Source organism: Mesorhizobium sp. Pch-S (assembly GCF_004136315.1).
Lineage (GTDB): Bacteria > Pseudomonadota > Alphaproteobacteria > Rhizobiales > Rhizobiaceae > Mesorhizobium.
On the sequence record NZ_CP029562.1, the window covers coordinates 2,657,286 to 2,712,831 of the forward strand.

56 protein-coding genes and 1 tRNA gene (2 of these 57 only partly in view) are annotated in these 55,546 nt (G+C 62.9%); 33 read left to right on the forward strand and 24 right to left on the reverse strand.

The window, feature by feature from the left end; all coding sequences use genetic code 11:
• The 3 genes from C1M53_RS12265 to C1M53_RS12275 all read left to right on the forward strand — a co-directional run.
• Positions 1-358 carry the 3' portion of a DUF480 domain-containing protein gene (locus C1M53_RS12265; protein WP_129412498.1) on the forward strand. Its footprint begins 284 nt before the window's first position, so the window shows 358 of its 642 coding nt (coding positions 285-642); its start codon lies off the left edge, out of view; its stop codon occupies positions 356-358.
• A 2-nt stretch (positions 359-360) separates the two neighbouring features.
• Entirely contained in the window at positions 361-1,467 is a 1,107-nt protein-coding gene (locus C1M53_RS12270) for an NAD(P)-binding domain-containing protein (protein WP_129412499.1), read from the forward strand.
• Positions 1,468-1,625: 158 nt separating this feature from the next.
• The gene (locus C1M53_RS12275; RefSeq protein ID WP_129412500.1) at positions 1,626-3,179 is read left to right on the forward strand and encodes an MFS transporter; all 1,554 of its coding nucleotides are present in this window, start codon (positions 1,626-1,628) and stop codon (positions 3,177-3,179) included.
• 119 nt (positions 3,180-3,298) lie between these two features.
• Here the strand turns inward: C1M53_RS12275 and C1M53_RS12280 are convergent, their stop codons facing one another.
• Entirely contained in the window at positions 3,299-3,724 is a 426-nt protein-coding gene (locus C1M53_RS12280) for an OsmC family protein (RefSeq protein WP_129412501.1), read from the reverse strand.
• Between the two features lie 268 nt (positions 3,725-3,992).
• Here C1M53_RS12280 and C1M53_RS12285 point away from each other — a divergent pair, with 268 nt between their 5' ends.
• The gene (locus C1M53_RS12285; RefSeq protein WP_129412502.1) at positions 3,993-4,349 is read left to right on the forward strand and encodes a YciI family protein; all 357 of its coding nucleotides are present in this window, start codon (positions 3,993-3,995) and stop codon (positions 4,347-4,349) included.
• A gap of 12 nt (positions 4,350-4,361) precedes the next feature.
• Here C1M53_RS12285 and C1M53_RS12290 read toward each other — a convergent pair whose 3' ends face one another.
• Together C1M53_RS12290 and C1M53_RS12295 are read right to left on the reverse strand one after the other, a co-directional pair.
• Positions 4,362-4,844 carry a YbaK/EbsC family protein gene (locus C1M53_RS12290; protein WP_129412503.1) on the reverse strand — a complete coding sequence of 161 codons (483 nt, stop codon included), beginning with the start codon at positions 4,842-4,844 and terminating at the stop codon, positions 4,362-4,364.
• 92 nt (positions 4,845-4,936) lie between these two features.
• Entirely contained in the window at positions 4,937-6,190 is a 1,254-nt protein-coding gene (locus C1M53_RS12295) for a ubiquinone biosynthesis hydroxylase (protein ID WP_129412504.1), read from the reverse strand.
• A 106-nt stretch (positions 6,191-6,296) separates the two neighbouring features.
• Between C1M53_RS12295 and tesB the strand changes: the two genes are divergently transcribed.
• The 6 genes from tesB to C1M53_RS12325 all read left to right on the forward strand — a co-directional run bounded on the left by tesB (position 6,297) and on the right by C1M53_RS12325 (position 13,823).
• Entirely contained in the window at positions 6,297-7,172 is an 876-nt protein-coding gene (tesB, locus tag C1M53_RS12300) for an acyl-CoA thioesterase II (protein ID WP_129412505.1), read from the forward strand.
• A 220-nt stretch (positions 7,173-7,392) separates the two neighbouring features.
• Complete coding sequence (locus tag C1M53_RS12305) at positions 7,393-7,731, forward strand: P-II family nitrogen regulator (RefSeq protein ID WP_129412506.1); 339 nt, start codon at positions 7,393-7,395, stop codon at positions 7,729-7,731.
• A gap of 176 nt (positions 7,732-7,907) precedes the next feature.
• Positions 7,908-9,089, forward strand: a complete 1,182-nt coding sequence (locus C1M53_RS12310; RefSeq protein WP_245488590.1) for an ammonium transporter — start codon at positions 7,908-7,910, stop codon at positions 9,087-9,089.
• A 245-nt stretch (positions 9,090-9,334) separates the two neighbouring features.
• Positions 9,335-12,064 (forward strand): DNA translocase FtsK, encoded by a 2,730-nt coding sequence (locus C1M53_RS12315; RefSeq protein WP_129412508.1) that lies wholly within the window; start codon positions 9,335-9,337, stop codon positions 12,062-12,064.
• Between the two features lie 74 nt (positions 12,065-12,138).
• On the forward strand, positions 12,139-12,828 hold the full coding sequence (locus C1M53_RS12320; protein WP_129412509.1) for an outer membrane lipoprotein carrier protein LolA: 690 nt from the start codon (positions 12,139-12,141) through the stop codon (positions 12,826-12,828).
• A 191-nt stretch (positions 12,829-13,019) separates the two neighbouring features.
• The gene (locus C1M53_RS12325) at positions 13,020-13,823 is read left to right on the forward strand and encodes an exodeoxyribonuclease III (protein ID WP_129412510.1); all 804 of its coding nucleotides are present in this window, start codon (positions 13,020-13,022) and stop codon (positions 13,821-13,823) included.
• Positions 13,824-13,826: 3 nt separating this feature from the next.
• On the opposite strand, the gene C1M53_RS12330 is transcribed toward C1M53_RS12325, so the two are convergent.
• The 3 genes from C1M53_RS12330 to C1M53_RS12340 all read right to left on the reverse strand — a co-directional run bounded on the left by C1M53_RS12330 (position 13,827) and on the right by C1M53_RS12340 (position 15,819).
• Positions 13,827-14,327, reverse strand: coding sequence for a GNAT family protein (locus C1M53_RS12330; protein WP_129412511.1), 501 nt, complete (start codon positions 14,325-14,327; stop codon positions 13,827-13,829).
• 113 nt (positions 14,328-14,440) lie between these two features.
• A complete protein-coding gene (locus C1M53_RS12335; RefSeq protein WP_129412512.1) occupies positions 14,441-14,896 on the reverse strand; it encodes a cyclic nucleotide-binding domain-containing protein in 456 nt (151 codons plus the stop codon).
• A 239-nt stretch (positions 14,897-15,135) separates the two neighbouring features.
• Entirely contained in the window at positions 15,136-15,819 is a 684-nt protein-coding gene (locus C1M53_RS12340) for a response regulator transcription factor (protein ID WP_129412513.1), read from the reverse strand.
• Positions 15,820-15,914: 95 nt separating this feature from the next.
• Between C1M53_RS12340 and C1M53_RS12345 the strand changes: the two genes are divergently transcribed.
• Positions 15,915-16,511 carry a L,D-transpeptidase gene (locus C1M53_RS12345; RefSeq protein WP_129416145.1) on the forward strand — a complete coding sequence of 199 codons (597 nt, stop codon included), beginning with the start codon at positions 15,915-15,917 and terminating at the stop codon, positions 16,509-16,511.
• 79 nt (positions 16,512-16,590) lie between these two features.
• On the opposite strand, the gene C1M53_RS12350 is transcribed toward C1M53_RS12345, so the two are convergent.
• Entirely contained in the window at positions 16,591-16,839 is a 249-nt protein-coding gene (locus C1M53_RS12350) for a hypothetical protein (protein WP_129412514.1), read from the reverse strand.
• Positions 16,840-16,973: 134 nt separating this feature from the next.
• Between C1M53_RS12350 and C1M53_RS12355 the strand changes: the two genes are divergently transcribed.
• Positions 16,974-17,924, forward strand: coding sequence for a LysR substrate-binding domain-containing protein (locus C1M53_RS12355; protein ID WP_129412515.1), 951 nt, complete (start codon positions 16,974-16,976; stop codon positions 17,922-17,924).
• 117 nt (positions 17,925-18,041) lie between these two features.
• On the opposite strand, the gene C1M53_RS12360 is transcribed toward C1M53_RS12355, so the two are convergent.
• Genes C1M53_RS12360 through tsaD form a run of 5 tightly spaced genes read right to left on the reverse strand, consistent with a single transcriptional unit; the run spans position 18,042 to position 21,559 of the window.
• On the reverse strand, positions 18,042-18,737 hold the full coding sequence (locus C1M53_RS12360; RefSeq protein WP_129412516.1) for a methyltransferase: 696 nt from the start codon (positions 18,735-18,737) through the stop codon (positions 18,042-18,044).
• Positions 18,692-19,117, reverse strand: coding sequence for an EVE domain-containing protein (locus C1M53_RS12365; RefSeq protein ID WP_129412517.1), 426 nt, complete (start codon positions 19,115-19,117; stop codon positions 18,692-18,694). The genes C1M53_RS12360 and C1M53_RS12365 overlap by 46 nt, the downstream gene beginning before the upstream one ends.
• 40 nt (positions 19,118-19,157) lie before the next feature.
• On the reverse strand, positions 19,158-19,454 hold the full coding sequence (locus C1M53_RS12370; protein WP_129412518.1) for a YciI-like protein: 297 nt from the start codon (positions 19,452-19,454) through the stop codon (positions 19,158-19,160).
• 24 nt (positions 19,455-19,478) lie between these two features.
• The gene (locus tag C1M53_RS12375) at positions 19,479-20,477 is read right to left on the reverse strand and encodes an NAD(P)H-dependent glycerol-3-phosphate dehydrogenase (protein WP_129412519.1); all 999 of its coding nucleotides are present in this window, start codon (positions 20,475-20,477) and stop codon (positions 19,479-19,481) included.
• Positions 20,474-21,559: a tRNA (adenosine(37)-N6)-threonylcarbamoyltransferase complex transferase subunit TsaD gene (gene tsaD / locus C1M53_RS12380; RefSeq protein WP_207213129.1), complete on the reverse strand. Its 1,086-nt coding sequence runs from the start codon at positions 21,557-21,559 to the stop codon at positions 20,474-20,476. The genes C1M53_RS12375 and tsaD overlap by 4 nt, the downstream gene beginning before the upstream one ends.
• A gap of 109 nt (positions 21,560-21,668) precedes the next feature.
• Here tsaD and hemC point away from each other — a divergent pair, with 109 nt between their 5' ends.
• The 6 genes from hemC to C1M53_RS12410 all read left to right on the forward strand — a co-directional run bounded on the left by hemC (position 21,669) and on the right by C1M53_RS12410 (position 27,601).
• Positions 21,669-22,595 carry a hydroxymethylbilane synthase gene (hemC, locus tag C1M53_RS12385; protein ID WP_129412521.1) on the forward strand — a complete coding sequence of 309 codons (927 nt, stop codon included), beginning with the start codon at positions 21,669-21,671 and terminating at the stop codon, positions 22,593-22,595.
• Positions 22,596-22,621: 26 nt separating this feature from the next.
• A complete protein-coding gene (locus C1M53_RS12390; RefSeq protein WP_129412522.1) occupies positions 22,622-23,338 on the forward strand; it encodes a uroporphyrinogen-III synthase in 717 nt (238 codons plus the stop codon).
• 97 nt (positions 23,339-23,435) lie between these two features.
• Positions 23,436-24,806 carry a COG4223 family protein gene (locus C1M53_RS12395; protein ID WP_129412523.1) on the forward strand — a complete coding sequence of 457 codons (1,371 nt, stop codon included), beginning with the start codon at positions 23,436-23,438 and terminating at the stop codon, positions 24,804-24,806.
• 4 nt (positions 24,807-24,810) lie between these two features.
• The gene (locus tag C1M53_RS12400; RefSeq protein ID WP_129412524.1) at positions 24,811-26,343 is read left to right on the forward strand and encodes a heme biosynthesis protein HemY; all 1,533 of its coding nucleotides are present in this window, start codon (positions 24,811-24,813) and stop codon (positions 26,341-26,343) included.
• 45 nt (positions 26,344-26,388) lie between these two features.
• Positions 26,389-26,871 (forward strand): TerB family tellurite resistance protein, encoded by a 483-nt coding sequence (locus tag C1M53_RS12405; protein ID WP_129412525.1) that lies wholly within the window; start codon positions 26,389-26,391, stop codon positions 26,869-26,871.
• A gap of 16 nt (positions 26,872-26,887) precedes the next feature.
• Positions 26,888-27,601 (forward strand): glutamine amidotransferase, encoded by a 714-nt coding sequence (locus C1M53_RS12410; RefSeq protein ID WP_245488531.1) that lies wholly within the window; start codon positions 26,888-26,890, stop codon positions 27,599-27,601.
• A gap of 13 nt (positions 27,602-27,614) precedes the next feature.
• Here the strand turns inward: C1M53_RS12410 and C1M53_RS12415 are convergent, their stop codons facing one another.
• The 3 genes from C1M53_RS12415 to C1M53_RS12425 all read right to left on the reverse strand — a co-directional run bounded on the left by C1M53_RS12415 (position 27,615) and on the right by C1M53_RS12425 (position 30,787).
• A complete protein-coding gene (locus C1M53_RS12415; protein WP_129412527.1) occupies positions 27,615-28,856 on the reverse strand; it encodes an MFS transporter in 1,242 nt (413 codons plus the stop codon).
• A gap of 145 nt (positions 28,857-29,001) precedes the next feature.
• Positions 29,002-30,102: an aminotransferase class I/II-fold pyridoxal phosphate-dependent enzyme gene (locus tag C1M53_RS12420; protein WP_129412528.1), complete on the reverse strand. Its 1,101-nt coding sequence runs from the start codon at positions 30,100-30,102 to the stop codon at positions 29,002-29,004.
• A gap of 109 nt (positions 30,103-30,211) precedes the next feature.
• A complete protein-coding gene (locus C1M53_RS12425) occupies positions 30,212-30,787 on the reverse strand; it encodes a TetR/AcrR family transcriptional regulator (RefSeq protein ID WP_165358129.1) in 576 nt (191 codons plus the stop codon).
• A 138-nt stretch (positions 30,788-30,925) separates the two neighbouring features.
• Here C1M53_RS12425 and C1M53_RS12430 point away from each other — a divergent pair, with 138 nt between their 5' ends.
• Positions 30,926-32,998 carry a 3-hydroxyacyl-CoA dehydrogenase NAD-binding domain-containing protein gene (locus C1M53_RS12430; protein ID WP_129412530.1) on the forward strand — a complete coding sequence of 691 codons (2,073 nt, stop codon included), beginning with the start codon at positions 30,926-30,928 and terminating at the stop codon, positions 32,996-32,998.
• 35 nt (positions 32,999-33,033) lie between these two features.
• Here the strand turns inward: C1M53_RS12430 and C1M53_RS12435 are convergent, their stop codons facing one another.
• Positions 33,034-34,737 (reverse strand): hybrid sensor histidine kinase/response regulator, encoded by a 1,704-nt coding sequence (locus C1M53_RS12435; RefSeq protein WP_245488532.1) that lies wholly within the window; start codon positions 34,735-34,737, stop codon positions 33,034-33,036.
• A 653-nt stretch (positions 34,738-35,390) separates the two neighbouring features.
• Here C1M53_RS12435 and C1M53_RS12440 point away from each other — a divergent pair.
• From C1M53_RS12440 to C1M53_RS12450, 3 genes are all read left to right on the forward strand, one after another.
• Positions 35,391-38,663 (forward strand): autotransporter domain-containing protein, encoded by a 3,273-nt coding sequence (locus C1M53_RS12440; protein WP_129412531.1) that lies wholly within the window; start codon positions 35,391-35,393, stop codon positions 38,661-38,663.
• A complete protein-coding gene (locus C1M53_RS12445) occupies positions 38,663-39,211 on the forward strand; it encodes an invasion associated locus B family protein (RefSeq protein ID WP_129410845.1) in 549 nt (182 codons plus the stop codon). Before C1M53_RS12440 ends, C1M53_RS12445 begins: the two co-directional genes overlap by 1 nt.
• Before the next feature lie 123 nt (positions 39,212-39,334).
• A complete protein-coding gene (locus tag C1M53_RS12450; RefSeq protein ID WP_245488533.1) occupies positions 39,335-39,958 on the forward strand; it encodes a response regulator transcription factor in 624 nt (207 codons plus the stop codon).
• An 81-nt stretch (positions 39,959-40,039) separates the two neighbouring features.
• Here the strand turns inward: C1M53_RS12450 and C1M53_RS12455 are convergent.
• Positions 40,040-40,115 (reverse strand) — tRNA-Ala (locus C1M53_RS12455).
• 237 nt (positions 40,116-40,352) lie between these two features.
• Here C1M53_RS12455 and C1M53_RS12460 point away from each other — a divergent pair.
• Together C1M53_RS12460 and C1M53_RS12465 are read left to right on the forward strand one after the other, a co-directional pair.
• On the forward strand, positions 40,353-40,643 hold the full coding sequence (locus tag C1M53_RS12460) for a YggT family protein (protein WP_129412533.1): 291 nt from the start codon (positions 40,353-40,355) through the stop codon (positions 40,641-40,643).
• 109 nt (positions 40,644-40,752) lie between these two features.
• Positions 40,753-41,340 (forward strand): hypothetical protein, encoded by a 588-nt coding sequence (locus C1M53_RS12465; RefSeq protein WP_129412534.1) that lies wholly within the window; start codon positions 40,753-40,755, stop codon positions 41,338-41,340.
• Between the two features lie 44 nt (positions 41,341-41,384).
• Here the strand turns inward: C1M53_RS12465 and ppa are convergent, their stop codons facing one another.
• The 5 genes from ppa to C1M53_RS12490 all read right to left on the reverse strand — a co-directional run bounded on the left by ppa (position 41,385) and on the right by C1M53_RS12490 (position 44,933).
• Positions 41,385-41,921: an inorganic diphosphatase gene (ppa, locus tag C1M53_RS12470; RefSeq protein WP_054310325.1), complete on the reverse strand. Its 537-nt coding sequence runs from the start codon at positions 41,919-41,921 to the stop codon at positions 41,385-41,387.
• Between the two features lie 185 nt (positions 41,922-42,106).
• A complete protein-coding gene (locus C1M53_RS12475; protein WP_129412535.1) occupies positions 42,107-42,613 on the reverse strand; it encodes a GNAT family N-acetyltransferase in 507 nt (168 codons plus the stop codon).
• A gap of 88 nt (positions 42,614-42,701) precedes the next feature.
• On the reverse strand, positions 42,702-43,352 hold the full coding sequence (locus C1M53_RS12480; protein ID WP_129412536.1) for a TPM domain-containing protein: 651 nt from the start codon (positions 43,350-43,352) through the stop codon (positions 42,702-42,704).
• Positions 43,353-43,354: 2 nt separating this feature from the next.
• Positions 43,355-44,167 (reverse strand): YgcG family protein, encoded by an 813-nt coding sequence (locus C1M53_RS12485; RefSeq protein WP_129416147.1) that lies wholly within the window; start codon positions 44,165-44,167, stop codon positions 43,355-43,357.
• 121 nt (positions 44,168-44,288) lie between these two features.
• Positions 44,289-44,933, reverse strand: a complete 645-nt coding sequence (locus C1M53_RS12490; RefSeq protein ID WP_129412537.1) for a LemA family protein — start codon at positions 44,931-44,933, stop codon at positions 44,289-44,291.
• Positions 44,934-45,100: 167 nt separating this feature from the next.
• Here C1M53_RS12490 and C1M53_RS12495 point away from each other — a divergent pair, with 167 nt between their 5' ends.
• The 6 genes from C1M53_RS12495 (at position 45,101) to C1M53_RS12520 (ending at position 50,442) form a co-directional block, all read left to right on the forward strand.
• On the forward strand, positions 45,101-45,328 hold the full coding sequence (locus C1M53_RS12495) for a hypothetical protein (RefSeq protein WP_129412538.1): 228 nt from the start codon (positions 45,101-45,103) through the stop codon (positions 45,326-45,328).
• 7 nt (positions 45,329-45,335) lie between these two features.
• Complete coding sequence (gene pdxY, locus C1M53_RS12500; protein ID WP_129412539.1) at positions 45,336-46,220, forward strand: pyridoxal kinase PdxY; 885 nt, start codon at positions 45,336-45,338, stop codon at positions 46,218-46,220.
• Positions 46,217-46,993: a DUF429 domain-containing protein gene (locus C1M53_RS12505; RefSeq protein WP_129412540.1), complete on the forward strand. Its 777-nt coding sequence runs from the start codon at positions 46,217-46,219 to the stop codon at positions 46,991-46,993. The genes pdxY and C1M53_RS12505 overlap by 4 nt, the downstream gene beginning before the upstream one ends.
• 143 nt (positions 46,994-47,136) lie before the next feature.
• On the forward strand, positions 47,137-47,781 hold the full coding sequence (locus tag C1M53_RS12510) for a carbonic anhydrase (protein ID WP_129412541.1): 645 nt from the start codon (positions 47,137-47,139) through the stop codon (positions 47,779-47,781).
• A gap of 112 nt (positions 47,782-47,893) precedes the next feature.
• On the forward strand, positions 47,894-48,259 hold the full coding sequence (locus C1M53_RS12515) for a nuclear transport factor 2 family protein (RefSeq protein WP_245488591.1): 366 nt from the start codon (positions 47,894-47,896) through the stop codon (positions 48,257-48,259).
• 137 nt (positions 48,260-48,396) lie between these two features.
• A complete protein-coding gene (locus tag C1M53_RS12520) occupies positions 48,397-50,442 on the forward strand; it encodes a M3 family metallopeptidase (protein WP_129412543.1) in 2,046 nt (681 codons plus the stop codon).
• A gap of 29 nt (positions 50,443-50,471) precedes the next feature.
• Here the strand turns inward: C1M53_RS12520 and C1M53_RS12525 are convergent, their stop codons facing one another.
• A complete protein-coding gene (locus tag C1M53_RS12525) occupies positions 50,472-51,083 on the reverse strand; it encodes a TetR/AcrR family transcriptional regulator (RefSeq protein ID WP_129412544.1) in 612 nt (203 codons plus the stop codon).
• A 71-nt stretch (positions 51,084-51,154) separates the two neighbouring features.
• Between C1M53_RS12525 and C1M53_RS12530 the strand changes: the two genes are divergently transcribed.
• On the forward strand, positions 51,155-52,438 hold the full coding sequence (locus C1M53_RS12530; protein WP_129412545.1) for an MFS transporter: 1,284 nt from the start codon (positions 51,155-51,157) through the stop codon (positions 52,436-52,438).
• Between the two features lie 173 nt (positions 52,439-52,611).
• Positions 52,612-54,189, forward strand: a complete 1,578-nt coding sequence (locus C1M53_RS12535) for an alkaline phosphatase (protein WP_129412546.1) — start codon at positions 52,612-52,614, stop codon at positions 54,187-54,189.
• A 6-nt stretch (positions 54,190-54,195) separates the two neighbouring features.
• Here the strand turns inward: C1M53_RS12535 and C1M53_RS12540 are convergent, their stop codons facing one another.
• Positions 54,196-54,471, reverse strand: a complete 276-nt coding sequence (locus C1M53_RS12540; protein WP_129412547.1) for a hypothetical protein — start codon at positions 54,469-54,471, stop codon at positions 54,196-54,198.
• 212 nt (positions 54,472-54,683) lie between these two features.
• Here C1M53_RS12540 and typA point away from each other — a divergent pair, with 212 nt between their 5' ends.
• Positions 54,684-55,546, forward strand: the beginning of a protein-coding gene (gene typA / locus C1M53_RS12545) for a translational GTPase TypA (protein WP_129412548.1). The gene runs 961 nt beyond the window's last position; 863 of the gene's 1,824 nt are visible here — the first part of the coding sequence; the start codon lies at positions 54,684-54,686; its stop codon lies off the right edge, out of view.

Here is a 55,546-nt window from a genome sequence, read left to right on the forward strand (position 1 = left end):
CAATCAGAGCGCGCTGATAGGCCTGCTTCTGCTGCGCGGACCGCAGACGGTTTACGAGCTGCAGGCGCGCGCCGAGCGCATGGCCAGTTTCGCGGATGCCGATGCCGTGCGTGGCGAACTCGACATGCTGATCGGCCGCAGGCCGCCCCTGGTCAAGGAAATCGGGCGAGCGCCCGGCCAGCGCGAGGATCGTTTCGCGCACCTGCTTTCCGGTGATGTCGAGGTCAGTGCGGTGGTCGCGACCAGTCGCGCGCCGAGCGTCGCGACGTCAGCCGCATCGGAACTCGAGGAGCGCATCCGGCTTCTGGAAGAGGAAGTGGCGGCCCTCAAGGCCCGGCTCGATGCCGTGGGCGCATAGGCGTGGCCGAACCACAGGCCAACGCTTCGACAAACGTCAGCTTCAAGGTCGATATCGTCGTTATCGGCGCAGGGCAGGCAGGCCTTTCCTCGGCCTATCATCTCGGCAAGCTGGGCCTGGCGGTCGGTCGGCAGTTCCTTGTGCTGGACAGCAACCCAACGCCCGGTGGTGCCTGGCAGCATCGCTGGCCCTCGCTGACGCTCAGCACTATCAACCGGGTGCATGATCTGCCCGGCATGCAGTTCTCGGAGGCCGTCGACACCGGCGACGGAGCGGTCAAGGCATCGGTCGCCGTGCCGGAATATTTCGCCAGCTACGAGCGCAGGTTCAATCTGCCGGTCTACCGGCCGGTCACGGTCAAAGTCGTCTGCGATCGCTCCGGGCGATTGCGGATCGAGACGAGCCGCGAGACGTTTTCGGCGCGCGGCATCATCAACGCCACGGGGACCTGGGAAAACCCGGTCATTCCGGCCTATGCCGGCGCAGACCTGTTCCGGGGCCGGCAACTCCACAGCCACGACTATCGCGGCGCGGAGGAGTTCGCGGGAAAACATGTGATCGTGGTTGGCGGCGGCATTTCGGCGTTGCAGCATCTCGACGAAATTTCGCAGGTGACCAGCACGACCTGGGTTACCCGCCACGAACCGCAATTCCGGGAGCAGCCTTTCACGCCGGAAGATGGGCGCGCCGCGGTGGCCGCAGTCGAAGACAGGGTTCGACGTGGCCTGGTTCCCGGATCGGTGGTTTCCGTCACGGGCATTTCGCTGACGCCGGCCCTGCGCGCTGCCCGGGATCGCGGGGCGCTGAAGCGCCTGCCGATGTTCAGCGAGATCACCAGCGACGGCGTTCGCTGGCCCGACGGCTCCGTGCAGCCGGCCGACGTCATTCTCTGGGCGACGGGTTTCCTCAGCGCGCTCGATCATCTCGCGCCGCTGCAGCTGCGCGAAGACAATGGTGGGATCGTCATGGGTGGCCGGCTGGCGACGCGGGTTGAAAAGGATCCGCGCATCCATCTGGTCGGCTACGGTCCCTCGGCTTCCACCATTGGCGCCAATCGTGCCGGAGGTGCGGCGGCCCGCGAACTGGCCAGCCATCTTGGATTGATCTGAACAGCCGGCATCTCCACGGAACGTCACGGTTTCGATGGCGAGATGTGTCAGCAACGATTTGTCGTGCTCTTGAACCGGCTATCGGCGGTTCCTCTATTAGGGATCTGGCAAATACACGCTGCGCCGGCATCCTCGCCGTCGTCGGGATGGAGGGGTAAATGCCGAACCAGAAAGCGACACGCCGCGAATGGATCGGGCTGGTGGCACTCGCGCTGCCCTGCCTGCTCTACACGATGGACTTGACGGTGCTCAATCTCGCGGTGCCGCACCTTGTCGCCGACCTGAAGCCGAGCGCCGTGCAACTGCTCTGGATCGTCGACATCTATGGCTTCCTGATCGCCGGCTCGCTGATCACCATGGGCACGCTGGGCGACCGTATCGGCCGCCGCAAGGTCCTGCTGGCGGGTGCCGTTCTTTTTGGTGTCGCTTCCGTGATCGCCGCGTTTTCGACCTCGGCCGAGATGCTGATTGCGGCGCGGGCACTGCTCGGTATCGCCGGGGCGACCTTGGCGCCGTCGACGCTTTCGCTGATACGCAACATGTTCCATGATGCCGGCGAACGCACCTTTGCCATCTCGATATGGGCGACCAGCTACTCGGTGGGTGCCGCCATCGGTCCGCTGCTTGGTGGTGCGCTGCTCGAGTATTTCTGGTGGGGTTCGGTGTTCCTGCTGGCCGTTCCGGTCATGGTGTTGCTCTTGATCGTCGGGCCGATCCTGCTGCCCGAATACCGCGACCCCGGCGCGGGCAGGCTCGACGTCGCCAGCGCGGCGCTTTCGCTGGTGGCGGTGCTGGCCATGGTCTATGGGCTGAAGCAGATCGCCTCGGATGGTGTCGCCTGGCTGCCGATCGCAGCGATCCTGGCAGGCCTCGCCATCGGTGCAGCTTTCGTGGTGCGGCAGCGCCGCCTTGCCGATCCTCTGCTTGATCTCAGCCTGTTTCGCTCGCGTCCGTTCAGCGCTGCGCTGATCGTCAATGTCGTGGCTTGTTTTGTGGCTTTCGGATCTTTCGTCTTCACCGCCCAATATCTACAGCTGGTGATCGGGTTGTCGCCGCTGGAGGCGGGTCTGTGGACACTGCCGTCGTCCGTCGGATTCGTCGTTTCGTCCATGATGAGCTCATGGGTCGTTGCGCGCATTCCGGCGCCGCGCGTCATTGCGGTTGGCCTTGTTCTCGCGGCGCTTGCCTTCCTGTTGCTTACCCAGGTCGGCAACGGTCATCCGCTGACAATGGTGGTCGCATCAACCATCGTCATGTCGCTGGGACTTGGTCTCGTCTTTACGCTGACCACCGATCTGATCGTGGGCGCGGCACCGCCTGAACGTGCGGGTGCCGCCGGTGCGCTTTCGGAAACCGGTGCGGAATTCGGTGGTGTGCTGGGCATTGCCGTGCTCGGCAGCATCGGCATGGCGATCTATCGCGGGGCGATGGTGGGTGGAATACCGGCCGGTGTGCCGGAGGAGGCTGCGGAGACAGCGCGCGATACGCTGGGCGGCGCGGTTGCGATTGCACCGCAGCTGCCAAGCGGGCTCGCCGATGCGTTGCTGGCCGTGGCTCGCAGCGCCTTTACCAGCAGCTTCGAGGTGACCGCGACGATCTCGACGGTGCTGACCGTTGTCGCGGCCGTCGTGATGCTGTTGATGTTCCGCAAGGATGGCCCGACCAGGCCATCCGATGAGCCGCAACCGGCCGCCTTGCAGAAGGCCGCGTAGCTTAGAGCGGAACGCGATTACGTTGAATCGTCATCCCGCTCTCTGTTGGAGCATGATCCCGAAAACCGGTTCCCACTTTTCGGGATCATGCCCTAGGAAAGCAACGCGGCCTGTGGCGTTCAGGCGAGCTTGGCGTCGAGACCAACCTTGATGGCGCCAAGGGCGCGCGAAACCGGGCATTCCGCCTTGGCCTTGGTGGCCAGTTCCTGGAATTTGGCATCGTCGATGCCGGGAACGTCGGCAACCAGCGTGATGTTGCTCTCGGTGATGCCGGTGCCGGGGATGAGCTTTACCGCTGCCGTCGCCTCCAGCTTTGCGGCGGGTGTGCCGTTTTCGGCCAGGAAATGCGAAAGCTGCATGGCGTAGCAGCCGGCATGGGCAGCGGCGATCAGCTCTTCCGGGTTGGTACCGGATTTGCCGCTTTCGTCTTCGAAGCGCATCTTGAACGAATAGGGTGTGCCCTTGAGTGCGCCGCTCTGGGTGTCGATCGTGCCGCCACCTTCCTTCAGATTGCCTTTCCAGACGGCTGTTGCGGTGCGATCCATGGTCTTTCTCCTGCAGGATTGAAGGGGGAACTATAGCGCCGCAACCTGACAAGACCACAACATCCTTCTCCAGAGCGTTTCCGTTTTTTACGGAAACGCGGAAACGCTCCAAGTTTGTTTCGCCGCATTTCTGCAACGCCAAGTGATTCCACCTGGCGACAAAATGCTCTGGTGTCGAGAATCGTTGCGCCGGAATGTCGGTTCTGCACGGACTGGGCCGTCCTGCGGTCGGCGCCATGGCGGCGCACGCCACAAGGGGAAGTGAACGATGAAATATCTGTGCCTGGTCTACCATGAGGAAACGGCACTGCGGGCGCTGTCCGCTACAGATGCCAGAAAACTCGACGCCGACTCACTCGCTTACGACAGGCTGCTGGAAAACAGTGGCCATCTGCTCGCGGCCGAGGCGCTGCAGCCGGTGAAGACGGCAAAGGTGGTCCGCAAACGCAAGGGCAAGGTGCTGGTCACCGACGGTCCGTTCGCCGAAACCAAGGAGCAACTGCTCGGCTTTATCCTGATCGAAGCGGAAAATCTCGAAGAGGCGCTCGCGCTCGCCGCCGAAATCCCGTTGGCGGAAATGGGCACGATCGAGGTGCGGGCGATGTATCACATCCCCCAGCCGTAAGGCGACAAACCGTCAATCCTGCACTGCAGGCGCCGGCGCCTGACAGACATCGACCCACTCGGCATTGACGAGCGTCGCCATGCGTGTCGGGTCAAGCCGTACGGCGGCATTGGTGGCGCCAGCCGCAGGCACCACCTCGGCGAACGCCTTCAGCGAGATGTCGCAATAGACCGGCAATGGAGCGGGCAGGCCGAAAGGACATACGCCGCCGATCGGATGGCTGGTCAGGGCCACGACTTCCTCGGCTTCGAGCATGCGCGCCTTGCCACCGAAACGGTCCTTGAACTTGCGGTTGTCGAGCCGCGTGGTGCCGGCTGCAACCACCAGCATCGCCGTGTCGCCAACCCGAAGGCAGATTGTCTTGGCAATCTGGTCAGGCGCCACACCATGCGCCTCGGCAGCAAGCGCCACCGTTGCCGAGCTTGCTTCGGTAACGATGACATGAATGTCGGGGGCTTGGGCTGCGAAGAAGGCACGGACGGATTCGAGGCTCATATCCGGACCATAAGGGTGGCTTGCAGGGCAGGCAACCAGCCTGGTTGCCGGTTCAGGCGATCAGTCCGCAGATGCATTGGTCCTGAGGATGACTAGATCGCCTCTCCCTTCAGCAGGCGGGGCGTGCCATTCGCCAGGCCTGACGCCTGCCGGATGAAGAAATCCTTCAGCCGGGGCATCCGCTCGACCAGGCCGAGGCCAATATCGCGGACTGCGCGCAACGGCGCGATGTCGTTGGAGAATAGCCGGTTCAGCACATCGGTTGTGACACCCATCTGCATGGTGTCGAAACGACGCCATTGCTGGTAGCGCTCGAGCACGTCGAGCGCGCCGATGTCCTGGCCAAGCCGATCTGCCTCGACGATCACCTCGGCGAGGGCTGCAACATCCTTGAAGCCGAGGTTGAGCCCCTGTCCGGCGATCGGGTGGATACCGTGAGCGGCATCGCCTGCCAGGGCCAGGCGCGGCGCCACGAAAGCACGGGCAAGCGTAAGCCCGAGCGGCCAGGCGCGGGGTTTGTCCATTGCACGGATTTCGCCGAGCTTCAGGCCGAAACGCTGTTCCAGCTCCATCTCGAAGACAAGGTCGTCGCCACCGACAAGCTTGTCTGCATCCTCGGTGCGTTCCACCCAGACAATGGAAGAGCGATTGGTGCCGTCCTTGTCCGGCTTCAGCGGCAAGGTGGCGAAAGGTCCCGCCGGGAGGAAATGTTCCTCGGCGCGGCCGTTGTGCGGCCGTTCATGCGCCACGGTGCAGACGATGCCGGACTGGCCGTATTCCCATCGCACCGTCTTGATGCCGGCCATGTCGCGCAGCCTCGAATTGACGCCATCGGCCGCAACCAGCAAGCGCGTATTGAGGGTGGCGCCGTCGGCCAGATGAACGGTCAGGCCAGTGGTGCCGGTGTCGAAGGATTGCACGGCGACGCCTTCGATCAGGTCGATGCCCAGGCGCTCGCCCTGGCGGCGCAGCGCACCGTTGAGGTCACGGTTGGCGACCATATGGGCGAACGGTTCGCCGGGCGCGATTTCACCATCGAAGGTCAGGAAGGTCGGCCGTACCGGATCCGCGGTGCGCGAATCGGTGATGATCATCTCGGTGATGGCCTGTGCCTGTGGAGCAAGCTCGGTCCAGACGCCGAGCTGGTCGAGCATGCGGCATGCGGCGGCGGCAATGGCGGAGGCACGGCCGTCCTTCTGCCATACGCCGGCCGGAGCGGCATCGACGACGGCGATGCGCAGACTGGGGCGTGCCTGCTTGAGCGACACGGCGGCGGCGAGACCGACATAGCCGGCGCCGGCAACCAGCACGTCGAGCCGTGTGTTTTCCCCCGATCTTGCCGCCATTCCAGCCACCTTTCTCGCCCGGTCGTTCCAGGCGATACCCGTATTATGCCTTGACTGCCCGCCGCTGCTGTCCGAAACCGCGCCGACAATTGCGAGGAACGGACGCATGACGCAAGCCATGAACGAACTTCTTGGCATTCTCGACCTGGAGAAGCTGGAAGACAACCTGTTCCGAGGTCGCAGCCCCCAGACCGACTGGCAGCGCGTCTTCGGCGGCCAGACGATCGCGCAGGCGCTGGTGGCTGCGCAGCGTACGGTCGAGCCGGATCGGCATGTGCATTCGCTGCATGGCTATTTCATGCGGCCGGGCGACACGAAGCTGCCGATCATCTATGAGGTCGACCGCATTCGCGACGGCTCGTCCTTTACCACGCGGCGTGTGGTGGCGGTTCAGCACGGCCAGGCCATCTTTTCGCTGGAGGCTTCCTTCCAGCTGGACGAAGGCGGGCTCGAACACCAGATTCCGATGCCCCGCGATGTTCCGGAACCCGACACGCTGATGACGCAGCGCGACCTGCTGGAGAAATTCGGCGAGGCCGTGCCGGAAGGGATCAAGCGCTACTGGCAGCGCGAGCGTCCGATCGAGATGCGGCCGATCATGCTCAAGCACTACACCAGCCGCGAACGGCTGGAGCCGGAGCAGAACATCTGGATCCGAACAACGGGTCCGGTGCCGGACGATCGTGCGCTGCAGGCCGCGGTGCTGGCCTATCTGTCGGACATGACGCTGCTCGATACCTCGACCTTTGCGCACGGCCGGGCGATCTTCGATCGTGATATCCAGGCAGCCAGCCTGGATCACTCGATGTGGTTCCACCGCAGCCATCCGATCGACGACTGGATCCTCTACACGCAGGACAGCCCATCGACGCAGGGCGCCCGCGGCTTCACGCGCGGTTCGCTGTTTGCCCGCGATGGCACCCTGATAGCGTCTGTCGCGCAGGAAGGGTTGATCCGCCTGAAGCGGTCGCCTGCGGAATAGGCAATATTTCTTTTTTGCCTATAAAATAGGCATCGCGTAAGCGTGCATTGTGCGTCGATCTCGGTCGAAGCATGCGCATTTCCTTTTTTATCAAAGGCTTAAGCGTCCGTTTCGCCATTTGGCACGGAGCTTGAATTGCCGTGGGCACTCGCCGGCCCATGTCGAGGCCGGTGATGTCGCGTGGAACGCGGGGACCGCAACGAACAAAGGGCGAAACCTGATGAAGATCGTGATGGCTATCATCAAGCCGTTCAAGCTCGACGAGGTGCGCGAAGCGCTCACCGCCGTCGGGATCCAGGGTCTGACCGTTACCGAAGTCAAAGGCTACGGGCGTCAGAAGGGGCATACCGAAATCTATCGCGGAGCGGAGTACGCCGTCTCCTTCCTTCCGAAGATCAAGATCGAAGTCGCTGTCTCGACAGACCTCGTCGACAGGGCCGTCGAGGCGATCGCCAATGCCGCCAAGACCGGCCAGATCGGTGACGGCAAGGTCTTTGTCTTCGGCATCGACCAGGCCGTGCGTATCCGCACCGGCGAAACAGACACCGACGCGCTGTGAGCGGGTCACGCATCGTTATGGAGAGATCGATGAACAATCTTCCTAGCTTGAAGAGGGCGGCAATGCCGCTGGCCGCCCTGGCCAGCCTGCTTGCTGCAACTGCCGCCTATGCGCAGGAAGCGGCACCTGCCGCCGCCGCTCCCGCACCAACGCTCGACACTGGCAACACCGCCTGGATGCTGACCTCCACGGCGCTGGTGCTGATGATGACCATTCCGGGGCTTGCCCTGTTCTACGCCGGCATGGTGCGCAAGAAGAACCTGCTCGCCACGGTGATGCAAAGCTTTGCGATCTGCTGTCTGGTCACCGTGCTGTGGTTCGTTGCCGGCTATTCACTGGCATTCTCGGATGGCGGGTCGCTCAACGCCTATGTCGGCGGCTTTTCCAAGGTCCTGTTCCAGGGCATCACGGTCTCGTCGCTGTGGGCGCCAGGCGTGGCCAACATCCCCGAATTCGTCTTCGCGATGTTCCAGATGACCTTCGCCATCATCACGCCGGCGCTGATCGCCGGCGCCTTCGCCGAGCGCATGAAATTCTCGGCGCTGCTGCTGTTCAGCGGCCTCTGGCTGCTGGTCGTTTATGCGCCGGTCGCCCACTGGGTCTGGGGCGGTGGCTTCCTCGGTTCGGCCGGCGTGCTCGATTTTGCCGGTGGCACCGTGGTGCATATCAATGCCGGTGTCGCTGGTCTCGTCTGTGCGCTGGTGCTCGGCAAGCGCGAGGGCTACGGCTCGGTCAACATGGCGCCCTACAATCTCGTCTACGCGGTGATCGGCGCCGCGCTGCTGTGGGTCGGCTGGTTCGGCTTCAACGCTGGTTCCGAGCTCGCTGCCGACGGCCTTGCCGGTGCTGCCATGGTCAACACGCAGGTAGCTGCGGCGGCCGCCGGCCTCGCCTGGATGTTCACCGAATGGCTGGTCGCCAAGAAGCCGTCGGTGCTCGGCATCATCTCGGGCGTTGTCGCCGGCCTCGTCGCGGTGACGCCGGCTTCAGGCTTCGTCAATCCGACCGGTGCCTTCGTCATCGGCATCGCCGCGGGCATCATCTGTTACTTCGCGGCCGTGAAGATCAAGCACGCGCTTGGTTATGACGATTCGCTCGACGCCTTCGGCGTGCATGGCATCGGCGGCATCGTCGGCGCACTGCTCACCGGTGTCTTCGCCGATCCCGCCATCAACGCGCTCGGCAAGGATGCAAGCGTGCTGAAGCAGCTCTACGGCATCGTCTTCACCATCGTCTGGGCCGCCGTCGCCACCTTCGTGATCCTCTATGTGGTCAAGGCACTGGTCGGATTGCGGCCGAGCAAGCAGGAAGAGATCGAAGGGTTGGACGTCACCCAGCACGGCGAGGTGGTGCAGTAGGCGCCATTCGCGGAGCCTTCGCTTCAAAACAAGATCCCGTCGTGAGCTGCTGCGAACGCTCTCACGCGACCTGGGCCCGGAGAGATCCGGGCCCTTTTTTGTCTGGTGGCAACTGTGCCGCCATGAAACATCAAGCCGTGCCCGCATAGTTAATGCCGCCTTAACCATCGCCTCGATAGTCTGGGTTTCGAATCTGCCGGAGTGCGTCCCGCATCCGGCCCAGGCAACGACAGACGGGGAAATGCATGCGTTCAGGGGCATCGGCACCGCTCGCGATGACTGGCACCGGGCACGGCTTCCAGGCGTTCCTGCGACGCCAGGCCGGCCGGCTTGTCGGCGGCGCGCTGTTCGTTTTCGTTGCTTTCGGCGTGGCTGCGCTGGCGACCTGGAACGTTGCCGATCCCTCTTTCTCGCATGCCACCGACAATCCGGTGACCAACGCGATGGGATATCCGGGGGCAGTCTTCTCCGACCTTGCCACCCAGTTCCTTGGCCTTTCCGCCGTCGCCGCGCTGGTCCCGGCCGTGATCTGGGGTTTCCTGCTGTTCTCCGCCCGCGGCGTCGACAAGATGCCGCGCCGTGGCGTCTCCTGGTTTGGCTTCGCCCTGCTCGCCGCAGCCATGGCGGGCTGCGTCGTGCCACCCAAGACCTGGCCGTTGCCGAGCGGTCTCGGTGGAGTCTTCGGCGACATGGTGCTGAAGGTGCCGGGGCTGTTCCTGGGCGGATATCCGACCGGTGTCGCTGCCAGCGTCATCGCCGTCTTGCTGGCCGCTCCAGCACTCTGGCTGTTCGCCTACGGCGCGGCCCTGATTTCCCGCACCAACGGCTTTGCCGTCATCGACGAGCCCGAGCCGAAGCGCCGCGAGAAGGAAGAAGACCGCGACGCCATCCTGTTCGAGAATGAAGACGATGACGACGACAATGGCGGGCTGCTGGCGCTTGGCGCCGTCACCCACTGGTGGCTGTCGTTCCGCGCCTGGCTGCATCGCCGTGCCGCAGCCCGCCGGCGCGAAGAGGAAGGCGAGTTCGATTTCGCCGAAATGCCGTCGCGCGAGAGCGCCTGGCGGCGCGCCGCCGAACGTGTGGAAACGGCTGAACTCGCCGAAGCCCGCATGAGCTCGAGCGGCCGCGCCCGCGTCGAACCCGAGTTCTTCGCGGCGATGGTCAAGGACCGCCATCCAACGGTCGATCCCGCCGTCGCCTCGTTCGAGGCGGATGATTTCGACAATGGCGATTTCGGCGAGGCCGATTTCGACCGCGACGAGGACGATTATCCCTATGATCAGCCCGCAGGCTCGCCGCGGGCGGGGTCGCAGGCCGGATCCAACACCCAGGTGCGCAATTTCCGCTCCGATGCCGCGACACGCGTCGAGGCGCCGGCGCCCCGGCCGACCCAGGGTGCACGCGTTCAGCGGGAGGCCCAGACCTCGCTGATCGCCTCCAGCAGTTTCGAGATGCCGTCGCTGCATTTCCTGTCCGAGCCGAAGAGCGTCGCTCGCGACCCCAGCCTGTCCAAGGACGCGCTGGAGCAGAATGCGCGCTTGCTCGAAGGCGTGCTGGAAGACTTCGGCGTCAAGGGCGAGATTATCCATGTCCGGCCCGGTCCCGTGGTCACACTCTACGAACTCGAGCCGGCGCCCGGCATCAAGTCGAGCCGTGTCATCGGTCTGGCCGACGACATTGCCCGTTCGATGAGCGCGATCGCGGCCCGCGTCGCCGTCGTGCCCGGCCGTAACGCCATCGGCATCGAGCTGCCAAATGCAAAGCGCGAGATGGTCTATCTGCGCGAGATCCTGGCCAGCCGCGATTTCGAGGACAGCAAGGCCAAGCTTGCGCTTGCGCTCGGCAAGACCATCAATGGCGAGCCTGTCATCGTCGACATCGCCAAGATGCCGCACGTGCTGGTGGCCGGTACCACGGGTTCCGGCAAGTCGGTGGCCATCAACACCATGATCCTGTCGCTGCTCTACCGGTTGAAGCCGGAAGAATGCCGCCTGATCATGATCGATCCTAAGATGCTGGAACTTTCCGTCTATGACGGCATTCCGCACCTGCTCACCCCTGTCGTCACCGACCCGAAGAAGGCCGTCGTCGCACTGAAATGGACAGTGCGCGAGATGGAGGACCGCTACCGCAAGATGTCCAAGGTCGGTGTGCGCAACATCGACGGCTTCAACCAGCGCGTCACGCAGGCGGACAAGAAGGGCGAGAAGATCTCGCGTACCGTGCAGACCGGCTTCGACCGCCAGACCGGTGAAGCAATCTATGAGACGGAAGATCTCGATCTCGAGCCGATGCCCTATATCGTCGTCATCATCGACGAAATGGCAGACCTGATGATGGTCGCCGGCAAGGACATCGAGGGCGCCGTGCAACGCCTGGCGCAGATGGCGCGCGCCGCCGGCATCCACGTCATCATGGCGACGCAGCGTCCGTCCGTCGACGTCATCACCGGCACGATCAAGGCGAATTTCCCGACCCGTATCTCCTTCCAGGTGACGTCGAAGATCGACAGCCGCACCATCCTCGGCGAACAGGGTGCGGAACAGCTGCTCGGCATGGGCGACATGCTCTACATGGCCGGCGGTGGCCGCATCCAGCGCGTGCACGGTCCCTTCGTGGCCGATGACGAGGTCGAGAAAGTGGTGCAGCACCTGAAGCTGCAGGGCGTTCCTGAATATCTCGATGCGATCACCGAAGACGACGAGGACAGCGATGATGAGCCGTCAGGTCGTGCTGGTTCTGGCGGCGGCAACAGCAATCTCGATGATTCCGACGATCCGTACGACCAGGCGGTGGCCGTGGTGCTGCGTGACGGCAAGGCATCGACCAGCTACATCCAGCGCCGTCTCGGCATCGGCTACAATCGTGCCGCCTCGATCATCGAGCGGATGGAGCAGGAAGGTATCGTCGGTGCGGCCAACCACGCCGGCAAACGCGAAATCCTGGTGCCGACGGAAGAAGACAAGTTCTGACGACAGGGATGGTCAAACTAAAGCCCAACTGAGGGTCCATCACCTTCCCGAACAACGATACGAGAGTAGGCGGCATGAAAGACGATCTTTTCGCAGCGACAGCCGGTCTTGCCCTGACGCGGCGGCGGTTGCTCGGGCTTGGCCTGATGGTGGTGGGTGCCGCCGCGGCCAACGCCGTGCCGGTCTTCATGCCCGTAGCTGCTGCCCAGGCCGCTGTTCCGCCTGCTGCCCAGAAGATCGCCGATCACTTCTCGGCCGTGAAGTCGATGACAGGCGAATTCGTGCAGTTCGGTCCGAAAGGCGAGCAGACCGGCGGCAAGTTCTTCATGGAGCGTCCGGGCAAGATTCGCTTCAACTACGATGGCGCCAACAATTTCAAGGTGATCTCGGACGGCGAATCGGTGGTGCTGCTCAACAAGAAGCTGCAGACATCCGATCTCTACCCGCTTTCGAAGACACCGCTGAAACTTCTGCTCGAAGACAGGATCGACCTCTCCGGCGACCGCGTGAAGAACGTGAAGGAAGAAGAGGATCTCACCACGATCAAGCTGTCGGACAAGCAGGTGTTTGGAAACTCGACCATCACCATGATGTTCGATCCGAAGACCTATGAACTGCGCCAGTGGACCATCACCGACGCGCAGGGCAAGGACACGACGGTGATGATCTTCAACACCAGGGAAGGCGTTTCCTTCGCGCCGGATACGTTCAAGATCGACTACACCGCCAATCGTGAGCTCAATGCCAAGAAGGGCCTGCGCTAAGGCCAGTAGCGGCAGTTGCGTTTCGACTGCCGCCCTCTGCCAAACTCCCTGTGGAAATTCGGTGCACCACGCCCGTGCCGAGCGCGCCGTCTTGTTTTTCCGAACCCGGGCTGGCAGGTTCCGCGCACATTCATCGCATTGATGCCTTCGCTTGAGCCCGCCGGCTTGACGGGCACGGGTTCGGAACACGCATGGCTTTTACCCTGGCAACCTGGAACATAAACTCGGTCCGGCTGCGCATGCCACTGGTCGAGCAACTGATCGACGAGCGCAATCCCGACATCATCTGCCTGCAGGAAACCAAATGTCCGGACGACCTGTTTCCGGTGAACGCGTTCCGCAAGCTGGGCTACGAGCACATCGCAATCCACGGCCAGAAGGGCTACCACGGCGTCGCCACCGTCGCGCGACGGCCGATCGAGATCGTGGAAAGACGCCGCTTCTGCGAGATCGAGGACAGCCGGCATATCTCGGTGCGGTTCGAGGCCGACGGCAGGAAGATCGTATTGCATAATTTCTATGTGCCGGCCGGTGGCGACGAACCGGATCCGTCAATCAACCCGAAATTCCGGCACAAGCTCGATTTCGTGCAGGAGATGAACAGTGTTCGCGCGGACGAAAGCGACGGCGCAGGCTCGATCCTGGTCGGGGATCTCAACGTCGCCCCGCTCGAACATGACGTGTGGTCGCACAAGCAGCTGCTCAACGTCGTCAGCCATACGCCGGTCGAGACAGAGAGTTTCGAGGCGATGCGCAAGCAAGGCGCCTGGGCCGACCTGATGCGTCTCAATGTGCCCGCTGAACAGAAGATCTATACTTGGTGGAGCTATCGCGCCGCTGACTGGCAGGCCTCGGATCGAGGCCGCCGGCTCGATCATATCTGGTCCTCGAACAATCTCGTGCCGGCTTTCACCGGGTATGAGATCCTGCGCGCGGCGCGCGGCTGGGAGCGCCCGTCCGACCATGTGCCGGTAATCGCCCGGTTCGATCTCTGAGGACTATTCCGGCGGTTGGCTGCGGGTCCAATCGGGGCGCAGCAGCGACATCACCAGTTCGTCGCGATATTCGCCACCGAAATAGGCGCTGCCGCGCGAAATGCCTTCGGCCTGGAAGCCGATCGCCTCATACATGCGCCGGGCGCGCAGATTATCCGGGAACAAGCCGATGACGAGACGATGGACATCGGTCTCTTGAAACGCGCGGGCGACAACGGCGGCGAGCAGGCGCCGCCCCTGGCCCTGGCCCGGACTGACGACCGCAACGCGACGCACCAGTGTCGTGCGTTCGAGCGCATTCCAGAACCGCAGCAGGACGAAGCCGATCGGCGCAGGGCCGTCATAGCCGATGAAATAAGCGTGACTGCCGTCGACAAAAGCAGCTCGGTGCCGCGGTTCCTCCCAGCGACCGACAAGCCGGTCATAGCCGTCCAGCCGCTCGGTGGCCATGATGAAGGCCAGATCGTCGGCACTGCCGCGAACGAGGTGAAAAGTCGTGCTCATGGGCGTTTCCGTCAGATGGCCCGCTCTATCTCTTTCGTGTGGCACGATCTTGTCGGAGAGGTCTGCGATCTCTGCGTCGCCAAAGTTCGGTTCCCACTTGGCTACAAAATGCTTTAGCCGCCAAAGCGCGGTGCCAGTTCTTCGATCCGCTCGATCAGGGCCTGGAGCTCCTCGACGATGCGCTGGTGCAATTGTACGGCGAGGTCGGGATATTCCTCGAGAATGCGCCGGAACATCTTGCGGTTGAGGCGCAGAACCTGCGAATCGATGGCCGCGGAAGCGCTGGTCAGGCGTTTGGTATCGGCGATCAACGCCAGCTCACCCAGGATTGCGCCGGGTCCGGCGGTGCTGATGACGACATGATTGCTGTCGGCTTCGCGGTAAAGAGCGATGCGGCCGCTGATCACGACATAGGCCGAGTCGGCCTCATCCTCTTCGCGGTAGAGCTTCCTGTCCGCCGGCAGCGTGGTGGTCTCGGCGCCGAAGGCGAGCAGGCGCAACTGTTCCGGCGTGAAGCCCTCGAAGAGCCTCACGGCGGACAGGATGCGGATGTCGTCATCCAGCGCCATCAGTTATGTCCCCGGACCGACAGGTCGTTCCCTCCGTTGTGCGACCCCACCCAAATCGCCATCCGGCCAACTACACTTAATTGACCAATAATATAGAGCCTTTAACAGAATCTGTTCGGACAGGGGAGCGGTTCGAGAAAAGGCGGCTTGCCGGATGCTCACAAGGAAACGGCCGGGAAAATCCCGACCGTCGGGAAACAGACGCTTCAGCCCCGCTTTCGGCAAGGCGATGGGGTCGTTCAGGGAACCAGCTTGTAGCCACCGCTTTCGGTGACAAGGATCGCCGCATTCGACGGATCGTGTTCGATCTTCTGGCGCAGGCGGTAGACGTGGGTTTCCAGCGTGTGGGTGGTGACGCCCGAATTGTACCCCCAGACCTCTTCCAGCAGCACATCGCGCGTTACGACCTTCTGCTCGGCACGATAGAGGTACTTGATGATGGAGGCCTCCTTTTCGGTGAGCCTCACCTTGCCGCCGCGCTGGTCGATCAGAAGCTTCTGGCTTGGCTTGAAAGTGTAAGGGCCGACCGTGAAGGTGGCATCCTCGCTTTGCTCGTGCTGGCGCAGCTGCGCGCGGATGCGCGCAAGCAGAACCGCAAAGCGGAACGGTTTGGTGACGTAGTCGTTTGCGCCGGCTTCCAGGCCGAGGATCGTGTCGGAATCCGTATCATGTCCCGTCAGCATGATGATCGGCGCCTTGTAGCCACCCTTGCGCAGGATCTTCACCGCCTCGCGGCCGTCCATGTCCGGCAGGCCGACGTCCATGATCAAAAGGTCGATCATACCGCTCCGCGCTGTCGCGACGCCTTTTGCTGCACTGGTTTCCTGCAGGACGTCGAATTCCTCATAAAGCGACAATTGCTCTGCCAGCGTGGTGCGGAGGTCTTCGTCGTCGTCGACAACAAGGATGGTGCGTGAAGTCATGGATCAATCCGTTGTTTCAAAATTACAAAATGATAGGTGTGTCGTCGACCGGCATCCGTGTATGCGGATATTGTCGCCTTAAACAGCCGATCACGGTGATTTGTTCCATGACGCCATCATATCCGAAAAACCGTGTGCGCAATGGGGCAGGACGATCCTTGCGCACAGGTCTTCGGACCCTGGTCGTTCGGGCTCGGCCGGGGGACGGTACCAAGGGGCTTTTGCAGGCGGGAAGGCTCGTGTTTTCCTGCGCACTCGGCAGAGGCGGGATTTCATCGAACAAGCGCGAAGGCGATGGCGCGACGCCCCTTGCGGCGATGCGCATTCTCTCGGGGTACTTCCGCAACGACCAGTTTTCCGGCGGGCGGCGTACGCGGCTTGCGATGGCACCGATTGCTCCGGATCTCGGCTGGTGCGAGGTTCCCGATGACCGCAACTACAACCGGCCCGTCAGGATTCCCTACGGCGCCAGCCACGAGCGCATGAAGCGGGACGACCGGCTCTACGATGCTTGCCTGGTGCTCGACTGGAATATCGCACCGCGCCGCCGCGGGCGCGGCAGCGCGATTTTCTTCCATCTCGCACGGCCTGGTTTCACGCCGACACAGGGTTGTGTGGCCGTGACTGCGCGGACCATGTCACGGCTGCTGCCGCTGCTCTCAGACCGGACCGTGGTGAAGGTGGTACGCTGAGCGATCGCTCCTGGGTTCAGCGCCATTCCGGGAACAAGGAACTGGAGCGTTTCGACGTTTCCGCAAAAACGGAAACGCCCTAGCGACGCCTCTGATGGTGCGGCGCCTGCCAGCCGAGATCGAGCAGACCAAGGCGCTGCGGGGCTTCGGTGACGGTACGGGCGACATCTTCCCGACGCAGCCCGACGTCACGCAGGTAGGCGTCCGAAAGCGCTTCGGCGTTCTGCAGCGGCAGCGATGCGGCGATACGAGCCTGGCGCAACCAATCCAGCACGGGCTGGATGCGGCTCGGCCGCAGCGGCCGGGATTTCATGACAATGGCGGACATGACCAGATTCTTTCAAAACAGCGAAGCTTAAGCTCTGCTTGGCAATTTTCGACTGATCCCAGTATCCCGCATTGAAACGCAAGGGGGAAACGAGTAGTTCTTGGCGGATCATCAAGGGGCGCTTGAAGATAACCATGTCCCGCCTGCTGCCTGGAACCCGTGCCTTGCGGACGCTGGAGGCTGCCGGCCGGCATCTCAATTTCACCCGCGCAGCCGACGAACTCGGGCTGACGCCGGCGGCGGTCAGCTACCAGATCAAGGAAATCGAGGATCAGCTCGGCCTGATCCTGTTCACGCGCACGAGCCGCAGCATTCGCCTGACCGAAGCCGGGCTCGCGCTGGTGGATGCGTCGGCGGATGCGCTCGAAACACTGAATCGCGCGGTGACCAAGGCAAAAAAACTTTCCCGCGGGGCGGCACAGTTGAAGGTCACCGCCAGCGCCGAATTCGCCACACGCTGGTTGCTGCGCCGTGTCGATGGCTTCCGCAAACTGTATCCCGATATCGATCTGCGTTTCGACATCACCTATGACGTCCGGGATTTCGACCGGGATGACGTCGACATCGGCGTTCGCTTCGGAACCGGCAAATACCCGGGGCTTCGTGCCGAGCGGCTGTTCGAAAACGTCATCATTCCGGTCTGCAGTCCCGAATTGCTGCGCCAGGGGCCGCCGCTCAACGAACCGCGCGACCTGCTCAAGCACACGCTGGTTCATATCGAGTGGGTACGCCAGGGCATCGTCTGGCCGAACTGGCGCATGTGGATGGCCGCGGCCGGGGTCGAGGACTTCGATGACAGCCGCACCGTGGTGATGACGACCTCGACCGATGCCATTGCCGCAGCGGCCGGCGGCAATGTCGTGGCGCTGGCCGATTTCGCCATGGTCGCCAACGATCTGTCGGAGGGCCGCCTGGTGCGGCCGTTCGAACTCGGCATCAAGGTGCCGCCGGAATTCGCCTATTTCCTGGTCTATCCGGAGGCTTCGGCGCAGGATGCGCGGATCATCGCCTTCAAGGACTGGATCCTGGCGGAAGCGCATGCGCCGCTGGTCGACGCTGCGCCACGGCCATGGGATGATTTCTAGAGCAATTCCAGGAAAAGCGTGCAACGGTTTTCCGCCCGGAATTGCGTAAAAACAAAGAGCTAGAGCGTTTCCACGTTTCCGCTAAAAACGGAAACGCTCTAGCGGGCTGCTGGCCGGTCAAGCGAAGCGCCAGACGGTGGTGCGCTTGATCTCGGCATCCTCCAATGCGCGCGTGACCGGCACTTCATAGGTCGCCAGCCGTTCAAGGCCGGTCCTGGGCAGATAGGCGCGGCCGGGATCGCCGATGAGGATATCGGTCCCACGAGCCTTCAGCGTGGAGAACCACGGCAGCAATCGGTCGGCAAAGGGCTTTTCGTAGAAGACGTCGCCGGCAAGCACCACGTCCCAGCCGCTGTCGATGCCGACCTGATCCTGGCTGTTGAAGCCAATCGTCACGCCGTTGGCCACGGCATTGAGACGGATCGCTGTCTCGCAGAACGGGTCGATATCGGCTGCTTCGGCCGATGCCGCACCGGCTTTCATCGCCGCGATGGCGACGAGGCCCGAGCCCGAAGCAAAATCCAGCACGCGGCGGCCGCTAACGATCTCCGGGTGGTCGAGCACATAGCGCGCCAGACCCTGTCCGCCAGCCCAGGCGAATGCCCAGAAGGGTGGCGGCAGGCCGATCTCGGCCAGTTCTTCCTCGGTACGTCGCCACAGATCATGTGCCTCGTCGGCAAGGCGCAGCGTGATTTCGCGCACATGCGGCGGCGCCATCGGCGCGGTGTTATCGAGGATGAAGCGCTCGGCGGTTTGCGGTGTCAGCGTCACGGCGCGGGGTTGAGACCGCCCATGCGACAGACTTCCTTCCATTCCTCAGGCGTCACCGGCTGCACCGACAGGCGACCGAGCCTGACCAGTGCCATTTCCGAAAGCTTCGGATTGTTCTTGATGTCGGCCAGCGTCGGCGGCGTCGGCACATCGCGAACCGCGCGGATGTCGACGCACTCCCAGCGCGGATCGTCGGTCGTCGTGTCGTGGTGTGCCAGAGCGCAGACCTCGGCGATGCCGACGATGTTGAGCCCCTCGTTGGAGTGGTAGAAGAAACCGAGATCGCCGACCTGCATCGCCTTCATGTTGTTGCGGGCGGCATAGTTGCGAACGCCGTCCCATTGCGTGCCGGCCTTGCCTTTCTCCTTCAGCATGTCGAAAGAGAATTTGAACGGTTCGGATTTGAAGAGCCAATAGTTCATCGTGGTCCCTCTGGTGCCTGGAAATAAGGTTTCCGCCGTCTCAGGCTTCGGCCGGCTTGTTGAACACCCAATTCCACGGCTTGACGTCGACGCTCTCGAAGAGACCCGCCTTGGCGTAGGGGTCGGCTGTGGCCAGCGCCTCGGCAGCGGCAAGGTCGATGGCTTCGATGACGACAAGGCTGCCATTCGGCTTGCCGTCGGCGTCGAGGAAGGGGCCGGCAAAGGCAAGCTTCTTGTCGGCGTTCAGTCCGTTGAGGAAGTTGACGTGATCAGGGCGCGCGTCGAGGCGCACCTGGAGGTGACCGGGTTTGTCCTTGCAGATCAGCGCAAACAGCATCGTGCGTCCTCAATCGATTTCGGTTTAGTCGGTTTCCGTTTTCAGTGGCCGGGTCATCAGCATGGAAACGGCTTCGCCGATGCTGATGGCGCCTTCCAGAATGGCAGCGACGGCGGAGATGATTGGAGCGTCGATGCCTTGTTCGGCGGCAAGGCGGGCTGCGATCGCTGCCGTCGGCACCCCTTCGGCCAAAGGGCGGCCGGCGAGCGTTTCGCCGCGTCCCAGCGCGAGACCATAGGCAAAATTGCGCGACTGCGCCGATGAACAGGTCAGCATGAGATCGCCAAGGCCGGAAAGCCCCATCAACGTCTCCGGCTTGGCACCGAACGCGATGCCGATGCGGCGCAGCTCGACAAAGCCGCGCGTCACCATGGCGGCCTGCGCACTGGCGCCGAGACCCGCACCGTTCACGGCGCCCGCTGCGAGTGCGAAAACATTCTTCAACGCACCGCCGATTTCGACACCGACAAGATCGTCGCTGGAATAGCAACGCAGGTTGCGCGCCGAAAACAGCGCCGCGAGCTCGGCTGCCAGAACTTCTTCACGTGCCGCCACGACAACGGCGGTCGGCAGGCCCTTGGCAACATCCGTGGCGAAGCTCGGTCCGGACAGGGCTGCGATCGGGTTGTCGGGCAGGATCTCGCCGGCAATTTTGGAAAGCAGCGCGCCGGTGTCGCGTTCGATGCCCTTGGCGCACAAAACCACCGGAATGGCTTTGGCAACGTATGGTCTGGCTTCGGTGAGAACCTGGCGCAGCGACTGCGCCGGCGTGACGGCGAGGACACAATCGGTTCCGCCAAGCACCTCAGCCAGCGATGAGCTCGCCTCGATACCCTGATCGATGGCGATGCCGGGCAGATAGCGCGGGTTCTCGCCTCGGCGGATGGCGGACACCATTTCCGCGTTACGTGCCCACAAGGACACCCTGTGGCCGGCGCGCAGCATGGCCTGCGCCAGTGCGGTGCCCCAGGCTCCGCCGCCCAATACGGCCATGTGGCGGATAGTTGCTTGCCGTTCGCTCATGCCTTGGCTCCTCGTCTGCCAGAGCCCACCACCGGCGCCGACACCGCGTCGAGCGGCCAGCGCGAACGCGGCACGAAGTCGAAGGCATCGTCTTCTTCAAGGTTTGCATTCAAACGTTCGATGCCTGCCCAGGCGATCATTGCCGCATTGTCGGTGCACAGTTTGAGCGGCGGCGCGACAAAGCGGAAGCCTGCCTTGTGGCAGAGCGTCTCCAGCGTCGCCTTGATCATCCGGTTGGCTGCAACGCCGCCGGCAACGACAAGGGCAGGCTGCTTTTCGTCTGGAAATTCCGTCTTGAAACGGGCCAATGCCCGCGAAACACGGTCCGCCAGCGCATCGGAAACGGCTGTCTGGAACGAGGCACAGACGTCGGCGACGTCCTGTTCGGTCAGCGGCGCTATCGCCTGTGCGGCCTGGCGCACAGCAGTCTTCAGCCCGGAAAAGGAGAAATCGGGCTGAGCCGAACCCTTCATCGGGCGTGGAAAGGCAAAGCGGGTCGGATCGCCCGCCACGGCAGCCTTCTCGACATTGGGACCGCCGGGATAAGGCAGGCCCAGCATCTTGGCGGTCTTGTCGAAAGCTTCGCCGAGGGCATCATCGATGGTTGTCGCCCAGCGCTGGTAATCGCCGACACCGGCGACCCGTACGATCTGCGTGTGCCCGCCGGACACCAGGAGCAGCAGGTAAGGAAAGGCCAGGCCGTCGGTCAGGCGGGCGGTCAAGGCATGGCCCTCGAGGTGATTGATGGCGAGCAGCGGCTTGCCGGCTGCTGCTGCAATGGCCTTTGCGGTCATCAGGCCGACGATCAGGCCGCCGACAAGGCCAGGGCCTGCCGTCGCTGCGATGGCGTCGATATCACGCAGATCAGTGCCGGAATCGGCAAGGGCCGCTTCGACGATGCCATCCAGGGCCTCGACATGGGCGCGGGCGGCGATCTCGGGCACGACGCCGCCGAATGCCGCATGCTCGGCGATCTGGCTGAGCACGACATTGGACAGGATTCGCGGCGCGGAAGCGCCATCCAGCGCCACGACGCTGGCCGCCGTCTCGTCACAGCTCGTCTCTATGCCCAGAACGCGGATCAATTCGCCGCAAACCTCGATGATTGCCGATCAGCGACTTCCCCGTTAGGAGGAAGGCAGGATATCCGGAGCTCAGGCTCCGAGCCGGGGTTATCACGGACCGCGCTTGATGCAAACAACCTTGAAGATTGGAACCCGAGGCAGCCTTCTGGCGCTGGCACAGGCGCATGAAACGCGCGACAGGCTGATGGCGGCGCATGGATTGCCTCAAGAGGCGTTCGAAGTTGTCGTCATCTCGACCAGTGGCGACCGTATCCAGGATCGGCCGCTGTCGGAAGCCGGCGGCAAGGGTCTCTTCACCAAGGAGATCGAAGAGGCACTGCTTGACGGTCGTATCGACATCGCTGTGCACTCGTCCAAGGACATGCCGACGACGCTGCCGGATGGGCTGGAGCTGTCCGCCTTCCTGCCGCGCGAGGATGCCCGGGAAGCGTTCATCAGCCGGAAAGCGTCTCGTATCGCCGACCTGCCGACGGGAGCCAAGGTGGGTTCCTCATCGCTCAGGCGCCAGGCCCTGATTCGCCGGATGCGCCCCGATCTTGATGTCGTCCTGTTCCGGGGCAATGTGCAGACAAGGCTGCGCAAGCTGGACGAGGGTGTCGCTGATGGCACCATTCTCGCTCTGGCCGGACTGAAGCGGCTCGATCTGGAGCATATCGCCACCGACGTGATGTCACTGGAAGCGTTTCCGCCCGCGCCGGGCCAGGGTGCCATCTGCATCGAAAGCCGTATCGGCGATGCGGAAACGGGCGTCATGCTGGCTGCCATCCACGATGTTCCGACTGGCCAGGCGCTGGCTTGTGAGCGCGCTTTCCTTGCCGCACTGGACGGTTCGTGCCGCACGCCGATTGCCGGCTACGCGACGGTTGCCGCCGGCCAACTGTCTTTCTCAGGCATGATCCTGACGCCCGACGGCAGCGACGTCCGCGCGGTGGCGCGAAACGGGCTCGGCGTGGACGCGGCGGCAATCGGTGCCGAGGCCGGGGCGGATGTGCGGGCGCGCGCCGGCGGGCATTTCTTCGAAGGCTGGAATTGATGGCTGTCGAGGCGGAGCGGCATTGAATGAAGCGCGTGCTGGTGACGCGGCCGGAACCCGGCGCCGGCCGGACTGCGGCTCGGCTCCGTGAGCGCGGCTTCGAGCCGGTGGTGCTGCCGCTTTCGGAAACGCGCGTGTTGCCCGTTGTTCTGGAAACTCGCCCCGAGACCATCTCTGCCCTGCTGGTGACCAGCGCCAATGCCGTGCGCCATGCACCGGCAGACATGCTGGCCCAGCTTGCGGACCTGCCTTGCCATGTCGTTGGGCCCAAGACGGCCGACGCCGCACGCGCAGCCGGGCTTTCCGTTGTCGAAACCGGATCCGGCGATGCCGGGCAACTGGCAGAACAGATCGCGCCGGCGCTTGCCGGCAAGACCGCTGCTTACCTGTGCGGGCGTGTCCGTTCCGCGGATTTCGAAGCATATCTTGCCGGGAAAGCCGTCACGGTGCTGCCCATCGAGACTTATGACACGTTGCCGGTCGACTATCCCGGCAAGGTCGCGGCGACCCATCTGGCTGGCCAGCCGGTCGCCGCGGTGCTGCTCTACTCTGCGAAGGCGGCGCAGGCCTATTCGACATTGGTGCAGCGACCGGAATTGGCGCGCTATTTCGAAGAAACGCGTGTCCTGGCGCTGTCGGTACGTGTTGCAAGCGCTGTCAGCGCCGGTTTCCCGGGGCGTCTGGTGGTTGCGACGAGGCCGGACGAGGACGCCTTGCTGGCGCTGCTCGGCACCGCGGAATGAGGCTGCTTCATCATACCGCCCCTTTTCACAGCTTGGAGGTGTGGTAGACCGTTTTTAGCCTGCCGCCTGACGGTCCGAACCATTTGGGAGCCGAAGCATGGTCAAGACGCCCAAGACGCGCCATTCCAGGAGCCGTCGCGAACCGGTGACGATCGATCTCGATCCAGCCGATGTTTCGCGGCTGGGCGACAAGGGCCGGCCCGACACCGGCAAGCAGCCGGAAGAGGTCTTGGGCAAACAGGCGGACGTTTCGGAAACCGAATCGCCAAAGGAAATCCCGGCAGGCGCTTCTGAAGCCAGCCCGGCAACGTCCGAGACTGAAGCTACCCGTAGTTTCGATTACGATTTCGGCGAGAGCGATATCGGGACGCAGCCGAAGGCGCCCGAGCAGAAAACTGAGCCCGAAGCGCCGAAAGCCACAGACAGCGACAAGACGAACGGGGGCTTCGTGAACAGTCAGCCTGTGGAACCGAAACGGGGCGGCATCGGTGCCCTCGCCGCGGGTGTGATCGGCGGTGTGGTCGCCCTCGCCGGGATGGGCGCCCTGCAGGCCACTGGTCTGTTCGGCTCCTCCGCAGCGAACGGCGAAATTGCGCAGCTCAAAAGCGAGATGGCTGCGCTCAAATCCAACCCCGGGCCAGATGTTACGGGTGATCTCGCCGCGGCGCTCGATCAGGTGAAGACAGATGTCGCCGCGTTGAAGGCGGCGCCGGCCGCGGGTGCCGACGAAGGGCATGTGAAAGCGCTTTCCGACAGGATTGCCGAACTCGATACGGCACTCACCGCCTTGCGCAACGAAAGTGGCGCGGCAGCCGTCGATCTTGGACCGTTGAACAGCAAGATGACGACGCTGGACGCGCAGATGCAGTCTGCGGAGCAGGCCGCCGCCGCGCTGGACGGCCGTCTCGGTATTGTCGAGCAGCAGGCCTCACAGCTTGCCGGCAAGGTGGATGCGCAGGCTTCGCAACCGAAGATCGCGCTGGCCATCGCCGCATCGGCGCTAAAGGCCGCGCTCGAGCGCGGCGCGCCGTTCACCGCGGAACTCGAGACGTTCGCCGCGGTCCGGCCGGATGCGCCGCAGATCGCGACCTTGCGCGCCTATGCCGAAAAGGGCATCCCGAGCCGCATCGACATCGCAGCCGGCATGGGCGACGCCGCCAATGCGATGGTTTCGGCGGCGACGCCCGTCGATCCCGACCAGAGCGTATTCCAGCGGCTGCTGACCAGCGCCGAATCGCTGGTGAAGGTCCGCCCGATCGGTGCCGTCGAGGGCAAGGGCGCCCCGGAAACCGTGGCGCGCATGGAAGTCGCGGTGAACCAGGGCGACTATGCCAAGGCGCTTTCCGAGTTCGACACGCTGCCCGATACGGCCAAAGCCGCTGGTGCCGATTTCGCAGGCAAGCTCAAGGCCAGGCAAGAGGCGGAAGCGGCGGTGAACGAGCTGGTATCCGGCGCAATGAAGGGGTGACGAGATGATCCGCATCCTCTTCTATCTGGCAATCATATTCGCCCTTGGATTGGGTTTTGCGTGGCTGGCCGACCGGCCCGGCGAAATGGTCGTCACCTTCTCCGGCTACCAGTACCAGGTCAGCCTGATGGTGGCTGCGGTTGCCGTGGTGGCGGTCGTGGCCGCGGTGATGCTTACCTGGTGGCTGCTCAAATCGATCTGGAACAGTCCGTACGCGATCGCCCGGCATTTCCGGGTGCGCCGCCGCGATCGCGGCTATCAGGCGCTGTCGACCGGCATGATCGCCGCGGGCGCCGGCGACGGCGCGCTGGCGCGACGCAAGGCCAAGGAAGCGGTCAAGCTGATCCGCTCCGACCAGGAACCGCTGATCAATCTGCTCGATGCACAGGCCTCGCTGCTGGAAGGCGACCATGACGGTGCCCGACAGAAATTCGAGGCCATGCTCGACGATCCCGAAATGCGGTTGCTTGGTCTGCGTGGGCTCTACCTCGAAGCCGAACGGCTGGGCGATCGCAACGCGGCCCGCCACTATGCCGGCCGTGCCGCCTCGGTGGCGCCGCAACTGGCGTGGGCCGCCGAAGCGACAATGGAAGAACTGGCAGCTCGTGGCGACTGGGATGGTGCCCTGAAGCTGGCCGATGCGCAAAAGTCGAGCCGCCAGGTCGAACGCGATGTCGCCAATCGGCGTCGCGGCGTGCTTTTGACCGCCAAGGCCGAAGCCCTGATGGACAGCGATATCGCCGGCGCCAAGGCGGCGGCACTCGAAGCGAACAGGCTGCTGCCGGAATTCACCCCGGCGGCGATCGTTGCCGCCAAGGTGCTTTTCAAGCAGAACGACCTGCGCAAGGGTTCAAAGATCCTCGAAACGGCATGGCGGGCTGAGCCGCATCCCGATCTCGCCGATCTTTATGTCCATGCCCGACCGGCCGATGCCGTGCTCGACCGCCTTGGCCGTGCCCGGAAACTGCAGGAGATGAAGAAAAACCACGCCGAATCCTCACTTGCGGTGGCGCGCGCGGCGCTTGACGCCCAGGATTTTGCACTGGCTCGCGAAGAGGCCGAGGCTGCAGCCCGCATGCAGCCCAGCGAGGGCATTTATCTGCTGCTCGCCGATATCGAAGAGGCCGATGGCGGCAACCAGGGCAAGGTGCGGCAGCTGCTCTCGCAAGCGGTGCGCGCCCCGCATGACGCCGCCTGGGTGGCCGACGGCGTCACCGCGGAACGCTGGGCGCCGATTTCACCAGTGACCGGGCGGCTCGACGCCTTCGAATGGCGTGGCCCGGTGGAACGCGCCGGCAGGCTCCTCGAAGCAAGCCGGCCGGTTCCGAACGTGGCGCCGCCTTCCCTTGCCGGACCCGAGCGCGACGACGACGATGTCGTCGTGGTGGACGCAGAAACCGTGCCGGTTTCAAACGGCCCGACGACAGCCCGTCCTGTCCCTGCGGCCGACCCTGACGAGGCGCCACATCAGCCCGACGATCCCGGTGTCGGCCCCGACGATGAAGTTGAAAAGCCGCGCCGTTTCCGGCTGTTTTGAAAAGCCATGACTTGATCGCGCTCCGGAAAGGACCAGATTATCCCTATGTTCGAACGTGTCCTGTCCTTTCTGAAAGAGCTTCCTTCCGCCGCTGCGCATAGCCGTGCCCGGCCGGACGGCCCCCGTGTTGCGGCAGCGGCGCTGCTCTATCATGTCATGAGTGCCGACGGCGTGCGCCAGGATGTCGAGTGGGAGCGGTTCAAGGCCATCCTCGCCGAGACGTATTCCGTCGAGGGCCAGGAACTGGAAGCCCTCGCGGCAGCCGGCGAGAAGGCCGACAATGAGGCGATCGACCTCTATGCCTTCACCAGTGTCCTCAAGCGCGATCTCGATCCTGAGCAGCGCAAGGCCTTCATCGGCCTGATGTGGGAAATCGTCTACGCGGACGGCGAGCTGCACGAGCTCGAAGACAACACCGTCTGGCGGGTGGCCGAGCTGCTCGATGTCGAGCGGGTTGACCGCGTGGCGGCACGGCGCAAGGCGGCAGCCGAGGTTCCGGGAGCCAAGGGCAGCGCGAACGACGAATGAGCAGGGCCGGACATTCGTGAAAGTTGACCAGCGGCCCCGCATCCTGATCGTCCTGCATCAGGAAAGCTCCAGCCCTGGGCGTGTCGGCCACATGCTTATCGAGGCGGGCTATCAGCTTGACATACGCCGTCCGCCGCTTGGCGATCAGCTTCCGCAAACGCTCAGCCAGCATGCCGGTGCCGTCGTGTTCGGCGGTCCGATGAGCGCCAACGACCATCACGAGGAATTCGTGCTGCGTGAAACCGATTGGCTGGCGGTACCGCTCAAGGAGGGCAAACCTCTGCTGGGCATCTGCCTGGGTGCGCAGATGCTGGTCAATCACCTCGGCGGCAAGGTCGATGGCCACCGTGACGGGCTTGTCGAGATCGGCTGGTATCCGTTGCGTGCCACCGAGGAGGGCAAGAGGCTGATGCATTGGCCGGAAATGGTCTACCACTTCCACCGCGAAGGTTTTTCGTTGCCGAAGGACGCAACATTGCTCGCAACCTCCGACAACTATCCCAACCAGGCCTTTCGCTACGGCGACAAGGCCTGGGGCATCCAGTTCCATGGCGAGCTGACCCGCATGATGATGCAGCGCTGGGTGGTGCATGGCGCGCATCGCTTCGAACTGCCGGGTGCTCAGCCCGGCCGCGACCACCTCGGCGGCCGGCTGATCTGGGACATGCACCTGAAGCGCTGGCTGGGCGAATTCCTGGAGAGGATATTCGGTCGCCCAGCCGCCCGCTGATCGAAAAATTCGCCTATTCCCGAATGTCGAGGCGGCGCACCTTGCGCAAATCCGGGAAGAGCGCTGCCCAGATCCCGGCCACCACGACGGCGCCGAGGCCGCCGATGACCACCGCCGGCACGGTGCCGATCAGCGCCGCCATGGTGCCGGCGCGGAATTCGCCGACTTCGTTCGAAGCACCAACGAAAACCTGGTTGACGGCATTGACGCGGCCGCGAACCTCATCCGGCGTCCACAGCTGGATCAGCGTCTCGCGGATATAGACGCTGACCATGTCAGTGGCGCCGAGCAGCGCGAGCGCGACAATCGAGAGCCAGGTGATGCTGGACAGGCCAAACACGGCCGTGACGGCGCCGAACACCGCGACGAAGAACAGCATGACCGCACCAGCATGGTCACGCAACGGATGGCCGGCCAGCCAGACGGCGACGCACAGGGCGCCGATTCCGGGAGCCGAGCGCAGCATCCCGAGACCCCAAGGCCCGAGGTCGAGGATATCGCGGGCATAGACGGGCAGCAACGCGGTCGCGCCGGAAAGCAAGACCGCCACCAGGTCGAGCGAAATCGCGCCCAGCACGACCTTCTCACGCCAGATGTAGTGGAAACCTGCAAACAGTGTCGCCAGGCTGGGCTTGTCGGTTTCGCTGCGTTGTGCGGGTTTTGGAATGCCAAGGATCAGCAGGAGTGCGAACAGCATCAGCACGGCGGCGGTGCCATAGGCGATCTCCGACGACAGGCCGTAGAGCAGGCCGCCGGCAACCGGACCGATGATTGTCGCGGTCTGCCAGGCAGACGAGTTCCAGGCAATCGCGTTGGCGAAGTCCTTCGGTGGCACCAGGTTGGCGACCAGCGAAGCCGAGGCGGGGCCGAAGAAGGCACGAGCGATGCCGAACAGCAGCAGCACGCCGAAGACCGGCAACGGCGAATAAAGCCCGTGCCAGGTCAAAAGCAACAGCACCAGTGCGCAGGCAGCCTCCATCAGTGTTGCCAGCGCCATGATCCTGCGGCGGCCGAAACGATCGGCGACGACGCCGGTGACCAGAACCAGCAGCAGCGACGGCAGGAACTGCACGATGCCGACCAGGCCGAGGTCGAACGGATCGCGGGTGAGGTCGTAGATCTGCCAGCCGACCGCTACGGAAACGACCTGTGTGGCAAAGGTCAGCAGGAACCGTGAAGCCCAGTAATTGCGGAATGCCGCGTGACGGAAGGCAGCATAACGCTGATCCGGAGACGGTCGGGATTCGGGAGACATCGAATTCAGCCCTTGGTGGTTTACACAGGCCGGCCGGGCTCTTCCACCATGGGCGCTGTTCCGGTCCGGGAGCTATAAACCAGTTTGCGGCGTCGCGGCGGATAATTTTCGCCGTGCATGCGATCGGGATGAAAAGTCTGTCCTGTCAGTCGCGTAGTGCCGTCGAGATGGCGGCGAGACCGCCGCGAAGTTCGTCGGCGGTCGGCCAGCCGAAACCGACGCGGAAGAAGCTCTTCGGCATCTCGAACCAGTGGCCGGGGCCGACATAGGTGCCATGTTTCTCGAGCAGCCTGGTGTAGAAGGCGTCGAGATCGAAATCAGGGGCAACGTCGATGCGCGGGAAACCGACGACACCGCCTGACGGTTGCACCCAGTCGGCCAGGGGCTCGTTGTCGATCCACTCCTGCACGATGGCACGTCGCGCTGCCATCTCAGGCAGCAATCTGCCGAGAAAGACATCGCGCTGTTCCAGCATGACGCGGGCGATCGCTTCATCGATGACGCTGCCGCAGATGCCGATCTGTTCCTTGGCCGCCAGGAATTTTTCCTGCAGCGCGCTATCGCGCGTGATCAGCCAACCGATACGGATACCGGGAATGCCGAAGGCCTTGGACAGCGAGGAGACGCTGATGGCGCGTTTGCTGAGCGACGCGGCGGCGGGCAATCTGGTGCCATAGCTGAGATCGCGATAGGTCTCGTCGACCAGGAGATAACAGCCGTGTTGCTCCGCAAGCGCGATCAACCGGTCGAGATCGGCGCGGCTCATCATCGTTCCGGTCGGATTGTGCGGGCAGGTGACGCTGATGTAGCGGGTCTCGGGTCGCAATGCGGCGACAATGCGCTCGATATCGATGGTGAAACCATCCTCGAAAGCGAGATCGATGTAGCTGATGGCGCAGCCGATCGCTTTGGGGGTCTCGATGTTGGTGGCGTAGTTCGGCCGCACCACGACCAGGTGGTCGCGTTCCGACAACAGCGTCGTGGCGATGATGAACAGTGCGCCGGCCGCGCCCGCAGTGACCAGCACATCATCCGATGTCAGGCCGTTGTCCTGGGCCGCGATCAGCTCGCGCAAGGCCCGGTCGCCGCGATGTTCACCGTAGAAGAGGGTGAGGTCCGGCAGCTTGATCCCGATATCGGAAAGCTTCTGGTCGGCGATGGAGCTTTCGGAGAGATTGTAGCGGATGCGGTCGTAGCCGTATTCCTCCGGTGCTTCTTTCTCGATCACCATGCGCGCGTAGTTCATCGACAAGCCTCCACCCCGGGGCATCCACGAGGACGCTCCGGCACTTTGATTTTCACGCAAACCTAGGAGAGAAGGCTTGCGCGAAACAATCCCTGCTCGAGTTCTTGGGTCAGCTTCTCGGCTGCAGGCCCGAAACGACAAGGGCGTAATATTGCAGGGCGAAGTCGACGGCGCGGGTTTTGCCCTCCGGCCGGAACCAGCGCACCATCCAGTTCATCAAGGACAGGATCGCACGGGCCGCGGTGGCGACATCGTCGATGGCGAAGGCGCCGCTGGCCTTGCCGTCGGCGAGCAGGGTGCGCAGCAGCGCTTCATAGCGATCCCGCAGCGCCAGCTGCTGTTCAGTCCAGTGGTTCTTTTCGATGCCGCCGAAGCCATGCAGCATGACGACGAATGCGGCGTGGTTGCCTTCGAGGAATTCCGCCTGCGCGCGCATGAAGGCCTTCAGCCTGTCAGGTGGGGTTGCTGCTGCATTCACTTCGGTGCTGACGGCGGCGTATTGCCGTTCCAGAAGGTCGATCATCATCTCGTCGAAGATGTCCTTCTTGGTCGGGAAGTAGTGATAGACGGCTGCCTTGGTGACGCCGACCGCCCGCGCGACATCGTTGAGCGAGGCGCCTTCGAAACCATGCGCGGCGAAAAGTTTCGCCGCGGCATCCAGGATGGTGGCGCGCGGCGCCGGCATGCTCGGTGGCCGACCGACCGGCGCTTTCGCTGACTTGACCTGATCGGACTGTTGACGGGGCATGGGTCAAGTTTTATTACCGGCCAGCCGGTTTGTAAATATGAGCGGTATCGCCTGCGCAAGGGAAGAGGTGCGACCATGGCTGAAGCAGCTTCGTCCGAAAACAAGGTGAGCGTGGAGCATCGCGGCGGCGTCGCGATCGTCACGATCGACAACCCGCCGGTGAACGCGTTGTCGTTTTCGGTGCGCAAGCCGCTGCATGATACGCTTGTCAGGCTGCGCGACGACGCGGCCACGGCTGCCATTGTCCTGACCTGCGCCGGCCGCACTTTCATTGCTGGTGCCGACATCACCGAATTCGGCAAGCCGATGCAGGACCCGGACCTGCGCGCGCTGATCGCGCTGCTGGAAGCGATCGAAAAGCCGACGGTCGCTGCCATCCACGGCACCGCCTTGGGCGGCGGGCTGGAGCTGGCACTTGGATGTCATTTCCGGGTTGCCGACAAGGCGGCCAGGCTTGGCCTGCCGGAAGTGAAGCTCGGCCTCCTGCCCGGTGCCGGCGGCACGCTACGCCTGCCAGCCCTTGTCGGTCCGCTCAAGGCGCTGGATATGATCACGTCCGGTACGCCGATCGCAGCCAGCGAGGCGCTCGAAGCGGGTCTCGTCGACACGCTCGCCACCGACGGGCTCGTTGCCGATGCTGCTGCCTTTGCAGCGGTCAAGGCCGCGGAAGGCGGGCCTTTCGTTGCCGTGCGGAGCCGGCGCGACAAGATCGAAGCCGCTGACCGCGAGCAGCTGGAAGCCCGGATCAAGGCGGTTATCGCCAAGGCCAAGGGTCTGCGGGCGCCCGTCGCCTGCGGGGAAGCGGTGCGCAACGCCGTGCTTCTGCCTTTTGATGAGGCCCTGGCCGCGGAACGCGCGCTGTTCGTCGAGCTGGTCACCTCGGATCAGTCCAGGGCGCAGCGGCACCTGTTCTTCGCTGAGCGCGAGGCAGCCAAGGTGGAGGGTGTCGACAAGTCGGTGAAGCCGCGGGCCATCCGCCGGATCGGCATCATCGGCGCCGGCACCATGGGTGGCGGCATCGCCATGGCTTTCGCCAATGGCGGCATTGCCGTCACGCTGGTCGAGGCGGCACAGGAGGCGTTGCAACGCGGGCTCGAGCGCATCGAGAAGAACTATGCGATCTCGGTTTCGCGTGGCTCCCTGAGCGAGGCCGCCAAGGCGGCACGCATGGCGCTGCTCTCCGGTACCACGGACTATGCGGCGCTTGCCGACTGCGACCTGATCATCGAGGCGGTGTTCGAGGACATGGCGGTCAAGAAAGAGGTGCTCGCGTCGATCGACAAGGTGGCCAAGCCGGGCACGATCATTGCCACCAACACTTCCTACCTCGACGTCAATGCACTGGCCGCTTCCGTCAGCCGGCCTCAGGATTTCGCCGGCATGCATTTCTTTTCGCCGGCTAACATCATGAAGCTGCTGGAGATCGTGCGTGGCAAGGACACGGCTCCGGATGTTCTGGTGACGCTGCTGTCGCTCGCGCGCTCAATCGGCAAGGTGCCGGTGGTGGTCGGCGTCTGCCATGGTTTCGTCGGCAACCGCATGCTGACGGCACGTGGCGCCGATGTCGAAGCCCTGCTGCTGGAGGGAGCGAGCCCGGCGGACGTCGACAAGGCCTTCACCGATTTCGGCTGGCCGATGGGACCCTTCCAGATGTGGGACCTTGCAGGGCTGGACATCAGCTGGCGCAACCGCAAGGCGCTGGGCAAGACAGCGCTGATCGCCGACTGGCTGTGCGAACAGGGCCGTTTCGGCCAGAAGACCGGCCGCGGTTTCTACCTCTATGCCGATGGCCGCACCGCGCAACCAGACCCGGAACTGGCCATCCACATCGCCGATGAAGCGAAGCGGCTCGGTATTGCGCCGCGTGTCATCTCGGCCGAGGAGATCATCGAACGCACGCTCTATCCGCTGATCAACGAAGGATCGCGCATCCTGGAAGAAGGAATTGCCGCGCGCGAATCCGATGTCGACCTGGTCTGGGTCAACGGCTATGGCTTCCCGCTCGGCAAGGGCGGGCCGATGTTCTGGGCACGCCAGAAGGGACTGTCCGGGATCGTCGATCGCCTGAGCCATTGGCATGAGAAGACGGGCAAGGACGTGTTCAAGCCATCGGATTGGCTGAAGGCCGCGGAAATGTCGGCCAGGTAGCATGCTCGCATGCCACGCTGCTGACTTGCCGCCAGTCAGTCGCTTGAACCGGTCAGCAACAGCGTCGTCAGCGTCGATCGCAGTTCGGCGGGCCGAACGGGTTTCGACAATATCGGGATGTCGATGTCGTCGACGTCCGCACGTACTCTGGCCTCGTCATGTCCGGTCATGATGATGGCGGGTATGGTGCGTTTCTTGAGCGTGCGAACGCGCGCGATGCAATCGCTTCCCGTCTGCCTGTTGCCCAGATCGTAGTCTGTCACCAGCACGTCCCATTCACCGGGTTTGGTCGGCGGTTCTAGCTCTGCCTGGGGAATGCAACCCCATTTCTCCAGCAGGGCGGCGGTCGCGAGCAGCACCTCCTTGTCGTCTTCGACCAAAAGGACACGGAGACCGTGGAGACGCGCCGGGGCGACCGGATCCACCTGCGCTGACTGTTGTGCCGGCTGCGCGACAATCGGCAAGCCGGTTATGGAGACGCCCGTTCCCTTGTACTTCCTGGATCGGATATCGACTGTGAGGCCCATCAGCCTGCCGAGGCGCTGAACGATGGGCAGGCCGAGCCCGACGCCTTCGACATCACGGTCGCCGCGTTCCCGCACCCGGTAGAATTCCTCGAACAGGCGAGGCAGATGTTCTTCCGCGATGCCGTCGCCCCGATCATAGACGTCAATGGACAGCCTGTCCCCGTGACGGCGGCAACCGACCAGAACGGGTCTCCCTGGGGCGTATTTGATGGCGTTGTTGACGATGTTCTGCACCATCGTGGTGAGCAGGGTTTCATCCGTGTCGACGTAGCAGGCTGATGGTACGACGCGCAGCGTCACCTTTGACCAGGCGGCGACATGAGCATTCTGGCGCACGACCTCGTTGATCACGTCGCCGACCGCGACAGGTCGTCTCTCCGGAGTGACGCTGCCGCTGTCCAGCGTGGAAATGTCCAGCAGCGATCGAAACAAGCTGGAAACGCTGTGCAGCGAACGGTCGATATTTTCGACCATCTTGCGCGCCTCGCGCTTCAATCCAGCGTCGGAAAGCCAGGCCGTGTAGAGGCTGATGGCGTGGATAGGCTGGCGCAGATCATGGCTCGCCTGCGCCAGGAAACGCGACTTGGCCAGATTGGCTTCCAGCGCCTGCGCATAAGCCGTCTGCAGCCGCTTCTGAAGACCGTAGATATAGGCCGGCACAAGGATGATGGTGAGCAGCAGCGTCAGGACGACAAAGGGGTTTGCCTGCATGTATTCGTTGAACAGAGCCGCCACCGATATCGATGCCAGCGCACAGAAGGTGGCGGCGATGAGATAGTGTGAACCGTAGCGCAGGCCGTTTCCGACAGTGACCCATAACACCATGGCAAAGACCGGAACGGTAATCGCTCCACCGACTGCCATGGCAAACGTCATGGCCAGGTAATCATTGAATATCGTGAAGACTCTTCTCTTGAAGTTGTACCCCGGATATTTGTCTATGTGCCAAAGAAGCGCCCACGACCCCGGTATATACAGCAGCGTATAGATAACCATCGCCGCGACGATCCAGTTCACGTAAGCACCGGTCACGAGCAGGGTGGTCAGCACGTAAGCGTCGATCGGCGGGACGGTGACCACACGCATGACGGCTTGGCCACGTTCAGCATCCGTGTTTTCGACGCCGTTCCCGACCAGCCACCGGAACTGGTCGCGCAACCTGCCGAACACATTGAGGCTAACAGCTGAGGTGTCTGGTACCGTCATGGTCATCGGCATTCCTCGCTGCTTTCGTGTGGATAGTGCGCGGCAGAAAGACATGGCCGTTGAGGAGGGCGACCTGGACGTCGCCTGACATGCGGGCAGTCGGCGCGATCATCATGTTCCACCCGCCGGGTCGAACATGATGGACAGATTGTCCTCTTCGAAGCGTCTTTCCGCGCGGCAACATCATCAATCCGATGGTTGCCCGGGGGCGGTTCGAAGCTGGGGCCGCACTTTGACCGGGCTCGCTGGTGGCTCCAGGTCGGCAAGGCGCCAACGTCGCCTTGCCTCCGAAACAGGTCTCGCGGTGCCGATGACCTGCTTGTGCCTTCGTCGTCCCGGCTTCTCTTTCTGAGATGATTTTTGTTCTTGTTGGCTGGTCCTAGTCGCGCTCCTTCATGCGGGGTGAGAACCAGTTGTGATTCTTATAGGAACCAGATTCTGAGGCGATACAGCAGTGGGGCTGTGCGCAAGCGTTGTCTCCAGCGCTGCTTGTTCCGTATTCCCGCCACCGGCGACTAGGACACCTGTCGCAATTGTTCCCCGGTTGCAGCGCAGGCAAAATTTGATCGTTGCGGTTGATCGTGATCGTCAGGCGGGCGGGCTTGGACGGTCGCGTTTTGTTGCAGAGCAGATTTCTTGCATCGAACGAGGGACGTGTCTTGATCGGAAAAACGATCGGAAAATCCGGCGCAGCGCGCTGGACCAAAATTCTTCTGGCTTCCACAATCCTGGGCAACGGCGCTGCCGGCATCGCATCTTTGGTTGCGTTGTCTGTTGCGATGGCGGCGACGGGCGGGATCAGCCCGGCATTCGCGCTCGATCCCAACGACACGGTCATCGACACGCCGGGCACATATTCCTGGTCGACGGGTCAGACATTCCAGGATGATCTGATCATCGGCCTGGAGAACAAGGGCATCGCGGCCACCGTGAGGGATGGCGCGAAGATCTATGTCCAGAATCGGGCGATCATCGCTGGCATGGCAGGGTCGCAGGCAACCCTTACGGTAAGTGGTCCAGGAAGCGAACTGAATGTTATTCGTACGAACGACATACTGGGCAACACCCTTTATGTCGGCGGCGGCTGCAACGGTTATTCGGTCATGTGCGTCTACGGCGGTGACGGCACACTGGTCGTCGAGAAGGGCGGCAAGGTCGACGCGAAATGGACCCGTATCGGCGATGGCCAGAAGAGCAGGGGAGACCTTACCGTTACCGGTCAGGGGTCCCTTCTCAGCACCGACGAGCTCTATGTCAGGACATGGATCGACAATGCCAAGGGCAGCACCTTAACGATCAGCGATGGTGGTTCCATCGCCACCAATTACGTTTCGACGGGTGGTGACGGCGGTGACAATTCCTACGGTTCGAACGTGTTCATCACCGGAGGGGGCTCGAAGTGGATCAACACCGGCACTTTCGAACTGGGAGGCGACATGACCGTCGAAGACGGCGGCCTCCTGAGCACCTCCACACTCAAGGTGGGGAACAGCTCCATCGGCGAAAACACGCTGTACATCACGGGCGACAAGTCCTCGGTAAATGTCTCAGGCGTTCTTCGCATGGGACCCGGCAATGTCTCGGTTGCCAACGGAGCCAATCTGAATGTGGTTGGCGGGATCGATCTGTCCGAGGACAATGGCTACGTGACGATCGGTGGCAAGATCGACATGGAAAGCTTTACCGACGAACCGAAAGCGCTTGATCCCCAGGCTGCGGGTCACATCAACAAGGACGCGGTCATCACGTTCGGGTCGGGAGACAATGAAGGTGGACGTCTTGTCTTCAATCATACCGAGACGGGGTATGATTTCTCGAACACGTTGGTCGGCAATGGTGTGATCACGGCCTTGCATGGTGAAACCGTTCTGACCGGTGATCTCACGCGGTTTTATGCAACCAACAGCTATGGCGGGATCGTCATCGACGGCAAGGATGCCAGGCTGGTCCTCAAAACGGACCTTGGCACGGCTGGAGCGGCTATCGATTCAAACAAACTCTCGCCTTACATCAGCCGAATGCAGGTCAGGGAAGGCGCCCTGGTCCTGGGCGGACAGACGGGTCAGGTGGTTACCAATTTCCTGGGCTCGGAAACCTATACGAGCAAGGTGGAGGTTTGGGGCGAAAGCATAAACACAGCTCGTAATGTGCCGACCGCGATCGGAAGGCTTGAAGGTTGGGGTACGATAGGCGGCCTTGCCGTGGACAAAAATGCGGTTGTGTCGCCGGGAACCTCCGACAGCCGGATTGGCACGATTGTTGTCAAAGGGCAGGCGCAGTTCGCCACGGGTTCGTTGTACGACGTTGATATCGCGAGCAATGGTGCAAGCGATAGGCTCGTCGTGGAAACACTGAAACAGTCATCCGGCTTCGATGGTAATGGAAACCCGATGACCGTCGATGGTCTGGGGACAGTCTATATCGCCAGCGATGTGAATGTTCGGGTCACTGCATTGGACGCAGCTACAAGCTATCAGTCCGGTCAGACCTATACGATCCTGACGGCGGCGGGCGGCATTACGGGCCAATTTGCGCAGGCGATTTCGCAGTCGGCCTTCCTGGACGTGTCGCTGGATCAGCAAGCCAATCAGGTCGACCTGAAGATCAAGGTGAAGGACACCGGCAACCCCGGCGAGCCTGGAAATCCGGGCGAACCTGGCAACCCAGGCGAACCTGGAAATCCGGGTGAGCCCGGTAACCCCGGCAATCCTGGCGAGCCCGGTAATCCTGGTAACCCAGGCAATCCCGGCGAACCGAGCAAGCCTTCGCGTCCCGGTCCGAATGTCAGCGGTCCGTTCGATGATGTGACCGAGACGCACAACCAGTACGAGACGGCGGTCGCCCTGAACTCGCTGCCGCAAAATGGAAGTTCGCTGGCGCTCTACAACACATTGCTGTTGTTGAATGCCGCTGAAGCCAACGCTGCATTCAACCTGCTGTCTGGCGAGGTGCATGCGTCGGGTGCGACCGCGCTGATCAACTCCTCGCAATATGTGCGCAATGCAGCCAATGACCGCGTCCGTGCCGCCTTTGGCGATGTCGCCGCAGCCTCGCTGCCGGTCATGGCCTATGGTCCCGACGGCAAGGACATCGAAGCAGCTACCACCGCCAGGACCGCAGCCTGGGGCCAGGTCTTCGGTGCCTGGAGCAGCATCGACGGCGACGGCAATGCGTCCCGCATGAAGCAGTCGACCGGCGGCTTCATCACCGGCATCGACACCGAGCTTGCAGAAGCCTGGCGTGTCGGTGTGCTCGCCGGCTACAGCCGCACCTCCTTCGATGCCAAGGATCGTTCGTCGTCCGGCGACAGCGACAACTATCACCTCGGCCTCTATGGCGGCACGCGCTGGGGTGCGCTGGCCCTGCGCACCGGGCTGTCCTACACCTGGAGCAACATCGAGACCGGTCGCACCGTCTCCTTCCGCGGCTTCAATGACGGGCTGTCGGCCGACTATGATGCCGGCGCCTTCCAGGCCTTCGGTGAACTGGGCTATCGCCTCGATGCGGCCGGTGCTGCCTTCGAGCCGTTCGTCAACCTCGCCCATGTCAGCCTGCACACCGACGGCTTCACCGAAAAGGGTGGTGCGGCAGCCCTCAGCGCCGAGGCGCAGACCACCAACACCACCTTCTCCACGCTCGGCCTGCGTGCCTCGACCGACTTCATGCTCGGCTCGGTCGCGGCATCAGCCAACGGCACGGTCGGCTGGAAGCATGCCTTCGGTGATACCACGCCGTTCTCGAAGGTCGGCTTTGCCGGTTCCAGCCTGTTCACGGTGACCGGTGTGCCGATCGCCAAGAACACCTTCGTGCTGCAGACCGGCCTCGACATGAAGGTGACCGACAACGCTACGCTCGGCATCTCCTACAATGGCGAGTTCGGCTCCGGGTCGTCGACCAATGGCGTCGACGCAAGGCTCGGCATCCGCTTCTGATGCCACACATCAGACTGCTTTTCGGCGCGGCGGCCTTCCTGGCTGCCGCGTCTGCCGCTTCCGCCCAGGAACAGCAGCCGGCCGCCGGCCCGGCCACCGCTGCCGGTGGTCCGTCGTCTCTGTCGGAGACCTATGAGGACTGGCGCGTCGCCTGCGTGGCGGCGCCCGAGAACAAGAAGCAGTGCGCCTTCTCGCAGGCACAGGTCAGCCAGAACGGCCAGCGTGTGCTCACCATCGAGCTGACGCCTGCCGATGATGGCGGCCTGAAGGGGCTGCTGGTGATGCCGTTCGGGCTCAATCTCGACAAGGGCGTCACCTTCTCGGTCGACGACACGCCGCCTGGCAAGCCGTCGCGCTTCCGCACCTGCCTGCCTGGCGGCTGTGTCGTGCGGCTCACCTTCACGCCGGCAACCACCAAGGCGCTGAAGACCGGCACCGCGCTGAAACTCGGCGCCTTCGCTTCCGACACCGAAAAGGACGTCGCCTTCTCCATCTCCCTCAAGGGCTTCAACAACGCACTCGAAAGAACCATGCAGCTGGGGAAATAGTTTCTCCAGGCAATCCGGAAAATTATATTAGGAAATACTAATAATAATACATCTGGACTAGAAATGTTTCATAATACACATGGCACTGCTATTTGACCGATTGGTCAATATTTGGAGGGGTCTTTGCGAGGCGATCGAGTCATACTCGCCGATGATCATCCGCTCTTTCGGGAGGGCATACGCCGGCTGTTGCAAAGAGTGGTGCCGCAAGCCGAAATAATCGAAGCCGACGATCTTGTTCAGATGCTTCAGCTTGCCCGCAGGGGAGAGCCGCCGAGCACCTTCATCATCGACCTCATCTTTGCGGGGAAAAGCGTCGAGCCGGACCTTCCGGCGCTGCGGCGGGAGTTCCCGCGGTCTTCGATCATCTTTGTCTCGATGGTCCAGGACCGCGCCATCGCTGAACGGATCATGGGCAAGGGCGCGGATGGATTTATCTGCAAGAGCCTGAGGCCGCTGCAGATCATGGCCGGTATCGCAGCGGTACGCGACGGCGAGAGGATCATCTTGATCGAACCCGACGCCAAGGACATGCCGGAGCCGAAGGATGATCTTTCAGCGCTGACATTCAGGCAGCGCGAAGTGCTGCGGCTGCTCTCTGCCGGCCGAACCAACAAGGAGATCGGTCAGGCGCTCCACATTTCGCCCTATACCGTGCGTGCCCATGTTTCCGCTTTGCTCAAGACCCTCGGCGTGTCCTCGCGGACGGCAGCGGTGTCGAAGGCCAAGTCGTCAGGGCTGATCTGAAAACCAATGTGACGCTTGGGCTGCGCGGGGCCGAAGGCGGCGCCAGGAAAATCCGAAAATTTGCAAAGTCAGGAGTTCCGTTGGTGGAGCTGAGGGGGATCGAACCCCTGACCTCGTCATTGCGAACGACGCGCTCTCCCAGCTGAGCTACAGCCCCGTCCAGCGGATGGCGCATTTATGAGGCGCCGCGTTACACTGTCAAGCGAGCTTTTGGACGACAGTCCGTCGTTGCGGCGCGCCTGGCGGCGGACGATCTTCGGTGCCGTGGTTGCAGTCAAAGGTTATGACCGCCCTTCCGCGTGGCCTGAAAATTCCGAGAAACCGCCGCAAGCTCGCCCGGCTCTTGCCGCACCCGTGCGCAATCGCTAAATGTCGGCAACACTTGGAGACCTGCATGATCGCCCTCATTCAAACCGTCGTTCTGGCGCTTGACCTCTACTGGTGGATCATCATCGCCTCGGCCATCTTTTCGTGGCTCTTCGCTTTCAACGTCGTCAATCCGCGCAACCAAGTGGTCAACACGATCGGCAACGCGCTTTATCGGCTGACCGAACCGGCCCTGCGCCCCATTCGCCGTATCCTGCCGGACCTGGGCGGAATCGACATTTCGCCGATCATCCTTCTGCTGATTCTGTTCTTCCTGCGCCAGTTCATCCTGACGACCATAGCTCCTGCGCTCGTCTAGCTGCTGCGATGGGCGAAGTCATTCGCCTGCGCGGAAGCGATCTGGTCTCGGCGTGGCGCAGGCGTGATTTTGGCGATATGGTGCGGGCGTCCTTCAGCCGGAGAACGTCATGCGCAGCATTCTGACCTTTCTCGTTCTTGCCGGTCTGTGCCAATCCGCGTCAGCCGGCCAGATTTCAAGCACCTACACAGACCTGGTCACCGAAAAGGACTGCCTGACCTATGCGAAGGCCGGCGAGAACGACGGCGACTGGGCGGACCTTTCCTGTTCAGGCTATCGTGGCTACCCCGTTCTGCTTGGCTATGACGATGCGCGCGAGTCCGTGTTCTACGGGTTTCCGCCCGCGGACATGACGTCGAGCTGGGAGAGTTTCGTCGGCTTCAACAGCGCCGGGCCGAAGGTGGAGTGGCGGGTGGACACAACCGGGGATGTCTCGGTTCCGTTCGCCGCGATTCACCGGCGATCCGTCAACACTGGCGATGATGGCACGAAAAAGACCGACGTGCTGGTGGTGGCGAAGGTCGCCCAGATGGAAGGCCGTGAGGGCTGCACGGTCGCGCTCGTCGCCGCCGGCAGTCCCAATGCCAATGAGGAAGCGCGCAAGATAGCCGACGAGAAAGCACGTTCCTTTGCCTGCGGAAAAGATACGCGCATCACCATTGGCGACGTCCCGGCCTTCGGCCGGGTCGACAATTGAAGGCGCTGGCGACCCAAACGTCCACGAGCGCCTGAAAGCGCGGCCTACTTCTTGGCTGCCTTGGCGCGTTCGATGGCTTCGACGATCATCTTCTTGGCATAGGCCGCATCGTGCCAGCCGCCGATCTTCACCCACTTGCCGGGTTCGAGATCCTTGTAGTGCTCGAAGAAGTGCTCGATCTGCTTGAGGGTGATCTCCGGCATATCGGTGTAGTCGAACACCTTCTCGTAGCGCTTGGTGATGTGCGACGACGGTACCGCGATCACCTTCTCGTCCTGGCCGGCGTTGTCTTCCATGATCAGGACGCCGATCGGGCGCACGTTGATGACGCAGCCTGGCACCAGCTCGCGCGTGTTGCAGACCAGCACGTCGATCGGGTCGCCGTCGCCGGAGAGCGTGTGCGGCACGAAGCCGTAATTGCCGGGATAGCGCATCGGTGTGTAGAGGAAGCGGTCGACAAACAGCGTGCCGGCTTCCTTGTCCATCTCGTATTTGATCGGCTCGCCACCGACCGCTACCTCGATGATGACGTTGACGTCTTCCGGCGGATTCTTGCCGATCGATATCGCCTCGATGCGCATGGGCTACCCTCGCTTTGGCGCTGTCCTGAAGGGCTCTGTCATCAGGGCATGCGCAAGATGAAACGGCTTGCCGGGCGCCCCGCGCATGCGGGATCCGGCAATCGGGCACCGAATAACGGGCGAAACGGCTTTGTGCAATGCGGCAATGCGTGTGGACAGCGACGAGCCTAGGCTCGACGGTCAGGTCAATCCCAGACGAAAGCGACTTTCTTCAGCGCCTTCTGTTCGAAGATCTCGACACCTTCGGCGATATCGCGGCCACCTTCGCCGCTATAGAAGGCGAGCGCATTCTGGTTATCTTCCAGCGCCCAGACGACGAGGCCGTTCAGGCCATGATCGGCAAGCTTGCGGCGTGCGGCCGAGAACAGCCTGCGGCCAAGGCCGATGCCCTGGTATTCCGGGCGCAGGTAAAGTTCGTAGATCTCGCCCTGCTGGCGCAGTTCGCGGGCACGATTGCGGCCGACGGTCGCATAGCCAGCGATCGTCCCGCCGATTTCCACGACCAGCACGGTGGCAGCCCGGCGGATGGCGTTCGACCACCAGTCTGAACCGCGGCGATTGATCATCGCCGTCAGCGTCTTGTGCGGGATGATACCGCTATAGGCGCCTCGCCAGGCCTCGAGATGCACGTCGGCAATCGCGGCCGCGTCTTGCGGCTCGGCCCTGCGGATGTCGATGGTCAACGTGTTCATGGTTTGTTAACCATAGACCCGGTCGGCAGACTTGCAAAGAGTCCGGCTTGCTTTCGCACAAGCGAAAATGCTGGGCCAAAAAGCTGGCTTAAATCTCGACCAGATGGTCGTCGAGTTCGTTGACGTCGCCGGGGCCGACCGGGAAATGTTCCGCCAGTACGGAGCCAACTGCGCCGATGGCATTCACGAAACCGTCGGCCAGGCGATCATCGCCGGCATGGGCGGTCAGGTCGCGCACCACACCGTCCCAGACGTGCTGGCCGACTTTGGCGTCGATGCCGCTGTCGGCGACCACTTCGGCATAACGTTCGGCGATCGAGACGAAGATCAACACGCCGGTTCGCGCAGCGGTGCGATGTACGTTGCGCGCCAGGAACTGCTTGACCGCATTGGCATGCGCTGCCTTGTAGCGTTGCCGGCGAGGCACGAAATGGATGCGCAGGCTCGGCACCAACCACAGAAGCACAAACAGGCTGATAGCGGCCACTGCCTGCACGATGAGGAAATGCGGCAGGCGTACGCTCAGCCACAAGGCTTCCAGCACGTAGCCGAAAGCGATGCTGACGGCGAACAAGGCAAGTGCTGCGGTGAAGGCCGCCTGGAAGAAATATCCGTCGCTCGAGCGTGCCACCACGCAGTAGATCTCGCCGCTTGTCGTTTGCTCCGTAGCGCGGATCGCCTGCGCGATACGCTCATGGTCGGCGTGGGTGAGGGCCTGGGTTGGAGAACGTGTCGCCATCGTCACCAACTCCCCGAAGATCCGCCGCCGCCGGACGAACCGCCGCCACCGGAAAAACCGCCGCCACCACCGCCGGAAGACCATCCACCGCCACCGCCCGACCAGCCGCCACCACCGGACGACCAGCCACCACCGCTGTTGTTGGAGGAACGCCTGTTGGTGTCGAAGGTCATTCCCAGCCAGCGGTAACGACCAGGGCCGATCTTGGTGCCAAAAATCGGCGGCAGGATCGCGATGGCAAGGCCGCCGAAGAACAGGACCGCCCAGATGGTGATGAACAGCGCAAACATCACCTGTTCGGCGTCGTATTCGCTGAAACTGTCCTGCTGGTGGCGCTTGCCGCGCGCCTCAAGCTCTTCCGGATTGCCCTCCAGCACCATGATCATGTCGTCGACGGCCTTGGTGATGCCGCCGGCAAAGTCGCCGCCACGGAAGGCCGGCACCATGTCGTTTTCGATGATCAGCTTGGTATGCAGGTCGGTCAGCGTGCCTTCGAGGCCGTAACCGACCTCGATGCGCATCTTGCGGTCGTTCTTGGCAACGAGCAGCAGGACGCCGTTGTTGTCGCTGGCCTGGCCGAGCTTCCAGGCGCGGAACAGCCGGTTGGCATAGGGCTCTATCTCCTCGCCGCCGAGGCTGTCGATGGTGGCGACGACGATCTGGTCGGAGCCCTTCTTTTCGAAGTCGGCCAGCTTCTGCTCGAGGGCTGCCTTCGCCGCCGGGTCAAGCATGCCGGCATTGTCGACGATACGTCCGGTCAAGGCCGGCATATCGTCGGCCAACGCCATGCCGGCAAGCAGCATGGCGAAGAACATCGCCAGCAGCGGTTTGAGCGCAACAGCCCACGACACTGCGTGGATCTCATGCGCAGGCAAACGGCGGGATGGCGGGGAGGAGCGCAAGGTTCAGCCGGTCCGGATCAGGGAAGGGTGGCGCTCAGCCACCCTGTCCCGCGGGTTTGCTGGTGCCGAAATCGACCTTCGGCGTCTGCATCTTGTCCTCGCTGATGGTGAAATTCTGGAAAGGCTCGTTGGAGCGGAACCAGAACGTTGCCCACAGCACGGACGGGAAGGTCTTGAGCGTCAGATTGTAGTCCTTGACCGCCTGGATGTAATCGCGGCGGGCCACGGCGATGCGGTTTTCGGTGCCTTCGAGCTGGGCTTGAAGCGCGATGAAATTCTGGTTGGCCTTGAGGTCGGGGTAGTTTTCGGTGATGGCAAGCAGGCGCGACAGCGCGCTGGTCAGGCCCGACTGGCTGTCCTGGAACCTCTTGAAGGCTTCGGGGTCCTTGAGGGTTTCGGGTGTCACCGTGACCTGTGTGGCCTTGGAACGCGCCTCGACGACGGCATCCAGCGTGTCCTTTTCGTGGGCTGCGTAGCCTTTCACCGTTTCCACGAGGTTCGGGATCAGGTCGGCGCGGCGCTGATACTGGTTCAACACCTCGCTCCAGGCCGCCTTGGCGTTTTCTTCCGCTGTCGGAATGGTGTTGTAGCCGCAGGCCGACAGAAGCGGCAGCAAAAGCGCCATCAAAAGGAAAGCCGGCAGGTTGCGGGGAAGCGAAGACAGGCGCTGTGCGTACATGAGCGGTCCCTCGTTTGCTCGAATAGGCAAGCAATACCATAAAGATCACAGGAGAAAACGCCTTTGCATGACCGTCACCAACGACGGTGTGGCGCAGCCTCGTCGGCAACGAGGCCCTGTAACCTCAAGCGGGATCGGGCTAGGATCAGCGAAAAGAGGGAGCATCGATGGCAGGTCACGCCGACAGGGACAGCGAGCACGAGTCGCGCCGCATCCTCGACCGTATTGCACGCGAGACCGAGCCAGGCGGCCTGCCATCCGACCGGCGCGGAGATGACCAGAGCGACTTCGACTCAATTGAATATTGGGGCACCCGCATCGGTCGCGTGCTAGGCCCCATACTGGCGATCGTGATGCTGATCGCTGTCGGTTATTACATCGCCCGCCATCTGTAGGACCATCATGAACACCAGTCAGGCCGAAGCGCCCCGCGCCGTCATCGTCGTGTCCAGCCATGTTGCGCGGGGGTCCGTGGGCAATCGCGCCGCTGTCTTCGCGCTGGAGACGCTGGGTTTCCCGGTGTGGGCGGTACCAACCGTCATTCTGCCCTGGCATCCCGGTCATGGTCGGGCGACAAGGATCGTTCCGCCTGCGGAACAGTTTGCGGCGCTGATGGCCGATCTGGCGCGCGCACCCTGGCTCGGCGAGGTCGGCGCCGTCCTTTCCGGCTATCTTGGCGAGGCGAGCCAGGCCGACGCCATCGCCGATCTGGTCGGTGCGGTAAAGGCCAGGAATCCAGGCGCGCTTTACGTCTGCGATCCGGTGATGGGCGATTCGGGCGGGCTCTATGTGCCCGAGGCAACCGCCGGGGCCCTGCGCGACCGGCTGATGCCGTTGGCCGATATCGCCACGCCGAACCGCTATGAACTCGCCTGGATGGCGGGGGCCGATCTGCCGGACCTGAAATCGACCACCGCGGCGGCGCTGGATGCCGGTCCGGCAACCATGTTGGTGACGTCGGCGCCGGCGATGATGTCGGGAAGCACCGGCAATCTCCTGCTCGATTCCAGCCAGGTTCTGCTGGCTGAGCATCGCCTGATCGACCGGCCGCCGAACGGCCTCGGCGATCTCACCGGCGCTGTCTTCCTGGCGCGTACACTTTCCGGCCAGCCAGCCGCCAAGGCGCTGCAATCAACGACGGCTGCCGTTTACGAGATCCTGGCGCGTACGGCCAAACGCGGTGGTGACGAGCTGCAGCTGGAAACCGATGCGCAGAGCCTGTCGCAGCCCATGGCCATGGTGCAGATGCGCCATCTCACACATCCGGGACGAGGCCGCACCGCATGACCGGAAACCCGGCCAACGTAACCGTGGCCGGGGTCGATGGCTGCAAGGCTGGCTGGATTGCGATGCGGCAGGATCCTGGCGGATCACCGATCGTCGGTGTCTATCTTGGCTTCGACGATCTCCTGACGGCCCTACCGTCCGATGCGATCGTGGCTGTCGACATGCCGATCGGTCTGCCCGAGGTTTCGGGCAAAGGCGGGCGCGGGCCCGAAGCACTGGTGCGCCCCTTGCTTGGCCAACGACAATCCAGCGTCTTCGCTATTCCGTCGCGGGCAGCAGTCTATGCCGATACCACAAGCTTCAGTACGGTCGATGCCTGGTATGAGGCGCATCGGCGCGCCAGCGCCGTCGCGGCGGCGACGTCCAATCCGCCGCGGGGCGTCTCGATCCAGGCCTTCGGCATCCTCGGCAAGATCCGCGAGATCGACGGGCTTTTGACGGCGCGGCCGGATCTACGAGCGCGCGTTTTCGAGTCTCATCCCGAGGTGGCATTCTGGCGGCTCAATGACGGCCGTGCGATGACCCTGCCCAAGAAGATCAAAGGCACGGTCAATCCAGCCGGCATGGAAGAGCGGCGGGCTTTGCTCGCCCGTCACGGCTATGAGCGCGCCTTTCTTGATCAGGCGCCGCCGAAAGGTGCCGCGGCGGACGATTTTCTCGACGCCGCTGCCATGTTGCTGGTTGCAGGCCGGATCGCGCGGGGCGAAGCCGCCTCCTATCCGAATCCGCCGGGGGTCGATGACAGGGGAATCCCTGTCGCTATCCATGTTTGAACGGTTTGGTAGAGCGAGCTATGCGCCGTGCATGGTTCTCGCGGGAGAGCTATGACAATTTTGCATTGATTGCCTGGCCAATTTGCCGTTAGTGCCTTTCGCAGTGGAAACGAGCCGTCGCCGTCCAGCCTGGAAAGGTCCAGATGCCGCATCTCCCAGAACATCTCATTGCCGGTTATCGCAACTTCATCAACGGCCGCTATGTGGCCGAGGCTGATCACTACAGGTCGCTCGCACGCGAAGGCCAGGCGCCGGAGACAATGATCGTGGCCTGCTGCGATTCTCGTGCCGCACCCGAGGTGATCTTCAATGCCGGCCCGGGCGAACTGTTCGTGCTGCGCAACGTCGCCAATCTGGTGCCACCCTATGCACCGGATGGCGAGTACCATTCGACTTCGGCCGCGCTCGAGTTCGCGGTGCAGAGCCTGAAGGTCAAGAACATCGTCGTCATGGGGCACGGCCGCTGCGGCGGCATCCGTGCCGCACTCGACACGACGTCCGCTCCGCTGTCGCCGGGCGATTTCATCGGCAAGTGGATGAGCCTGATCGCGCCTGCTGCCGAAGCTGTTTCGGCCTCGACCATGATGACGACCGGCGAACGGCAGACGGCGCTGGAGCGCATCTCCATCCGCTACTCCATTGCCAATTTGCGCACCTTTCCCTGCGTCAAGATTCTGGAAGGCAAGGGCAAGCTGACCCTGCATGGCGCCTGGTTCGATATCTCGACCGGCGAATTGTGGGCGATGAACAACGAAACCGGCGATTTCGAACGGCCCGATATCGGTTGAGGACAACAACCTTCACTTCTCCTCCATACAGGCCTAGGTTGTATGGAGGAGGTGTCGCATTGTGCCCTGTGTCGGCCCGTCGAAACTCTGTGCGGTCGTCCTCTACGTCCTGATGCTGGGTTCAGCACGGGCTGACGACAACGCCGTGATCGGCCGCTGGTATTCCGCGCTGCTGGTTGCAGACCGTGGCCAGCTCGCGGACATGCTGGCCGATGATGCCCGCATCCGATTGCAGGATGTCGATACCGAGCAGAACAAGCAGCAGTTCCTCGCTTCGATGGACGAATGGCAGGGCGCGGTGTCAGGTGCAAATATTCGGCATCGCATCGAAAGCGCCGAAAACGGGCTGATCACCGTCGTCGTCTGCTACGACTTTCCCGGCAATGATCTTCTGACAAGAGAGGTTTTCGCACTGACCGACGAACGCATCACCGCATCCTCGCAAGCGACCATTGCGGAAAATTGCGACGGCTTCTGAGAACCCTGCGCCGGGCCCTTCACGGCTGGCTATCCGATGCCGGTCGCCGGGACTTGTCGTTGCACCAGCGGTCCGGTCGGCCTACATCGGGGAGATACTGTCGTTCCGCCTTCCCCACGTTCAGCGAAAGTCCCGCCATGTCCGCATCCGATCTCGCCGCCCATGCCTTGACCAACTGGCAGGGTCCACTCGGTCTTCCCGATTTCACCAGGATCGGCGACGAAGACTTTGGGCCGGTGTTCGATGCAGCGCTGAAGGCGCATGAGGCCGAAATCGATGCCATTACCGCCAACACCGAACCGGCCACCATCGAAAACACGCTGCAGGCACTGGAGCTTGCCGGCGAAGCACTCGACCGCATCTCCTCGATCTTCTGGTGCCGGGCTGGCGCCCACACGAACGACACGATCCAGGCCATGGAGCGCGAGGTCGCGCCGAAGATGTCGCGGCATTTCTCGGCTATCTCGATGAACGAGAAGCTGTTTGCCCGCATCGACGATCTCTATCAGCGGCGCGATGGCCTGAAGCTCGATGCCGAGACATTGCGTGTGCTGGAAAGGACCTGGAAAGGGTTTGTCCGCTCTGGCGCCAAGCTTGATACCGGGGGCAAGAAGCGGCTTGCCGCAATCAACGAACACCTGTCTTCGCTTGGCACCAGCTTCGGCCAGAACGTGCTGGCAGACGAGCGTGAATGGGTACTGTTTCTCGACGAGGCCGACCTTGCCGGCCTTCCCGATTTCCTGAGAAGCGCGATGGCAGAGGCCGCCGAGACGCGTGGCCAGAAAGGCCGCTATGCGGTGACGCTGTCGCGGTCGATCTACGAACCCTTCACCACCTTCTCCGAACGTCGCGACCTGCGCGAAGCCGCATGGCGCGCCTTCACGCGGCGCGGCCAGAACGGTGGTGCCAGCGACAACACCGCCGTGGTGCGCGACATGCTCAGTCTGCGTGCCGAAAAGGCGAAGCTGCTGGGTTATGATTCCTTTGCCGCGCTGAAGCTCGATGACACCATGGCCAAGACACCGAAGGCCGTGCACGATCTGCTCGACCCGGTCTGGGAGAAGGCGCTGGAGAAAGCCGCAGCTGACCAGAAGGAACTGGAGCGGCTGGCTGTCGCCGCCGGCAGCAACGAGCAGTTCGCCGCCTGGGACTGGCGTTTCTATCAGGAGAAGCTGCGCGCCGAAAAATTTGCTTTCGACGAGGCCGAACTGAAGCCTTACCTGCAGCTCGACCATGTCATCGCCGCCTGCTTCGACGTAGCGACAAAACTGTTCGACCTCACCTTCGAAGAGAAGAAAGGCATTGCCGGCTGGCATCCGGATGCGCGCGTGTTCGTGGTGCGGAACGCCGACGGATCGGAGCGCGCCCTGTTCCTGGCCGACTATTTCGCCAGGTCTTCCAAGCGGTCTGGCGCCTGGATGAGTGCGCTGCAATCCGGCTACAAACTGGGCAAGGGCGCAAAGCCGATCATCTACAACATCATGAATTTCGCCAAGCCGCCGGTCGGCGAGGCCGCCTTGCTGTCAGTGGATGAGGCCAAGACCCTGTTCCATGAATTCGGCCACGCGCTGCATGGCATGCTGACCGATGTTACCTGGCCGTCGGTGTCGGGCACTTCTGTCAGCCGCGACTTTGTCGAGCTGCCTTCGCAGCTCTACGAACATTGGCTGACGGTGCCGGCGGTGCTGGAAAAACACGCGCTGCATGTGAAGACCGGCAAGCCGATGCCGAAAGAGCTGCTCGACAAGATGCTGGCGGCGCGCACCTTTGGCGCCGGCTTCGCCACGGTCGAATTCACCGCCTCGGCGCTGGTCGACATGGCCTATCATGCGCGGCCGGATGCGCCGGCCGAACCTTTGGCCTTCGAGATGGAAACGCTTGAGAAGCTGGCGATGCCGGACACGATCGCCATGCGCCATCGCACTCCGCATTTCAGCCACGTCTTCGCCGGTGACGGCTACTCGGCCGGCTACTACTCCTACATGTGGTCGGAGGTGCTCGATGCCGATGCCTTCTCGGCCTTCGAGGAAACCGGCGATCCGTTCAATCCGGCTCTGGCGAAGAAGCTGCGGGACAACATCTACGCGGCCGGCGGCTCGAAGGATCCGGAAGATCTCTACACCGCCTTCCGCGGCAAGATGCCGACGGCGGATGCCATGATGGTGAAGCGCGGCCTGGCCTGAGGCCCGATCCTTTGTCGGGTGGATCAGCGCTAGCTTTTCAAGCTGGCGCCGATCAGGAGGTCGGCCTGCTTGGCAACCGACTGCGAGGGACCGCCCGGGCCGAAGATCTGGCTCGAGATGTAGGCGCCTTCGATGAGCAGCAGCAGGCCGTCACCCAGCGTGCCGGGGTCGGCCGCACCCATGCCCTTTGCCATGGCGCGCAGCCTGCGGCGCAGCTCGCGCTTGTTCTCCTCGCTGACCACGCGTGCCGGATGGCCGGGCTCGGGATATTCGACCGCCGCATTGGTCATGCCGCAGCCCCGATAGCCCACTTTCTGCGAGCGTTTGCCGACGCGGGTCAGGAAAGCGATGATCTGCGCGCGTGGGTCGCCCGGATGCGCTGCCACCGCTTCGTCGAAACGCTCCCAGAACTCGAGGTCGTATTTGCGCAGATAGGATGCGGCCAGCTCGTCCTTGGATGAAAAGGAGCGATAGAGGCTCGGCTTGGTGACACCTGCCTTTTTCACAATTTCGTCGACGCCGATGGCCCTGATGCCTTCGCGGTAGAAAAGCTCATGCGCGACGCCAAGGATCTTCTCGGCGGCCGGCGGCAAGGCTGCGTCCCGCGAAACGCTGGATTCAATATTTTTGTCAGTGGGCATGAGGCGTTCCAATTGACATGTTACTAACCGGTACGTACACATTCGGCAACTGCAACGTACCGGTCAGTAACATGATAGCCCAGTCCCGCCCGTTTGGCCAGCGCTACGCCTTCGTCGTCGTTGCGGTCATCTTTCTCTCCCTGCTCATCGCCGCAGGCCTACGTTCCGCGCCCTCCGTGATGATGCTGCCCCTGGAGAATGATTTCGGCTGGCGCCGCGACGTGGTGTCGCTGGCGGCCGCGATCGGCATTTTCCTCTATGGCATGACCGGTCCTTTCGCCGCCGCGCTGATGGAACGCATCGGCCTGCGCAAGACGGTGATCGGTTCGCTGGTGGTGATGTCTGCATCCACCGGGCTTTCGCTGTTCATGACGCAGTCCTGGCAGCTCATCGCCACATGGGGCGTGTTCTCGGGTGTCGGTTCCGGTGCCGTGGCCACCGTGCTCGGCGCCACTATCGTCAACCGCTGGTTCAAGACCAATCGCGGCCTGATCATGGGCCTGATGTCGGCGTCCAGCGCCACCGGCCTGCTGATCTTCCTGCCGTTCCTAGCATGGCTCGCGCAGTCGGGCGGCTGGAAACCGGTGGCGCTCGTCATTGCCATCGCCACGGCAGCGCTCGTGCCGCTGGTCTGGCTACTGGTGCCGGAACGTCCGGCGTCGATCGGTCAGGTACGCTTCGGCGCTGAACCGGACGATGTGCCGCCGACGCCGCCGGCCGCAGCTGGCAACTTCATCTCCCACACGCTGGGCACATTGCGTGAGGCCGCCAGAACACGGGTGTTCTGGTACCTTTTCGCCACCTTCTTCATCTGCGGCTTCACCACCAACGGCCTGGTCGGCACGCATCTGATCGCCTTCTGTGCCGACAATGGCATCAACGAGATCCAGGCTGCCGGCCTGCTTTCGCTGATGGGCATCTTCGACCTCATCGGCACAACGCTCTCGGGCTGGCTGACCGACCGTTTCGATCCCCGCAAGCTGCTCGGCGTCTACTATGCCATCCGCGGCCTGTCGCTGATCTATCTGCCCTATTCCGGCTTCTCGGCGACCGCGCTGATCGTCTTCGCGGTGTTCTACGGCCTGGACTGGATCGCCACCGTACCGCCGACGCTGCGCCTGTCGAACGAGGCCTTCGGCGATGCCAGGGGACCGCTGGTGTTCGGCTGGATCGTTGCCGGCCATCAGGTCGGAGCGGCCACGGCCGCCTTCTTCGGCGGCGCGATGCGCGAGTTCCAGGGCAATTACGAGCTCGCTTTCATCATTGCGGGCATGACCGGCATCATCGCCGCCTGCCTGTCGTTGCTGATCAACACCAACCGGCCGATGCTGGAACCAAAAGGGCAGCCTGCCTGATGCCAGAGCGTTTCCGTTTTTCACCGAAACGCGGAAACGCTCTATCTTTCTTTTGCAGGAATTACCCTGGTCGGCGATCTGTGGACCGTCAAGAAAGTTTCATGCTTCCGAAATGTGACTGAAACAATGGCCAAGGACCTTGGCGGCTCCTACTCGCTGCCAAGGAGCCAGCCATGAGCAAGCCACCCAGCATCAGCCGCCGCGCCTTCCTCGCTTCGACAGGAGCAGCCGGCCTGGTCGGATTGTCCGGTCTGGCCATGCCCTATTATTCGCGCGCGAATACGCGTCCGGTGTTCACCCATGGTGTCCAGTCGGGAGACATCGATGCCGTCTCCGGCATGATCTGGACTCGTGCCGATCGGCCGTCCCGGGTGCAGTTCGAGGTGTCGACCACAGAGAGCTTCGCCAACGCCGAACGCCTGGCGCCGCTCAACGCGCTGCCGGACAGCGACTATGCGGTGAAGCGCCTGCTCACCGACCTGGCGTCGGACCAGGACATCTTCTATCGCATGACGCTCGCCGACCTGAACGACGTCAATGCCGTATCCGAGCCGATCATCGGCCGTTTCCGCACCGCGCCGACCTCGCGTCGTTCTGTACGCTTCGCATGGTCGGGCGATACCGCCGGCCAGGGCTGGGGCATCGATGAGGTCGGCATGAAGACCTATGCCTCGATCGCCAGGCACACGCCGGACTTCTTCCTGCATTCGGGCGACACGATCTATGCCGACGGCGCCATGAAGGATGAAGTCGATCTGAAGGACGGCACGAAGTGGAAGAACGTCGTGCTTATCGACGAGAAGCGCAAGGTCGCCGAGACGCTCGATGAATATCGCGGGCAGTGGAAATACAACCTGCTCGACAAGAACCTGCTTGCCATGAACGCGGCGCTGCCCACCTTCTTTCAGTGGGACGACCATGAAGTGGTCAACAACTGGTCGAGCTCGAAGGATCTGACCGCCGACGACCGCTACAAGGAAAAATCGATCGCCGTGCTGGCGGCGCGTGCTGGTCGCGCCTTCCATGAGATGACGCCGATCCGCTTCACGCCGGCCGAACCCGGCCGCGTCTATCGCAAGATCGCCTATGGTCCGCTGGTCGACGTCTTCTTCCTCGACATGCGCTCCTACCGTGGCGCCAACGGTCCCAACCTGCAGGCCGAACTCACTGCGGATGCACGCATGCTGGGCGAGCAGCAGACCCGCTGGCTGAAGCGCGAGCTCGCCAATTCCAAGGCCACCTGGAAGGTGATCGCCGCCGACATGCCGATCGGCCTGGTGGTGTGGGACGATGCCGCCAACAAGAAAGGCTCGGAGGCGATCGCCAACGGCGACAACGGCCCGGCCAAGGGGCGTGAGCTGGAATTCGCCGACCTGCTGCGCTTCATCAAGAACGCAGGCATCACCAACACGGTCTGGCTGACGGCGGACGTGCACTATACCGCCGCCCATCACTACAGCCCGGATCGCGCGCAGTTCCAGGATTTCGAGCCGTTCTGGGAATTCGTTTCCGGACCGATCCACTCTGGCACCTTCGGCCCCAACGACCTCGACATGACTTTCGGCCCCGAGGTGAAGTATGTGAAGGCGCCGAGCGCCGAACAGGGGCAGAATCTGCCGCCTTCGGCCGGCTTCCAGTTTTTCGGTCTTGTCGATATCGACGGCAGCACCGAACAGCTGACGGTCAGGCTGATGGATCGCGACGACAACGAGCTCTACAAGACGACGCTCGATCCGGTTCGGGCTGCGTAATCGGGATCAGTGCTCGAAGCAGGCGGCGGGCACGTTTGGCCAGGTCGCCTTTTCGCAGCCGACATCGGCCTGGCGCTGCTTGAAGGCGGCGCTCACGGGACCGGTGACGATCGGGTCGACACCGTCCGGCGCGTCCGGGAAGAGCTTTTCCGCCTGCGTCGACACCACGGCCATCGGCTTGTCGGCGGGCGTTGCAGCCGACCATGCGCCACCCAGCGCCAGCAAGGCGACCAGGGTGGCCGACAGGGAGATCATCACGAACCGGTTCAGACTGCGTATCATGGACGCCCGAATGCTCCACAGCGGAAAAGGTTCCGCGTTTGGTTAATGAAATTCTACGCTCCTGCCACTTAACAAAAGGTGACCAACCAACTGCCGGTGCACCGCCCCCTTTCGCAAATGCGAAAAACCCTGTATGAGCCGCGCAACTGAAAAAGGCGGCGTCTCGATTTGACTATCCGGGCGTGCTGCCCGAACAACCTCCGAGATCCAGCATGAACATCCGCAATATCGCGATCATCGCGCACGTCGACCATGGCAAGACCACGCTGGTCGACCAGCTCCTCAAGCAGTCCGGCTCGTTCCGCGAGAACCAGCGTGTCGCCGAACGCGCGATGGACTCGAACGACCTCGAAAAGGAGCGTGGCATCACCATCCTGGCCAAGGCGACTTCGGTCGACTGGAAGGATACCCGCATCAACATCGTCGACACCCCCGGCCACGCCGACTTCGGTGGTGAGGTCGAACGCATCCTGTCGATGGTCGACAGCGCGATCGTTCTGGTCGATGCCGCCGAAGGCCCGATGCCGCAGACCAAGTTCGTGGTCGGCAAGGCGCTGAAGGTCGGCCTCAAGCCGATCGTCGTGATCAACAAGATCGATCGTCCGGACGGCCGCCACCAGGAAGTCATCAACGAGGTGTTCGATCTGTTCGCCGCCCTCGATGCCACCGACGAACAGCTTGATTTCCCTATCCTGTATGGTTCGGGCCGCGACGGCTGGGTCTCCGAGAACCCGGAAGGCCCGAAGGACCAGGGACTGGCTCCGCTGTTTGATCTGGTGCTCAAGCATGTTCCGGAACCGACGGTCCATCCCGGCCCGTTCCGCATGATCGGCACCATCCTGGAAGCCAATCCGTTCCTTGGGCGCATCATCACCGGCCGCATCCATTCCGGCACCTTGAAGCCGAACCAGGCCGTCAAGGTTCTGCATCATGACGGTTCGCTGCTGGAAAACGGCCGCGTGTCCAAGATCCTGGCGTTCCGCGGTCTCGAGCGCCAGCCGATCGAGGAAGCGCAGGCAGGTGACATCGTCGCCATCGCCGGCCTGTCGAAAGGCACCGTTGCCGACACGTTCTG

Bases quoted from the DNA above. Each gene is read 5' to 3' on its own strand.
- C1M53_RS12275 (WP_129412500.1), top strand. From the start codon at position 1,626: ATGCCGAACCAGAAAGCGACACGCCGCGAATGGATCGGGCTGGTGGCA.
- C1M53_RS12280 (WP_129412501.1), bottom strand. From the start codon at position 3,724: ATGGATCGCACCGCAACAGCCGTCTGGAAAGGCAATCTGAAGGAAGGT.
- C1M53_RS12285 (WP_129412502.1), top strand. From the start codon at position 3,993: ATGAAATATCTGTGCCTGGTCTACCATGAGGAAACGGCACTGCGGGCG.
- C1M53_RS12290 (WP_129412503.1), bottom strand. From the start codon at position 4,844: ATGAGCCTCGAATCCGTCCGTGCCTTCTTCGCAGCCCAAGCCCCCGAC.
- C1M53_RS12295 (WP_129412504.1), bottom strand. From the start codon at position 6,190: ATGGCGGCAAGATCGGGGGAAAACACACGGCTCGACGTGCTGGTTGCC.
- tesB (WP_129412505.1), top strand. From the start codon at position 6,297: ATGACGCAAGCCATGAACGAACTTCTTGGCATTCTCGACCTGGAGAAG.
- C1M53_RS12305 (WP_129412506.1), top strand. From the start codon at position 7,393: ATGAAGATCGTGATGGCTATCATCAAGCCGTTCAAGCTCGACGAGGTG.
- C1M53_RS12310 (WP_245488590.1), top strand. From the start codon at position 7,908: ATGCTGACCTCCACGGCGCTGGTGCTGATGATGACCATTCCGGGGCTT.
- C1M53_RS12315 (WP_129412508.1), top strand. From the start codon at position 9,335: ATGCGTTCAGGGGCATCGGCACCGCTCGCGATGACTGGCACCGGGCAC.
- C1M53_RS12320 (WP_129412509.1), top strand. From the start codon at position 12,139: ATGAAAGACGATCTTTTCGCAGCGACAGCCGGTCTTGCCCTGACGCGG.
- C1M53_RS12325 (WP_129412510.1), top strand. From the start codon at position 13,020: ATGGCTTTTACCCTGGCAACCTGGAACATAAACTCGGTCCGGCTGCGC.
- C1M53_RS12330 (WP_129412511.1), bottom strand. From the start codon at position 14,327: ATGAGCACGACTTTTCACCTCGTTCGCGGCAGTGCCGACGATCTGGCC.
- C1M53_RS12335 (WP_129412512.1), bottom strand. From the start codon at position 14,896: ATGGCGCTGGATGACGACATCCGCATCCTGTCCGCCGTGAGGCTCTTC.
- C1M53_RS12340 (WP_129412513.1), bottom strand. From the start codon at position 15,819: ATGACTTCACGCACCATCCTTGTTGTCGACGACGACGAAGACCTCCGC.
- C1M53_RS12350 (WP_129412514.1), bottom strand. From the start codon at position 16,839: ATGTCCGCCATTGTCATGAAATCCCGGCCGCTGCGGCCGAGCCGCATC.
- C1M53_RS12355 (WP_129412515.1), top strand. From the start codon at position 16,974: ATGTCCCGCCTGCTGCCTGGAACCCGTGCCTTGCGGACGCTGGAGGCT.
- C1M53_RS12360 (WP_129412516.1), bottom strand. From the start codon at position 18,737: ATGGAAGGAAGTCTGTCGCATGGGCGGTCTCAACCCCGCGCCGTGACG.
- C1M53_RS12365 (WP_129412517.1), bottom strand. From the start codon at position 19,117: ATGAACTATTGGCTCTTCAAATCCGAACCGTTCAAATTCTCTTTCGAC.
- C1M53_RS12370 (WP_129412518.1), bottom strand. From the start codon at position 19,454: ATGCTGTTTGCGCTGATCTGCAAGGACAAACCCGGTCACCTCCAGGTG.
- C1M53_RS12375 (WP_129412519.1), bottom strand. From the start codon at position 20,477: ATGAGCGAACGGCAAGCAACTATCCGCCACATGGCCGTATTGGGCGGC.
- hemC (WP_129412521.1), top strand. From the start codon at position 21,669: ATGCAAACAACCTTGAAGATTGGAACCCGAGGCAGCCTTCTGGCGCTG.
- C1M53_RS12390 (WP_129412522.1), top strand. From the start codon at position 22,622: ATGAAGCGCGTGCTGGTGACGCGGCCGGAACCCGGCGCCGGCCGGACT.
- C1M53_RS12395 (WP_129412523.1), top strand. From the start codon at position 23,436: ATGGTCAAGACGCCCAAGACGCGCCATTCCAGGAGCCGTCGCGAACCG.
- C1M53_RS12400 (WP_129412524.1), top strand. From the start codon at position 24,811: ATGATCCGCATCCTCTTCTATCTGGCAATCATATTCGCCCTTGGATTG.
- C1M53_RS12405 (WP_129412525.1), top strand. From the start codon at position 26,389: ATGTTCGAACGTGTCCTGTCCTTTCTGAAAGAGCTTCCTTCCGCCGCT.
- C1M53_RS12415 (WP_129412527.1), bottom strand. From the start codon at position 28,856: ATGTCTCCCGAATCCCGACCGTCTCCGGATCAGCGTTATGCTGCCTTC.
- C1M53_RS12420 (WP_129412528.1), bottom strand. From the start codon at position 30,102: ATGAACTACGCGCGCATGGTGATCGAGAAAGAAGCACCGGAGGAATAC.
- C1M53_RS12425 (WP_165358129.1), bottom strand. From the start codon at position 30,787: ATGCCGGCGCCGCGCGCCACCATCCTGGATGCCGCGGCGAAACTTTTC.
- C1M53_RS12430 (WP_129412530.1), top strand. From the start codon at position 30,926: ATGGCTGAAGCAGCTTCGTCCGAAAACAAGGTGAGCGTGGAGCATCGC.
- C1M53_RS12435 (WP_245488532.1), bottom strand. From the start codon at position 34,737: ATGACCATGACGGTACCAGACACCTCAGCTGTTAGCCTCAATGTGTTC.
- C1M53_RS12445 (WP_129410845.1), top strand. From the start codon at position 38,663: ATGCCACACATCAGACTGCTTTTCGGCGCGGCGGCCTTCCTGGCTGCC.
- C1M53_RS12460 (WP_129412533.1), top strand. From the start codon at position 40,353: ATGATCGCCCTCATTCAAACCGTCGTTCTGGCGCTTGACCTCTACTGG.
- C1M53_RS12465 (WP_129412534.1), top strand. From the start codon at position 40,753: ATGCGCAGCATTCTGACCTTTCTCGTTCTTGCCGGTCTGTGCCAATCC.
- ppa (WP_054310325.1), bottom strand. From the start codon at position 41,921: ATGCGCATCGAGGCGATATCGATCGGCAAGAATCCGCCGGAAGACGTC.
- C1M53_RS12475 (WP_129412535.1), bottom strand. From the start codon at position 42,613: ATGAACACGTTGACCATCGACATCCGCAGGGCCGAGCCGCAAGACGCG.
- C1M53_RS12480 (WP_129412536.1), bottom strand. From the start codon at position 43,352: ATGGCGACACGTTCTCCAACCCAGGCCCTCACCCACGCCGACCATGAG.
- C1M53_RS12485 (WP_129416147.1), bottom strand. From the start codon at position 44,167: ATGTTCTTCGCCATGCTGCTTGCCGGCATGGCGTTGGCCGACGATATG.
- C1M53_RS12490 (WP_129412537.1), bottom strand. From the start codon at position 44,933: ATGTACGCACAGCGCCTGTCTTCGCTTCCCCGCAACCTGCCGGCTTTC.
- C1M53_RS12495 (WP_129412538.1), top strand. From the start codon at position 45,101: ATGGCAGGTCACGCCGACAGGGACAGCGAGCACGAGTCGCGCCGCATC.
- pdxY (WP_129412539.1), top strand. From the start codon at position 45,336: ATGAACACCAGTCAGGCCGAAGCGCCCCGCGCCGTCATCGTCGTGTCC.
- C1M53_RS12505 (WP_129412540.1), top strand. From the start codon at position 46,217: ATGACCGGAAACCCGGCCAACGTAACCGTGGCCGGGGTCGATGGCTGC.
- C1M53_RS12510 (WP_129412541.1), top strand. From the start codon at position 47,137: ATGCCGCATCTCCCAGAACATCTCATTGCCGGTTATCGCAACTTCATC.
- C1M53_RS12515 (WP_245488591.1), top strand. From the start codon at position 47,894: ATGCTGGGTTCAGCACGGGCTGACGACAACGCCGTGATCGGCCGCTGG.
- C1M53_RS12520 (WP_129412543.1), top strand. From the start codon at position 48,397: ATGTCCGCATCCGATCTCGCCGCCCATGCCTTGACCAACTGGCAGGGT.
- C1M53_RS12525 (WP_129412544.1), bottom strand. From the start codon at position 51,083: ATGCCCACTGACAAAAATATTGAATCCAGCGTTTCGCGGGACGCAGCC.
- C1M53_RS12530 (WP_129412545.1), top strand. From the start codon at position 51,155: ATGATAGCCCAGTCCCGCCCGTTTGGCCAGCGCTACGCCTTCGTCGTC.
- C1M53_RS12535 (WP_129412546.1), top strand. From the start codon at position 52,612: ATGAGCAAGCCACCCAGCATCAGCCGCCGCGCCTTCCTCGCTTCGACA.
- C1M53_RS12540 (WP_129412547.1), bottom strand. From the start codon at position 54,471: ATGATACGCAGTCTGAACCGGTTCGTGATGATCTCCCTGTCGGCCACC.